General features: G+C 34.0%; 56 protein-coding genes, 1 pseudogene and 2 riboswitches (2 of these 59 only partly in view). Of the genes and pseudogenes, 21 read left to right on the forward strand and 36 right to left on the reverse strand.

Going from position 1 to position 57,671, the window contains the following annotated elements; all coding sequences use genetic code 11:
* Positions 1 to 741: the 3' portion of a YitT family protein gene (locus Q0977_RS07290; RefSeq protein ID WP_119415146.1), read on the forward strand. It extends 135 nt beyond the left edge of the window; the window shows 741 of its 876 coding nt (coding positions 136–876); the start codon falls outside the window, past its left edge; the stop codon is at positions 739 to 741.
* Between the two features lie 231 nt (positions 742 to 972).
* Positions 973 to 1,785, forward strand: coding sequence for a methyl-accepting chemotaxis protein (locus Q0977_RS07295; protein WP_299512077.1), 813 nt, complete (start codon positions 973 to 975; stop codon positions 1,783 to 1,785).
* A gap of 217 nt (positions 1,786 to 2,002) precedes the next feature.
* Here Q0977_RS07295 and Q0977_RS07300 read toward each other — a convergent pair whose 3' ends face one another.
* The 3 genes from Q0977_RS07300 to rpmG all read right to left on the reverse strand — a co-directional run bounded on the left by Q0977_RS07300 (position 2,003) and on the right by rpmG (position 3,616).
* Positions 2,003 to 3,073 carry a GTP-binding protein gene (locus Q0977_RS07300; RefSeq protein WP_299512079.1) on the reverse strand — a complete coding sequence of 357 codons (1,071 nt, stop codon included), beginning with the start codon at positions 3,071 to 3,073 and terminating at the stop codon, positions 2,003 to 2,005.
* Between the two features lie 51 nt (positions 3,074 to 3,124).
* Complete coding sequence (gene rpsN, locus Q0977_RS07305) at positions 3,125 to 3,394, reverse strand: 30S ribosomal protein S14 (RefSeq protein WP_299512082.1); 270 nt, start codon at positions 3,392 to 3,394, stop codon at positions 3,125 to 3,127.
* 72 nt (positions 3,395 to 3,466) lie between these two features.
* The gene (rpmG, locus tag Q0977_RS07310) at positions 3,467 to 3,616 is read right to left on the reverse strand and encodes a 50S ribosomal protein L33 (RefSeq protein WP_299512085.1); all 150 of its coding nucleotides are present in this window, start codon (positions 3,614 to 3,616) and stop codon (positions 3,467 to 3,469) included.
* A 603-nt stretch (positions 3,617 to 4,219) separates the two neighbouring features.
* On the opposite strand from rpmG, the gene Q0977_RS07315 reads away from it, so the two are divergent.
* Positions 4,220 to 5,005, forward strand: coding sequence for a GNAT family N-acetyltransferase (locus Q0977_RS07315; protein ID WP_299512088.1), 786 nt, complete (start codon positions 4,220 to 4,222; stop codon positions 5,003 to 5,005).
* A gap of 272 nt (positions 5,006 to 5,277) precedes the next feature.
* Entirely contained in the window at positions 5,278 to 5,988 is a 711-nt protein-coding gene (locus Q0977_RS07320) for a VIT1/CCC1 transporter family protein (protein ID WP_124218327.1), read from the forward strand.
* 103 nt (positions 5,989 to 6,091) lie between these two features.
* Here Q0977_RS07320 and Q0977_RS07325 read toward each other — a convergent pair whose 3' ends face one another.
* On the reverse strand, positions 6,092 to 6,985 hold the full coding sequence (locus Q0977_RS07325) for a TetR/AcrR family transcriptional regulator (RefSeq protein WP_119415154.1): 894 nt from the start codon (positions 6,983 to 6,985) through the stop codon (positions 6,092 to 6,094).
* Between the two features lie 221 nt (positions 6,986 to 7,206).
* On the opposite strand from Q0977_RS07325, the gene Q0977_RS07330 reads away from it, so the two are divergent.
* Positions 7,207 to 8,748, forward strand: a complete 1,542-nt coding sequence (locus Q0977_RS07330) for a DHA2 family efflux MFS transporter permease subunit (protein ID WP_299512097.1) — start codon at positions 7,207 to 7,209, stop codon at positions 8,746 to 8,748.
* Between the two features lie 61 nt (positions 8,749 to 8,809).
* On the opposite strand, the gene Q0977_RS07335 is transcribed toward Q0977_RS07330, so the two are convergent.
* From Q0977_RS07335 to Q0977_RS07375, 9 genes and pseudogenes are all read right to left on the reverse strand, one after another.
* Positions 8,810 to 10,006, reverse strand: a complete 1,197-nt coding sequence (locus Q0977_RS07335; RefSeq protein ID WP_119415156.1) for a chromate transporter — start codon at positions 10,004 to 10,006, stop codon at positions 8,810 to 8,812.
* Between the two features lie 308 nt (positions 10,007 to 10,314).
* Positions 10,315 to 10,476 (reverse strand): small acid-soluble spore protein O, encoded by a 162-nt coding sequence (gene sspO, locus Q0977_RS07340; protein WP_241155095.1) that lies wholly within the window; start codon positions 10,474 to 10,476, stop codon positions 10,315 to 10,317.
* A 167-nt stretch (positions 10,477 to 10,643) separates the two neighbouring features.
* Positions 10,644 to 11,189, reverse strand: coding sequence for an NUDIX hydrolase (locus tag Q0977_RS07345; protein WP_299512105.1), 546 nt, complete (start codon positions 11,187 to 11,189; stop codon positions 10,644 to 10,646).
* Positions 11,190 to 11,326: 137 nt separating this feature from the next.
* Positions 11,327 to 11,566 (reverse strand): annotated as a pseudogene (locus Q0977_RS07350) (GNAT family N-acetyltransferase); the annotation flags it as partial.
* 327 nt (positions 11,567 to 11,893) lie between these two features.
* On the reverse strand, positions 11,894 to 14,830 hold the full coding sequence (locus tag Q0977_RS07355; protein WP_299512107.1) for a leucine-rich repeat protein: 2,937 nt from the start codon (positions 14,828 to 14,830) through the stop codon (positions 11,894 to 11,896).
* A 43-nt stretch (positions 14,831 to 14,873) separates the two neighbouring features.
* The gene (locus tag Q0977_RS07360; protein WP_119415160.1) at positions 14,874 to 15,053 is read right to left on the reverse strand and encodes a hypothetical protein; all 180 of its coding nucleotides are present in this window, start codon (positions 15,051 to 15,053) and stop codon (positions 14,874 to 14,876) included.
* Positions 15,054 to 15,198: 145 nt separating this feature from the next.
* Positions 15,199 to 15,726, reverse strand: a complete 528-nt coding sequence (locus tag Q0977_RS07365) for a (2Fe-2S)-binding protein (RefSeq protein ID WP_299512116.1) — start codon at positions 15,724 to 15,726, stop codon at positions 15,199 to 15,201.
* Positions 15,717 to 17,975: a xanthine dehydrogenase subunit D gene (pucD, locus tag Q0977_RS07370; protein ID WP_299512119.1), complete on the reverse strand. Its 2,259-nt coding sequence runs from the start codon at positions 17,973 to 17,975 to the stop codon at positions 15,717 to 15,719. Before pucD ends, Q0977_RS07365 begins: the two co-directional genes overlap by 10 nt.
* Positions 17,965 to 18,876, reverse strand: coding sequence for a xanthine dehydrogenase family protein subunit M (locus tag Q0977_RS07375; RefSeq protein WP_299512121.1), 912 nt, complete (start codon positions 18,874 to 18,876; stop codon positions 17,965 to 17,967). The genes pucD and Q0977_RS07375 overlap by 11 nt, the downstream gene beginning before the upstream one ends.
* A gap of 476 nt (positions 18,877 to 19,352) precedes the next feature.
* On the opposite strand from Q0977_RS07375, the gene Q0977_RS07380 reads away from it, so the two are divergent.
* Positions 19,353 to 19,997, forward strand: a complete 645-nt coding sequence (locus Q0977_RS07380) for a GDSL-type esterase/lipase family protein (protein ID WP_119415164.1) — start codon at positions 19,353 to 19,355, stop codon at positions 19,995 to 19,997.
* Between the two features lie 56 nt (positions 19,998 to 20,053).
* Here Q0977_RS07380 and glp read toward each other — a convergent pair whose 3' ends face one another.
* The 4 genes from glp to Q0977_RS07400 all read right to left on the reverse strand — a co-directional run bounded on the left by glp (position 20,054) and on the right by Q0977_RS07400 (position 23,081).
* Positions 20,054 to 21,322, reverse strand: a complete 1,269-nt coding sequence (gene glp / locus Q0977_RS07385) for a gephyrin-like molybdotransferase Glp (protein WP_299512128.1) — start codon at positions 21,320 to 21,322, stop codon at positions 20,054 to 20,056.
* Positions 21,323 to 21,426: 104 nt separating this feature from the next.
* Positions 21,427 to 21,798 carry a nucleotidyltransferase family protein gene (locus Q0977_RS07390; RefSeq protein WP_299512131.1) on the reverse strand — a complete coding sequence of 124 codons (372 nt, stop codon included), beginning with the start codon at positions 21,796 to 21,798 and terminating at the stop codon, positions 21,427 to 21,429.
* A 16-nt stretch (positions 21,799 to 21,814) separates the two neighbouring features.
* Positions 21,815 to 22,039 (reverse strand): NTP transferase domain-containing protein, encoded by a 225-nt coding sequence (locus Q0977_RS07395; protein WP_299512134.1) that lies wholly within the window; start codon positions 22,037 to 22,039, stop codon positions 21,815 to 21,817.
* Positions 22,032 to 23,081, reverse strand: a complete 1,050-nt coding sequence (locus Q0977_RS07400) for an XdhC family protein (protein ID WP_299512136.1) — start codon at positions 23,079 to 23,081, stop codon at positions 22,032 to 22,034. The genes Q0977_RS07395 and Q0977_RS07400 overlap by 8 nt, the downstream gene beginning before the upstream one ends.
* A 234-nt stretch (positions 23,082 to 23,315) precedes the next feature.
* Here Q0977_RS07400 and Q0977_RS07405 point away from each other — a divergent pair, with 234 nt between their 5' ends.
* A complete protein-coding gene (locus tag Q0977_RS07405; RefSeq protein WP_233548034.1) occupies positions 23,316 to 24,578 on the forward strand; it encodes an Nramp family divalent metal transporter in 1,263 nt (420 codons plus the stop codon).
* Positions 24,579 to 24,690: 112 nt separating this feature from the next.
* On the opposite strand, the gene Q0977_RS07410 is transcribed toward Q0977_RS07405, so the two are convergent.
* The 5 genes from Q0977_RS07410 to tlp form a co-directional block, all read right to left on the reverse strand.
* A complete protein-coding gene (locus Q0977_RS07410) occupies positions 24,691 to 26,670 on the reverse strand; it encodes a methyl-accepting chemotaxis protein (protein WP_124218469.1) in 1,980 nt (659 codons plus the stop codon).
* Positions 26,671 to 27,086: 416 nt separating this feature from the next.
* Complete coding sequence (locus tag Q0977_RS07415) at positions 27,087 to 30,263, reverse strand: DEAD/DEAH box helicase (RefSeq protein WP_299512141.1); 3,177 nt, start codon at positions 30,261 to 30,263, stop codon at positions 27,087 to 27,089.
* 273 nt (positions 30,264 to 30,536) lie between these two features.
* Positions 30,537 to 32,687 (reverse strand): penicillin-binding protein 2, encoded by a 2,151-nt coding sequence (locus tag Q0977_RS07420; RefSeq protein ID WP_299512144.1) that lies wholly within the window; start codon positions 32,685 to 32,687, stop codon positions 30,537 to 30,539.
* A 175-nt stretch (positions 32,688 to 32,862) separates the two neighbouring features.
* Positions 32,863 to 33,105 carry a small acid-soluble spore protein Tlp gene (locus Q0977_RS07425; protein ID WP_299512147.1) on the reverse strand — a complete coding sequence of 81 codons (243 nt, stop codon included), beginning with the start codon at positions 33,103 to 33,105 and terminating at the stop codon, positions 32,863 to 32,865.
* A 175-nt stretch (positions 33,106 to 33,280) separates the two neighbouring features.
* Positions 33,281 to 33,502 (reverse strand): small acid-soluble spore protein Tlp, encoded by a 222-nt coding sequence (tlp, locus tag Q0977_RS07430; protein WP_119415171.1) that lies wholly within the window; start codon positions 33,500 to 33,502, stop codon positions 33,281 to 33,283.
* A gap of 132 nt (positions 33,503 to 33,634) precedes the next feature.
* On the opposite strand from tlp, the gene Q0977_RS07435 reads away from it, so the two are divergent.
* Entirely contained in the window at positions 33,635 to 33,829 is a 195-nt protein-coding gene (locus Q0977_RS07435; protein WP_119415172.1) for a hypothetical protein, read from the forward strand.
* Between the two features lie 106 nt (positions 33,830 to 33,935).
* On the opposite strand, the gene Q0977_RS07440 is transcribed toward Q0977_RS07435, so the two are convergent.
* The 3 genes from Q0977_RS07440 to Q0977_RS07450 form a co-directional block, all read right to left on the reverse strand.
* Entirely contained in the window at positions 33,936 to 34,118 is a 183-nt protein-coding gene (locus Q0977_RS07440; protein ID WP_119415173.1) for a hypothetical protein, read from the reverse strand.
* 85 nt (positions 34,119 to 34,203) lie between these two features.
* Entirely contained in the window at positions 34,204 to 36,570 is a 2,367-nt protein-coding gene (locus tag Q0977_RS07445) for a heavy metal translocating P-type ATPase (protein WP_299512152.1), read from the reverse strand.
* 16 nt (positions 36,571 to 36,586) lie between these two features.
* On the reverse strand, positions 36,587 to 36,961 hold the full coding sequence (locus Q0977_RS07450; RefSeq protein WP_119415175.1) for a metalloregulator ArsR/SmtB family transcription factor: 375 nt from the start codon (positions 36,959 to 36,961) through the stop codon (positions 36,587 to 36,589).
* Positions 36,962 to 37,118: 157 nt separating this feature from the next.
* Positions 37,119 to 37,227: riboswitch (TPP riboswitch) on the forward strand.
* A gap of 74 nt (positions 37,228 to 37,301) precedes the next feature.
* A riboswitch (TPP riboswitch) is annotated at positions 37,302 to 37,391 on the forward strand.
* Between the two features lie 73 nt (positions 37,392 to 37,464).
* Between Q0977_RS07450 and Q0977_RS07455 the strand changes: the two genes are divergently transcribed.
* The 6 genes from Q0977_RS07455 (at position 37,465) to Q0977_RS07480 (ending at position 41,846) form a co-directional block, all read left to right on the forward strand.
* A complete protein-coding gene (locus tag Q0977_RS07455; protein ID WP_299512155.1) occupies positions 37,465 to 38,232 on the forward strand; it encodes an ABC transporter ATP-binding protein in 768 nt (255 codons plus the stop codon).
* Complete coding sequence (locus Q0977_RS07460; RefSeq protein ID WP_119415189.1) at positions 38,198 to 38,968, forward strand: ABC transporter permease; 771 nt, start codon at positions 38,198 to 38,200, stop codon at positions 38,966 to 38,968. The genes Q0977_RS07455 and Q0977_RS07460 overlap by 35 nt, the downstream gene beginning before the upstream one ends.
* A gap of 20 nt (positions 38,969 to 38,988) precedes the next feature.
* Complete coding sequence (locus tag Q0977_RS07465; protein ID WP_119415177.1) at positions 38,989 to 39,993, forward strand: ABC transporter substrate-binding protein; 1,005 nt, start codon at positions 38,989 to 38,991, stop codon at positions 39,991 to 39,993.
* 12 nt (positions 39,994 to 40,005) lie between these two features.
* Entirely contained in the window at positions 40,006 to 40,503 is a 498-nt protein-coding gene (gene thiW / locus Q0977_RS07470; RefSeq protein ID WP_119415178.1) for an energy coupling factor transporter S component ThiW, read from the forward strand.
* 308 nt (positions 40,504 to 40,811) lie between these two features.
* Complete coding sequence (locus Q0977_RS07475) at positions 40,812 to 41,030, forward strand: hypothetical protein (protein WP_119415179.1); 219 nt, start codon at positions 40,812 to 40,814, stop codon at positions 41,028 to 41,030.
* Positions 41,031 to 41,345: 315 nt separating this feature from the next.
* Positions 41,346 to 41,846: a GNAT family N-acetyltransferase gene (locus Q0977_RS07480; RefSeq protein ID WP_119415180.1), complete on the forward strand. Its 501-nt coding sequence runs from the start codon at positions 41,346 to 41,348 to the stop codon at positions 41,844 to 41,846.
* Positions 41,847 to 41,907: 61 nt separating this feature from the next.
* On the opposite strand, the gene Q0977_RS07485 is transcribed toward Q0977_RS07480, so the two are convergent.
* From Q0977_RS07485 to Q0977_RS07495, 3 genes are all read right to left on the reverse strand, one after another.
* Positions 41,908 to 43,224 carry a methyl-accepting chemotaxis protein gene (locus Q0977_RS07485; RefSeq protein WP_299512163.1) on the reverse strand — a complete coding sequence of 439 codons (1,317 nt, stop codon included), beginning with the start codon at positions 43,222 to 43,224 and terminating at the stop codon, positions 41,908 to 41,910.
* A 2-nt stretch (positions 43,225 to 43,226) separates the two neighbouring features.
* Complete coding sequence (locus Q0977_RS07490) at positions 43,227 to 43,619, reverse strand: hypothetical protein (protein WP_299512166.1); 393 nt, start codon at positions 43,617 to 43,619, stop codon at positions 43,227 to 43,229.
* A gap of 174 nt (positions 43,620 to 43,793) precedes the next feature.
* Entirely contained in the window at positions 43,794 to 44,687 is an 894-nt protein-coding gene (locus Q0977_RS07495) for a patatin-like phospholipase family protein (RefSeq protein WP_119415182.1), read from the reverse strand.
* A gap of 162 nt (positions 44,688 to 44,849) precedes the next feature.
* Between Q0977_RS07495 and Q0977_RS07500 the strand changes: the two genes are divergently transcribed.
* Together Q0977_RS07500 and Q0977_RS07505 are read left to right on the forward strand one after the other, a co-directional pair.
* Positions 44,850 to 45,281 carry a MarR family winged helix-turn-helix transcriptional regulator gene (locus Q0977_RS07500; protein ID WP_119415183.1) on the forward strand — a complete coding sequence of 144 codons (432 nt, stop codon included), beginning with the start codon at positions 44,850 to 44,852 and terminating at the stop codon, positions 45,279 to 45,281.
* 3 nt (positions 45,282 to 45,284) lie between these two features.
* A complete protein-coding gene (locus Q0977_RS07505; RefSeq protein ID WP_164489620.1) occupies positions 45,285 to 45,461 on the forward strand; it encodes a hypothetical protein in 177 nt (58 codons plus the stop codon).
* 96 nt (positions 45,462 to 45,557) lie between these two features.
* Here the strand turns inward: Q0977_RS07505 and Q0977_RS07510 are convergent, their stop codons facing one another.
* Positions 45,558 to 46,343: a metallophosphoesterase gene (locus tag Q0977_RS07510; RefSeq protein WP_119415190.1), complete on the reverse strand. Its 786-nt coding sequence runs from the start codon at positions 46,341 to 46,343 to the stop codon at positions 45,558 to 45,560.
* Positions 46,344 to 46,696: 353 nt separating this feature from the next.
* Complete coding sequence (locus Q0977_RS07515; protein WP_299512255.1) at positions 46,697 to 48,202, reverse strand: malate:quinone oxidoreductase; 1,506 nt, start codon at positions 48,200 to 48,202, stop codon at positions 46,697 to 46,699.
* Between the two features lie 410 nt (positions 48,203 to 48,612).
* Between Q0977_RS07515 and Q0977_RS07520 the strand changes: the two genes are divergently transcribed.
* The gene (locus Q0977_RS07520; RefSeq protein WP_119414948.1) at positions 48,613 to 49,098 is read left to right on the forward strand and encodes a hypothetical protein; all 486 of its coding nucleotides are present in this window, start codon (positions 48,613 to 48,615) and stop codon (positions 49,096 to 49,098) included.
* A 90-nt stretch (positions 49,099 to 49,188) separates the two neighbouring features.
* Here the strand turns inward: Q0977_RS07520 and Q0977_RS07525 are convergent, their stop codons facing one another.
* The 5 genes from Q0977_RS07525 to Q0977_RS07545 all read right to left on the reverse strand — a co-directional run bounded on the left by Q0977_RS07525 (position 49,189) and on the right by Q0977_RS07545 (position 53,757).
* Positions 49,189 to 49,464: a hypothetical protein gene (locus Q0977_RS07525; RefSeq protein WP_367269450.1), complete on the reverse strand. Its 276-nt coding sequence runs from the start codon at positions 49,462 to 49,464 to the stop codon at positions 49,189 to 49,191.
* A gap of 124 nt (positions 49,465 to 49,588) precedes the next feature.
* Positions 49,589 to 50,179 (reverse strand): hypothetical protein, encoded by a 591-nt coding sequence (locus Q0977_RS07530; RefSeq protein WP_299512174.1) that lies wholly within the window; start codon positions 50,177 to 50,179, stop codon positions 49,589 to 49,591.
* A gap of 218 nt (positions 50,180 to 50,397) precedes the next feature.
* Positions 50,398 to 51,132 carry a 3-ketoacyl-ACP reductase gene (locus Q0977_RS07535; RefSeq protein WP_199670667.1) on the reverse strand — a complete coding sequence of 245 codons (735 nt, stop codon included), beginning with the start codon at positions 51,130 to 51,132 and terminating at the stop codon, positions 50,398 to 50,400.
* A 292-nt stretch (positions 51,133 to 51,424) separates the two neighbouring features.
* Positions 51,425 to 52,204, reverse strand: coding sequence for a YqhG family protein (locus Q0977_RS07540; protein WP_119414945.1), 780 nt, complete (start codon positions 52,202 to 52,204; stop codon positions 51,425 to 51,427).
* 23 nt (positions 52,205 to 52,227) lie between these two features.
* Positions 52,228 to 53,757: a DEAD/DEAH box helicase gene (locus Q0977_RS07545; protein ID WP_199670665.1), complete on the reverse strand. Its 1,530-nt coding sequence runs from the start codon at positions 53,755 to 53,757 to the stop codon at positions 52,228 to 52,230.
* Positions 53,758 to 54,056: 299 nt separating this feature from the next.
* On the opposite strand from Q0977_RS07545, the gene Q0977_RS07550 reads away from it, so the two are divergent.
* From Q0977_RS07550 to Q0977_RS07565, 4 genes are all read left to right on the forward strand, one after another.
* Complete coding sequence (locus tag Q0977_RS07550; protein WP_119414943.1) at positions 54,057 to 55,142, forward strand: CotH kinase family protein; 1,086 nt, start codon at positions 54,057 to 54,059, stop codon at positions 55,140 to 55,142.
* A gap of 81 nt (positions 55,143 to 55,223) precedes the next feature.
* A complete protein-coding gene (locus Q0977_RS07555) occupies positions 55,224 to 55,595 on the forward strand; it encodes a hypothetical protein (protein WP_233548020.1) in 372 nt (123 codons plus the stop codon).
* Positions 55,588 to 55,740, forward strand: a complete 153-nt coding sequence (locus Q0977_RS07560) for a hypothetical protein (RefSeq protein WP_164489555.1) — start codon at positions 55,588 to 55,590, stop codon at positions 55,738 to 55,740. The genes Q0977_RS07555 and Q0977_RS07560 overlap by 8 nt, the downstream gene beginning before the upstream one ends.
* Before the next feature lie 222 nt (positions 55,741 to 55,962).
* Complete coding sequence (locus Q0977_RS07565; RefSeq protein WP_119414942.1) at positions 55,963 to 56,919, forward strand: alpha/beta hydrolase; 957 nt, start codon at positions 55,963 to 55,965, stop codon at positions 56,917 to 56,919.
* Between the two features lie 314 nt (positions 56,920 to 57,233).
* On the opposite strand, the gene rnz is transcribed toward Q0977_RS07565, so the two are convergent.
* Positions 57,234 to 57,671, reverse strand: partial view of a ribonuclease Z gene (gene rnz / locus Q0977_RS07570; protein ID WP_299512188.1) — the final stretch only. 501 nt of this gene lie beyond the right edge of the window; only the last 438 of its 939 coding nucleotides appear in the window; its start codon lies off the right edge, out of view; the stop codon is at positions 57,234 to 57,236.

Genomic DNA, 57,671 nt, shown 5'->3' on the forward strand with positions numbered 1-57,671 from the left:
GGTGTGACCGGTATTAGCATTGTTTTTTCTCAGCTTTTCGGTCTTCCACTAGGCGTATTAATCGCTATTATTAATGCTCCTTTTATATGGTTAGGCTATAAACAAATTGGTAAAAGCTTTGCCATTTATTCTGTATTAGGCATCCTTTCTTTAGCGATTGGTACAGTAGCTTTTCATCATGTCGAAACGATTATCGAAGGTGATTCCCTATTAATCACAGTTGTTGGGGGAATTATTTTAGGTTTTGGTATGGGTCTTGCTTTGCGTAATGGTGGAGCATTAGATGGAATTGATATGTTAGCTGTATTACTTTCACGTAAACTACCATTTGGGACAAGCGACTTGATATTATTTTTAAATATGTTTGTATTTATACTTGTTTCAACTGTTTTTGGTTTAACAGGTGCAATTTTATCTGGGCTTGCTTACTTTATCGCTTCTAAAGTTATTCACATTGTTGAAGAAGGATTTAGCGGTACTAAAACATATAAAATTATTTCTAAAGAACCAGAATTACTTGTCGAAACTATTCGAGATCGTCTTGGTCGTGGTGCTACCTTAACAGATGTTTATGGAGGATATACGAACGAGCAATTTAAAGAAGTTACTTGTGTTATTAACCGTTTAGAAGATACTAAGATCAAATCAATTATATTCGAAATCGATCCAAAAGCATTCGTTACAGTTTATGATATGGCCGAAGTAAAGGGCGGTAACTTCACGAAAAAGAACATTCACTAAAATATTTTCACGAAGAAACCTCAGATTCATCATTTTTTATGAGTCTGAGGTTATTTCATCTTTTTTTGCCTTATAGGGTGAAAGATATGATTATAGACTCCCCTACCCATACCATAAAACTATACTAAAAATAAATTCTATGATACTTTATCTATATAAAAGCAGGAAAAAAGTTATATATTATTTTACATATAATCCATTTAAATATATTCACAAAGGAGTTTTTTACTAATGAACACCATTGTAAATTTCAATCCAAGCACACAAAAAGCTATTTTATCAGCTTTAGAAACAAATCTAGCAATGATAGAGTTCAACTTAAATAAAGAAGTCATTTGGGTAAACGAAAATTTTGCACGAACTTTGGGTTACACCGTTAGTGAAATGAAAAATATGACTCATAGACAATTCTGTACGAAAGAATATGTTAATAGCAAAGAATATGTTGAATTATGGGAAAGTCTTCGCAAAGGAATCAAGTTTCAAGAAAAAATCCAAAGGGTCGGCAAAAAAGGAAATTTACTATGGTTTGAAGCTACATATATGCCCGTTCTCAATGAGGAAGGTCAGGTAAAGGCTGTCCTTAAAATAGCTACGGATATTACAGAACGGGAAAACCAAACAACAGACGTCATTTCTCAATTAAAAAATATGCCCGTAGAATTAGTAGATTTGGTTGTTGCAAATTCTAAGGAGAAAGTAGATACAATTCAATCTTTAAAAGAACATACCAATTTAATCAGTGAAGTATCTAAGTTAATACGCAATATAGCTACTCAAACGAATATGTTGGCATTAAATGCGGCGATTGAAGCCGCTCGTGCAGGCGAACATGGTAGAGGGTTTAAAGTTGTAGCTGATGAAGTACGTAGATTGGCTGGAGATGTCTCGAATTCAATTAGTCAAGTAGATAGCAATATAGAAAATATCACACAAGAAGTAAAAAGGATCAATGATATCACTGAAAATTTACAAACATCCATTATTGAAACGCAAACTAAATTCAAGAAAACCATCGAAGACTTTGAAAACATTGAAAAATAAAGATAAATCTAAGTGCAAAGGAATCGACTTTCCTGTGGAATTGGTTCCTTTCTACTCCAAGTCGAAATCGTCTATCGATCTATCGATATTAACATTTGTTCACCCACTTTTTCGTGTAAAGATTTTTTGCCTTTAAAAGAAATACCCATCCAGTTCAAAGCACTAGATGAGTATTTTTACATTTATTTATTTTTGTACTGTCCATTTAAAGGGATCTTCAATTAATTACTAATTTGGTCATACGGTCACCAAATTGGACATCCCACTCATCTTGCATCTCAGGGTTTTCCAATAAAATTTGTCTTTGCTGCTGTTCTGATAAAGCTGCTACCCAGTAAGAGATTGGCTCAATATTGACCGATGGACCTGCTTGAGAAAACAATATAGCAAATTCAGCTGCACTCCAGATTAGACCCTTCGCACGCACAATTGATAATGGCATATGCTCACTCCATTCTTTAAACCGTACAGGATGGAATGGTATTTTTCTCGTATAGGTGAAAGAAGATATTCCATATTCTTCAGTTTCGGGTGTGTGATTTTCATGACCTAGCTGTAACTCTTTTAACCATCCAGCAGAATTGGCAACACGTTCAAAATCGAATTTTCCTGTATTTATAATTTCTTTCGGATCTATTTTGCCATTTATTGTACGAATAATCTTTGCCTCAGGTTGTAATTTACGAATGATTTTCTCCAATTTTTGTAACTCTATGGCCGAAACTAAATCGCATTTGTTTAGTATTAGTACATCACAAAATTCTATTTGGTCGATTAATAAATCAGCTACATCACGGTCATCTAACTCACCTACAGCCTCTTTCCGATCAAGCAAACTCTCACCTGATTGGAAGTCATGCCAAAAACGATTTGCATCGACAACCGTTACCATTGTATCTAACGTGCAAATTTCTGGTAAGTTTATACCTGATTCTTCATCTAAGTACGAAAAAGTTTGGGCAACAGGAATCGGTTCGCCAATACCAGTGGACTCAATTACGATATAGTCAATATCACCAATGTCGACAAGATGCTGTACTTCCACCAACAAATCCTCAAGCAGCGTACAGCAAATACACCCGTTTGACATCTCCACTAACTTTTCTTCTGTTCTAGAAATGCCTCCACCCTTTTCTACTAGCTCTGCATCAATATTAATCTCACTCATATCATTAACTATAACGGCTACGCGTAAATTTTGTTTATTTTGCAAAATATGATTTAACACCGTCGTCTTCCCAGACCCTAAATAACCACTTAATACTGTAACTGGAATTTTCTTTGTCATTATTGATTCTCCTTTTTACATTTACTCATAGGAAAATGAAACACTCCATTATCACCAACTGGATTTTTTTACTCCTGGAATTTGTCCCTTATGTGCATATTCTCTAAAAGCAGTACGAGACATTTTAAACTTTCTCAAATATCCTCTTGGTCTCCCTGTCACTTCACATCTGTTTTTTAAACGTGTCGGAAATGAATCTCTTGGAAGCTTTTGAAGTGCTTCGTAATCTCCTTTTTCTTTTAGCTCTTTTCTAAGGGCAGCATATTTTTCCAACATCGCTTGTCGTTTTTGTTCTTTCACGATTTTAGATTTTTTCGCCATTGCTCTTTACTCCTTTATAATCATCAAAGCGTAATGATTACTATTTAAAAATGATTAAAATTTTTTATAATCTTATTTGGTTTCTCGATGTAATGTCCGTTTTATTAAACGTGGGCTATATTTCATTAGTTCTATACGCTCTGGATTTGTTCGTTTATTTTTCGTTGTTATATAATTTCGATCTCCAGTTTCTGTACATGCTAACGTTATTTTAACTCTCATCATTTTACCTCCTGCTCTTTATATAAGATTGATATACAAATCGTAATAATTACGTTTTAAAAAATCAAAAAATAAATCCTCTTAATGGATTTATATTAGTACTCCGTTATCGTAAATCGTAATCATTACTATTTGCAAGTTTTTTTATTTTCACAAGTTCTACAGTAATCTGATATCTACTTTTAATGCATTAACCATATTATCTTCAACACATATTTTTAATATTTAACAGATTTTATTTATCTTGTCTCTTTCCTACTTTTTATAACTCTAGCAAAGTAAATTCCGATGCTTACGGCGATTGTTGTAATGAGGATATCAAGTAAATTAAATGCTCCTTTTTTAAAAAAGACGAGTATGATTTTACCTATTAATACTCCAATAAAAGCCCAAAAAATTGTTTTCAATTTAATACACCACCTATTTTCCGATAATAATACTATATATAGAATTACAAGTAAAATATCGGAAATATGAAAATTGATATTTATCATAGGAAGAAAATAAATGGTAAAATAGAATAAATTGACTTTGAATATATAGAGAACTACTTAAATATGTTTTGCTTTTTCCAAACATCTAGAAAAATAGGAGTCTAATAAAATGATGAATTTAAAAGATATACTAGCACTTGATTTTGCATACTTGGACACCTTTTCAACACGAACAGACACTTCCTGGGGTGCATTGTTTTGTAATGAAAACCAACCAAATTATTATGATGCCAATCACGCGCATATTAGTGAAGCGAGTTATGATCCAATATCAGTTATTGAGGAAGTTAAAGATTTCTATATTTCCAAAAATATCATTCCTAGATTTTATATCTATAATCTAGATGTTCAACAAGACCTGCTCGCTCTTCTGAAGTCAAATAACTTTGGCTATGAAGAATTCATCAGCCCCGTTCAGTTGTGGGATAATCATATTATTAAGGTTGAGAAGAAAGAACAAACCACAATTGAAAAGGTTACAGAAGAAAATTATGAAGAAGCTTTAGAAATTGAGTGTAGTATCAAGGAATTTGGTGGAAAAGAGATTATGCAGAAAGCCTTTGAACAACAGTTCAATCATCCTGCTTTCACACACTATCTTCTTCGCTATGATGGAAAACCTTGTTCAACTGCATGTATTTTTGAACATAATCATCAGGCTCGATTAGAAAGTGTAGCAACACTTGAAGCCTATAGAGGGAAAGGTTTTATAGGAGAACTCATTCAGTTTGTACAAACAGAAATGACTGATAGAGGAATTCAAAAACTGTGGGTTTTCCCAATAAATGAAAATATCGAAAAAGTATATCAAAAATATGGTTTCCAAACAGTAGATAAGCTTAAAACCGCACACGCTTTTTTAGGTGGAAAAAGTTTAAAAGATATACAGGGATAGTATTTTTGCCATTTTGATCAGCTCTATCAAAATGGCTTATTTTATCGTTCTATTCATCTTATATCGCTATTTTGTGTGAATAGTCTTTTGAATATCACATACAACAACAGAAAAATGCTATTTTTTTATATCATCATAAATTTTGTATGTTAAATGAAAATAAATACATATTAAAATAAACAAGTTGTCTTTTCAATGGAAACTAACTTATTTCATTTTCTGGGAAATAATATATTTTTTATAAATCGTTTAGTTTAAAAAGGGAGATTTTTATGTCTGAAACTGAAAGTACTAAAACAACACATGAAGAAAAACATTTTATGGCATCTGATTTCATTCGTGATATTGTGATCGGTATGTCTGATGGATTGACTGTACCCTTCGCACTTGCTGCTGGACTTTCAGGCAGTATTTCAAATGCAAATCTAGTTGTTGTAGCGGGTGTAGCTGAAATTGCTGCTGGGTCAATTGCGATGGGACTCGGTGGTTACCTTGCAGCACGTACAGATGAAGAGCACTATGCTTCCGAACTTGAGCGTGAAAGAAGAGAAATTGTGGAATTGCCGGATCGAGAACGCGAAGAGGTGGCAGAAATATTACGTGAATGGAATCTACCTGAATCTGCAGTTAATGAAGCAGTTGAAGCTATGAGTAAAGACTCTGATAAATGGGTCGATTTCATGATGAAGTATGAACTTGGACTAGAAAAACCGGAGCCAAAGCGTGCATTAACAAGCTCCGCTACCATTGGCGGTTCTTATATAGTTGGCGGTCTTATTCCTTTGTTCCCCTACATGCTAATTCAAAATGCAAATTCAGCTTTACTTCTTTCCGTCATTATGACACTTATCGCTTTGTTTATCTTCGGATTTGTAAAAGGACGTTTTACAGGCGCAAACCCATTTAAGAGTGCTTTCCAAACAACATTAGTCGGAGGTATCGCTGCAGGTATCGCCTTCTTAATAGCAAGACTGATTTCATAAAATTTGTCCAAAGAAAAACACCTTCAAAACTTTGTATATAGAAAATATACGTGCTTTGAAAATGCTCTAATGGAGATAACATCTGTTCTTTTTATTTTGTATATCATGCATTTTTTTGATTTTTATCCCTCGATAATTGCCAAATATGATTAGTAATTTCGATTGCTTCTGGTGCATGCACGGTATCGCGAAAACTATTGTAAAATTGGAATGCTACAACACTTAAAATATGAAAACGTGGCTTTTCTTTTCCTAGTTCTTCGATTAAATAATCCAGATACTCGTTTTGTTGAAAGCTCAGCTTTTCCAAATATGCTTTAAAACCTGTAACTTGTTTCAATAGCTCTTGTTGATCGACGGTCTCAACAAACGTATGTTCCTTAATATAATCTTCAAAATACGTACCAAGCATTGTTTTTTGTTTTTTAATCAGCTCTGGTATAATCGCATCAAGTTGAGTGAGAACAAAGTTTACACTATCAGTGACATTTCCACGTGGATAACCAATGATCTTTCCAATATGAAACATTTGATGCATCATACCGAACAAAAGAATAGCCGCATCATAATGATAGGGAACCAATTTAAGACCGTAGATGTCTAATAGTCGACGAGCAGTCCAATTTATCTCTTGTAGAAGCATTTGATCGACTAATTGTTTTAACTCCTTATCACCAGAATGTAGAATAGATTCAAAAATTGGCAATAGATTTTGTTCTTTATTCACCTGCAGAGAAGAAATCAGTTGAGCGGCAAGTACATTCTTGTCGTTCTTTTCTTTTCCTGTTAAAGCTTTGATTTTGCGTACATTCGTTTCTTTTCGTCCAATATCTAAAATAGCTATTAAACATTCTTTTTTAGATGGGAAATAGTTGTAGAACGTCCCTTTTGAAATTTGAGCTTCATCCAAGATATCTTGAATCGATGTTTCCGTAAAACCTTTTTCAGAGAATAATTTTACACAAGCCTTAATAATTTGTCGCTTACGGTTGTTCATATATTCACCTTTTTTTAGTATATTAAGTTGAACTAACAGTTTAATTTTACCCTATTTCTACACGAACCGGCAAGTGAATGGACTAACATTATAATTATGAAAGCCCTTTCTATTAAGGTTTCCAATACCCTCTCTATATTTTTCTTGCAATAATTGAACTGCGAGTATAAAATAAATCAAGTAAACTTAAAATATAAAAATAGGATAAGAGGGATTTAAGCATGAACACAACACATAAAAAGCCCCCTTACTTGATGATTGCAATATTATTCGTCGGGGCATTCGTAGCGTTTTTAAACAATACGCTTTTAAACGTAGCGCTTCCTTCTATTATGAAGGATTTTGATGTTGAAGCATCAACTGTTCAATGGCTAGCAACTGGTTACATGTTAATAAGTGGTGTACTTGTACCAGCTAGTGCATTTTTAATTACGCGCTTCAAAAATAAAACATTATTCGTCACTTCAATGACGATTTTCACAATCGGTACAGCATTAGCGATTTGGGCACCAAGCTTTGGTGTGTTACTAGCAGCTCGTATGATTCAAGCTCTTGGCGCATCAGTAATGGGTCCATTATTAATGAATATTATGTTAGTTAGCTTCCCTGTTGAAAAACGTGGGGCAGCAATGGGAATCTTCGGTCTTGTTATGATCATGGCACCAGCCATCGGTCCTACATTATCTGGTTACTTAGTTGAGCATTTCTCATGGCACTACTTATTCATTGTTATCTTACCATTCGCTGTAATTTCATTATTATTGGGAATCTTTAAATTCGATAATGTAATGGAAACAAGACCTGTTACAGTCGATGTATTATCCATCATCTTATCTACAATTGGTTTTGGTGGCCTGTTATATGGATTCTCTACTGCTTCATCTGCAGGTTGGAATGCATTCGAAGTTTGGGGTACTATCACAATTGGTACAATAGCTTTAATCATCTTTGTACTTCGTCAATTACGACTTGAAAAACCACTTCTAAGCATGGAAGTATACAAACACCCAATGTACGCTATGGGTAGCGTAATCTCAGTTGTTATCTCAATGGCGATGTTCTCTGGTATGATTTTAACACCACTTTATGTTCAAAATGTTCGTGGTATTTCACCATTAGATGCAGGTTTAATGATGTTACCAGGTGCGCTTGTAATGGGTCTTATGTCACCAATTACTGGTAAAATATTCGACCGCATTGGTCCTCGTCCTTTAGCAGTAGTTGGTTTATCAATCGTAGCTATTTCTACTTACTTTTTATCACAACTAAAATTAGATACTACTTACACTTACTTAATCATTGCATATACTGTTCGTATGTTAGGTATGTCAATGGTGATGATGCCTATCATGACAAATGGTTTAAACCAATTACCACAACGTTTAAATCCACATGGTACAGCACTTAACAACACACTTCAACAAGTTGCAGGTGCAATCGGTTCTGCAGTTATGATCACAATCATGACAAACCGTACAAAGAGCGAAGCAGACGACCTAGACATTAAAGCAACTGTTGCGAAAAAAGTAAAAGAAAAAGCAATGGAAGCTGCTCAAAATGGTGAGCAAATGACAGAAGTTCAAATGGCCAAATATGGTAAAGAAGTTGCTAAACATTTAGCTAACAAAGCCATGGTTGAAGGTATTAACTTCTCATTCTTCATCGCTATGATCATTACAATTGTAGCACTTGTCTTATCTTTATTCTTAAAACGAGTTAAAGTAACACCCGCACAAGTTGAAGAAGACAAAACAGCAAAATAAGCATTTATTCAAAGTGGCACAAACTGATATTTCAGTTTTGTGCCATTTTTTTATTTACGTATTAAAGATATGAAATTATGAAACCACCAACTGCTCCTGTTAGCACAATTACCCAAGGCGGAAGCTTCCAATATACTAACATGAAGAATAGAATTGCTGCCAGTGCAAAATCCATAGATGATTTAATCGCACTGGTCCATATTGGCGTGTATAGTGCGGAGATTAAAATACCAACAACAGAAGCATTTACTCCAAGCAGAGCTCCCTTAACCTTTGAATTTGTACGAAGCGCATCCCAAATTGGTAACGACCCAATGATCAAAAGGAATGCAGGCAAGAATATCGCAAATGTCGCAAATATTCCACCTTGCCAGCCGTTCATAACAGCTCCAATGTATGCCGCAAACGTAAATAACGGCCCTGGTACTGCCTGGGTGATACCATAACCAGCCAAAAATTCTTGTGTGCTGAGTAAACCAGTTGGCACAAATTCCTGTTCTAACAATGGTAATACAACATGCCCCCCTCCAAAAACTAGGGCCCCTGCACGATAAAAACTATCAAACATACTAATCCAATTACTAGATATTAATCTACTTAGAATAGGAAGAAAAATTAACAATATAAAGAATAACGCTAAGCTTAAATATCCAAGACGTTTTGAAATAGGAAAAAGCGATACGTTTGTTTGTCCTTCTTTTATGGATTTATTTTTATAAAGAAAATATCCAACAATTCCTGCTATTAAAATCACACCAATTTGAGTAAATGCAGTTTGCCAAATAAGTGTAACTACTAATACGAACAACGCAATCGTTTTTCTCTGAATGTCAGGCGCATGATGTTGAACCATTCCTATTACCGCATGAGCTACAACTACAACCGCTACAATCTTTAATCCACTTAGCCAGCCAGCATCTCTAATATCATAAATTTGAAGTAAAGACGCAAAAAAGATGAGTGCTATAACAGACGGTAAGGTAAATCCAAGAAACGATATTATTCCTCCAACAATTCCCCCACGCGCAACGCCTATCCCAATGCCTACCTGACTACTTGCTGGACCCGGTAAGAATTGACTCAAGGCAACGAGATCCCCATAGTTTTTCTCGTTGATCCACTTTTTTCTCCTGACATACTCTTCATGAAAATAACCAAGATGTGCTATTGGACCACCAAAAGATGTCATCCCTAGTTTTGTTGCAACCATCCAAATTTCCAACCATCTCTTCCACTTATTTTCCGCTTGCTTTTTCATCACTACCCCACTTTCGAATTTCGAAATGCGCTATATTCTTTCTGGTATGCTATCACCTCTGAGCATTGTTCTATATTTCATATTTTATCTCTCGCCATCTAAGTCTTCCTTCATTATTTGAATAGTTGCACTATGTATGTCAGAGATTACTAGCAAACTTTGCTATTATGAAGTTACCCCATCTAATTTTTTGATTCAACATAATCAATAATTATTTACAATATTTACAGTAACTTAAATAAATTTATAAAAGGCCATACTCAAAAATCGTACATTTACGACTTTCGAGACGGCCCTTTTATTTCATTCTATTGTCTTTTCTTTGTCTTTTTATTATTTAACTTTTCGGTTGCAGTCAATGGCTCATTCGCAAATTCCTGATTGAAATCTCTAGATTGTTGATCACGAGTTGCTTGTTTATTATTGAAATCCTTGCTCAATTGTTTACTCATTTTTTGATTTTCGTTCATGTTTACCACCTCCATAAGAATAGACTTTGCAAATTCTTATGAAGTATTCCAAATAAAAACCGATTGCTCTTTTAGGTTGAACAGAGTTTATTTCTTTTTTTCGATGTTTTATTTCTTTTTGATAGCTATTTATCTCTTTTTTGTATGTGTTTATTTCCGTTTAGAGCTTATTTATTTCTCTTTATGGTCATTTTATTTCTTTTTATAGCCAGTTCCTTCACTTCATTTAAAACAAGTGTTTCACGTTTTAGCCAATTATTCATCCCAGGATATGTGAATAGGGTTTCATTTTGTTTTATGGCATCTTCAAGATTAACCCATTTAGGCTTAAATTCTTGAAGAGTTTCATATGCATCTAACTCCTGATGAACTGTTTCTTTGTTCTTTAATGCACATATGTAATAGTAGGAATTCATTTGAAATAAATGATCACTTTTAAATTTGTCTATTTTTCGTTCAATAACAATTCCAAAAAAATCTTTCACGATAAAGTTTATGTAACCAGTTTCTTCTCTAACTTCCCTCAATAATGCTTCAATATGGTTTTCGTTTTCTTCTACACCGCCACCAGGAAATTTAAAGTCTCCCTTATTTGTTTGAATTAGTAGAATTTTATTTTCATGAATAATTATTGCTTTAACAGCGTGTCTTTGAATGATACTTTTAGGGTTTTTAACTAATGGAGTAGTTTCTAGTATCTTTTGAAAATGCATTTTTTCACCTCTTGCCTTGTGGCTGAAATTTACTATAATCTTTTTACAATGCCTTATAATTACTAATAGCACAAACCCGTCTTTGATTTGTGCTACAGTTTTAAATACTATATGTGAATGCAGCCCACTCATCCAAATTATTTGTCTGAATTCCCCGACTGCATTTGGTAATTTCTTAAAAGCATTGCATTTGATCGAATCATCCCAAACTTCTCATAATAAGGAATTAAGTCTTCATCGCAACATAAATCTATCATATAAATTTCGTCCAGTTCTTGTAACATACATTTTACTAATTCTTTGCCAATTCCTTTATTTTTGTATTTTGGTAATACTTCTAGTAACGGAATGTAAGCAGATAGAACGCCGTCACTAATAAACTCCAAAATTATTTTTAGTTAGTTAGTAGATGATATATATCAAAAAAATAATAGCAACATAGCGACCTCCAAACACTTTTCAAATACTATACATATTCTACTCAAATACCGAAAACTCCTGCTTTATACTTTAAAAGATTGAATGATTAAAAGATATCCCTCAGCTTTATAAATGTGTTTATAATTTTATAGTTCTCAAAAGGAATCCGACTGTATATTCATACAAATTTTAAATTTATATAAAAAGAAATGAGTTTTAAAGACTCTATTAAAAAAAGATAGAAGAGGTTAATGTGTTCTCTTCTATCTTGCATCGTGTTCACCCTATTTCACAGTTACATTTTTTATAGTACTCCAAGAGCCGTAATATGATTTACCAGATAAGGTTTTATACGCTCTTACTTTCACATAATATTTTTTGCCTTTTTTCAAGTTTTTTATTGTTTTAGTTACCGTATTTTTACTTGCTATTGTGACGCTTTTTGTTTTACTACTTGCAAATTTGCTACTAGTGGAATATTGAATTTGGTATCCACTAGATGAAGCAATACTCTTCCAGTTTACTTTTATACTGTGTGCTTTATCTTTTTTAACGCTCGATACTACAGTTCCTGGATTAGTAGTGGTCTTTAAGACATCGCTGTAGGGTCTGTACTGATTCGTTTTACCATTCGTTTTATAAGAACGAATTTTAAATTGATACGTTGTTCCAGGAGTAAGCTTTGATAATTCGTAACTGTTTGACTTACTTGTAATAGTTTTTAACAATTTGTTTTTACTATCATATTGATAGATTTTGTAACCCGTTACATCATTTTGTTTAGACCAAGTTAGTTTTAAGGAATTACTACTTCTCTTAGAAATAACAAGATTCTTTACCTGAGGAAGATTGGTCGTAATTGCAATTTCACTACTTAACGTACCGTAGTAATTCAATATCCCCAACGTTTTAAATGATCGAACTTTATAGCGATATGTTGTTCCGGCACGTAAGTTGCTCATTGTATAGCTACCTATATTCCTTGAAATAGTTTCGAAAAGTTTATAGCTATTGCTGTCCGTATCATACCTGAAAACTTGATAGCCCGTTACATCTTGTTTTTTCCATTTAAGTTTTAAAGAATCTGATTCGATGATACTTGCATGTAAATCTTTAATTTGAGTGGGATAATCAGTTAATCTATAATCAAAAGTATCCAAGCCAAATCGCGTTACACTATCAGGAATAGTAACACTCGTTAATGGATTATTACTAAATGCATGGTCTCCTATTTTCGTTACGCTTTCCGGAATATCTACATTCGTTAATCTATTTTGATTAAATGTACTCTCCGAAATTTCAGTTATACTATTGGGAATAGATACATTTAACAAGATATTATTACTGAATGCACCATCTCCTATACTTGTTACACTATTAGGAATAATGACGCTCGTAAGTTGATTATTTTTAAATGCATAATCTCCTATTTTCGTTATACTATTCGAGATAAGGAGACTAGAGAGTTGATTCCCCTTAAATGCAAATGATCCAATTTTCTTTACTCCATTCGGAATGGTGACGTTCGTTAACTGATTATCTTCAAATGCAGAATCGTATATACGTGTTACACTATCAGGAATGGTGATACTTGTTAATTTATTTCCTTCAAATGCAAATGGTCCTATTTCCGTAGTTCCATCTGGGATGGTAACACTTTTTAATGGATTATCACTAAATGGAGATTTCTCTATTATTAAACTTTTCGGAAGGTTTATACTCGTTAGTTGATTAGAACTAAATGCATACTTTCCTAAACTCGTCACACTATCGGGGATGGTTATACTCGTTAATTGATTATTGTAAAATGCATAATCCTCTATAGTTGTTACACTATCGGGGATGGTGACAGATGTTAATTCATTATGATCAAAAGCAGAATTCTGTATTTTCGTCACACCATTTGGAATGATTACATTGGTTAATCGATTAGATTTAAATGTATCATGCACTATTGTCGTCACGCTTTCTGGAATCGTGACATTCGTTAATTGGTTTTCACTAAATGCAGAAGACCCTATGCTAGTTACACTATTGGGAATAGATACACTTTTTAGTTGATTCTTTTTGAATGCACCATCCCATATTGCTTTAACGCTATTTGGAATGTCTACTTTTTTTAATTGATTATTTTCAAATGCACTATCCCATATTGTTTTAACGCTATTCGGAATGTCTACTTTTTTTAATTGATTATTTTCAAATGCAAAATTTTCTATACTCACTACACTGTCTGGGATTGTCACACTTGTTAACTGATTACCTTCAAAAGTTCCTGCCTCTATTATAATTACACTTTTGGGAATGACTACGTTGGTTAATAGATTATTTTCAAATGCAGAACTCTCTATATACTTTACATTATCTGGTATATCAACACTTTTTAATTGATTATTTTCAAATGCTCCAGTTCCTATACTCTCCACTTTTCTAGGAATCAACACACTAGTTAACTGATTATAGCTAAAAGCATGACCACCTATATTCGTCACATTATCAGGGATTGTTACACTCGTTAATTGATTATTACTAAAGGCATTGACTCCTATATTCGTCACACTGTCTGGAATCGTGACACTCTTTAACTGATTATAGCTAAAAGTATAATTACCGATACTCGTCACATTGTCAGGGATTGTCACACTTGTTAGTTGATTATGATCGAATACACCATCGCCCATGATTGTCTTACGATTATCTGGCATTGTTATATCTGTTAGTTGATTTGATTTAAACGCATACTTCCCTATTATTTTAATACTTTTCGGAATAGTTAAATCCGATATTTGATTAAAACCAAATGCAAAATTGCCTATACTTATTACACTATCGGGAATAACGAGACTTTTTAATTGATTATAAGCAAATGCATCTTCTCCTATTGTCGTCACACTTTCAGGAATGTTGACATTGGTCAGTTGACAATCATGAAATGCATAATCACCTATATTCGTCACGCTTTCTGGGATAGAGATGCTCGTTAAATCTTTTCTATTAAAAGCGTAATCCCCTATACTCGTTACAGGCTTATTATTCAGTTCACTTGGAATCTCCACATTTTTTGATTTCCCATCGTAACCTTTAATTTCTACTTTTCCATTTATATCAATATATTTAAAATTGCCTTCTTGAAGTGTTTCCGCACTCACTGGAATAATTGATATAGATATAAAACTTAATAACAATGTAAAGATTACTATTACCTTATATGCTAACCTCATAAATAAACCTCACTCTATATTGATATAAAATTCTCATATATGATTATAACATATCAAAAAAGTGATATATTTCTATTTTAAAAGAAATGCATGGATATGGATTGATCGTAATCTCACCACAATCAAACAACCCTGTTGAACTGATTTTTAATCCACGCAAGATTGGGTTTAATCCACGCATTTCAAGGTTCAATCCACGCTTTTGGAAATTCAATCCACGCATTTTTAAATTGAATCCACGTTCCAGACAATTTAAGTCTCCTGGAACCTAATCAAGAAAACCAATAAAAAGGTATGGCTTTTTACAGTAATTCTTAAACTCTATTAAGATGGCTTATTCAAAAAACTTCCTCTCTTTAATAGAGATTCTATACAATATTTTTTGAATGTTTATTTGCCAAGCTTTGTACTGCACGAATAATTCCACCGTATCCAGTACATCTACATAAATTTCCTGAAAGGGCTTCTTTAATATCCTCCTCTGTAGGGTTTGGTTGCATAGATAATAAGTATTTAACCGCTAAGATCATACCAGAGGTACAATATCCGCACTGAAAGCCCCCTTCAAGAAGAAATGCTTCTTGAATTTCATCGAGCGAGACACCACCCATTCCTTCAATCGTCGTGATGGATTTTCCATTTACTTGATAAGCCATTACTAGACAAGCGTTAATGAGTGCCCCATCGATTAAAACACTACATGCTCCACAGCGGCCAATTCCACATGAAATTTTAGTCCCCACTAGTTGCAATTCGTCTCTTAATATATTGACTAGTTTTTCAGTTGGTGATGTTTTTAATATATACTTGTCACCATTAATCACTAGATTTAAAGTGAACGTTTGTTGATCTTCTATAGCCAAATCATTATGTAAGGCTGTGTTATTTATATCCATGTAAGCATCCCCTTCGATTCAATGTTTTCAAGGATTTCTTCAGAAGAAATGGGTAGTTTAGATACCCAACAGCCAATTGCATCATGAACTGCTTTGACAACAGCGGGAATAATCGCTATTGTGCCGATTTCCCCTACTCCTCTTGGGCCATACGGATCCCCTTCTACTAAATCTTCAATTGCGTGAACATTTGTTTCGAAAGGAACATCTACAATATTAGGCATCAGATAAGCGTCAAAGTTAGTCGTTGCTAATTGACCGTCAATCATTTTCACCTCTTCCATTAAGGTATAACCTAGTGACATGACGCCTCCTCCTTCAATTTGGCCAATATATCCTTTAGGACTTACAACAGGTCCTGCAGAGACGACATGATCAAGTGCTAATATCTTTACTTTTCCAGTTAAAAGATCTACCTCCACCTCGACTTTTACGCCTCCAAACGTGTATAAGAAATGACCCCCATTTACCGCATCGGGTGTCACTGGAAAATGAAAACTTGTTAGAACAGTTTGATCAACGATTCCTTCAGCACATTCTTTATACGTCATGCAAGGTGCATCATCTTTTCCAACTTGCCAAATACCATTTGGACCTAGATATAGCTCTTCTTCATGAATTGATGTTGTATCTGATACGTACTTACATATTTTCTCTTTAAACGGACCTTTCATCTTTTGTAGAGATTGCCAAACAATACTTGTTCCGCGTGATGCTGTAGAAGATCCGGAAAGCGGAACAACTGAAGTATCACCAATGACAATTTTTACATCTTGTTGACTACAACCGATTTCTTCGATGACCAGATTTTCAATAACGGATAGAAGCCCTTGACCACATTCTTCAAAACCAAAGGATATTTCAATTTCACCTTGTTTGTTTAAAGAAATTCGGCCACCAGCACTATCTAATCGACCAAATCCAAGTCCCCCTCCGTGCATGGTAATGGCAATTCCTGTTCCATATCGTTTCCATGGCGATTCTTTATAATCTTTGTTGGGTAGCTTTGAAAGTTCTTGGACTTTTTCTAAAACAAGAGCTGCTCCATCTGTTGGCGCTATCCGATGCCCCATTGGCCCCAAATCGTAAGTGGTTCGTAAGTTTTTCTTTCGAATTTCGATTGGGTCCATTTTTAAGACCTCTGCTAAACGATCCATCTGCCCTTCTAAAGCAAACGTTATTTGATTTCCACCAAAGCCTCTAAATTCCCCGGATACACCGTTATTCGTATAAACCGATACGCCTTCCGTTTCAATGTTCGGAATCATATAAGGACCTGCTGCATGTTCCACTGCAAAGTCTAGAACTGCAGGGCCTAGCGTGGTATATGCACCTTTATCTGCAATGATTTTCACTTGATGGGCAAGTATTTTCCCAGTAGCATCTGTACCTGTTTTTACGGTGATTTTCATTGGATGTCTTTTAATGCTTGCTCGAATGGATTCTTCTCTTGTGTTATGAATTTTCACCGGTTTTTTGGTTGCTAAGGCTAGAAGCGAAGCATAGGGTTGAATATTTTGTTCATCCTTGCCTCCAAAAGAACCTCCAATTGGAGACGAAACAATTCGAATCATACTTTCTGGAATTCCTAAAATCCTTGAAATTTGAAAACGGTCTTTAAAACCGTGTTGAGTAGCAGCGTAAACTGTAATGCCCCCATCATCTTCAGGGACAACTACTCCACCTTCCGTTTCCATATATCCATGTAATTGCCGAGGTAATTCATACGTTTCTTCTACGATTGCAACACATTCTTCAAAAGCTTGTTGAACATCTCCATTTCGAAAAGATGAACGGCTACAAATATTCCCTGCTGGATGAAGTCTGATTGCATCCGATTCGAGCGCCTTATCTGGTGAATCGAGAATTGGCAGTTCTTCATAAACCACTTCGATATGCTTCAATGCCTCTTCTGCGAGCTCAAATGATTCTGCGGCAACAGCTGCAATCGCATCACCTATATAGCGAACTCGATCTTCACAAAAAACTGGTTGGTCGGCAATTATGATGCCGAATCTATTCATCCCTGGAACGTCTTTATGAGTGATTACTGCTTCAACACCCGGTATACTTTCGGCTTTTTCAGTATTAATAGAAAGAATTTTCGCATGTGGGTATTTGCTTCTTAATACTTTTCCATACAACATATTCGGGAAAGTTAAGTCAGTTAAGTATTTCAAATCCCCTGTTACTTTAGACAATCCATCTGGACGTATTCGATCCTTTTTTTCTATTAAGTTAGATTTCATCGGTATCCCCCTCACCACAACCAATTGACGTGAACTCTCTCTGTAATGCAGCAACCATAAGATTGGCCGCAACTTTTCTTCGATAATTGGCAGAAACAAAAGCATCTTCTGCAGGTGAAATTTCAGATAAAATGGATGTATAAACACCCTTCCAATCAAGTACATCGCCTTTTTTCCCTATCAAATGGTACGCTGTATTTTCTAAAAGGAGAGGCTGATTATCCCCTCCGCCTAAAGCAAGATTGGCTTCTTCAATAACACCATCTTCATCCCAACTTATTCTTCCAGCAACAGTTAAGATAGCTGCCGTAAACGTTTCTCTTCTACCTATTTTTTTATAAAATGAATACGAGTTAGTACGAACCAAATCAGAGGTTAGTTGAATAGCTGATAGTAAAGCCGCCGTTTTCTTTTGTGAATGTTGAAGCCAATCCCAAAAATCTACTAAGTATGTTTCCCTTTCATCATGAAAAAGAAGCTTTGCCTTAAGCGCTAGGAAAAGTGGTATCAAGTCACCTACTCCGCCCATAATATTCCCACCAATCGTCCCACGATTTCTTACTGCAGGAGCAGCAATCGATTGCAATGCTTCACAAATTACGGTGAAGTCTTTTAAGTTTGGATCTGTCTTGTAACTACTAAGTAAAGTTGATGCTCCTATCGACAAAATTCTTTTATCTTCATCTATTTGAATTTGCTTTAACGTTGGTATTTGCTCGAGACTGATTATATTTTTCGGAACTTTACGTCCATTCTTCCATTGCAATTGCAAAAGCGTCGATCCTGAAACAAACTCCGCTTCCGAACCAAACTCTTTTTTTCGTTCAATTGCCTCCTCAATAGTAGTTGGAGCCCATATGATTGGAGAACTTGATATCAAAGGTTCAATCTGATTTACCATACAACATCCCCCTTTAAGATTTATGTATTGCATTGATGCACTAATTTATTGAAGTATAAAGATGCTTGTGAATCGATAAAACTGAGGTTTATAGATTGACTTTCATGAAGTAGAATAAAAGTTTCGTGTTATATTACATAACATCATATCAAGGGATATTTTGCATGTCACTATTTAATTCATCTAATATTCAGAATATTTTTGGTGAAATTAACTAAATGTTATTTTTTATAACTTGCATTGTTAGATGAAATAACATATTATGCATTGAAATCAAAGTGCTATATATGAGAAATCAAAAAAGCTGAAATATACAAATTGAGCTTGTGTATATTCCAGCTTAAATTATTATTTTGATTGAATTCCTTATCTTTAGAAACACATCATTATCTAGACTGTATACGCATTTTTTACTGCTTCTCCATTAATCTTTTTCCTGCATATTATAAGGATATACTAATTAGTTGAGGTGAACTATGGATATTAATCATTTACGTTATCTTGCGATTGGTGATTCTCTTACAGCAGGGATTGGTGTTCCTCTATTGGATCCTGGATTTGTTGAATACTACAGATATCTAAGCCAACAAATTTTTAAAAGGCGCATTGCTTATCAAAAAAATGCAAGGTCAGGAGCTACTACTGATGATGTGTTAAAGATGCTAAATAGCCCGACGGTTACGGAAGCGGTCAATTGTGCAAATATCATCACAATAACAGCTGGAGGAAATGATTTAATAAACGCGGCAAAAAAATTTTTGGTAAATAAAGACGAAGAAAGTATATCTTATGCTATTAAACAGACAGTAAATAATATCTCAAAAATATTAGAAAAAATTCACCATCTAGATAAACAAGATCAATATATTTTACGATTAACGAATTTATACAATCCGTTCCCTAATATTCCTATAGCAGATGATGGGATTAGAGCGTTTAATTCAATGTTAAACAAGTTAAGTCAGGAACCGAATGTTAAAGTCGTTGATATCTATAGTGTTTTTAAGGACAATGAAAAAACACTATTACCACCAGGAGGAGTGCATCCTAATGGAAGCGGATACTATCAAATAGCATTAGCTTTAAGCAGGGGCGGATATTCCCCGTTATTAAGCTTATAAATTCTATCATCAAAATAAAATTTTTCAGTATTAACGGGGTTATCCCATCATATCCTTTAGACAACAGAAAAATCTTCTTGGCCCTCATCAGATAGCAATAAAATATCTACAATTTCACCTTTTTCATACCCCGATTCAGTTGGAGGTAAAACAACTAATGCATCTGCTCCTACTAAAGAGGTGATAGAACTGGACATGTTTAGTCCGGTTGACGTTGCACATACAGTTGAATTGTGATTTTCTATTTTTGTTCGGATCAGTTGGGCAAATGCATTTGGCGTTGGATAAGAATTTTCTAAAATAGCTTTTTGTGATGCAAGGTAAGGCTCTTTGTTATTTAACATCGTGCGAATAACAGGTCGTACAAATAATTCGAAGCCTATAAAACTGGCTGACGGATTTCCTGATAAACCAAATAAAAATTGACGACCTAGTTTTGCAACTGTTGTGACACTTCCAGGACGCATAGCGATTTTATTAAAAAATACAGTTGCACCTAAACGATCATATATTTCTGGGAGATAATCATAATCACCAACCGAAACGCCACCTGTTGTAATGAGAATATCGACGTTTTCCAACTCATTTCGAATGACTTCGAAACTTTTATCCAAATCATCTTCAAGTTTCCCTAGATACTTTGGTTGTGCCCCTACTTTTTCAATTTGAGACATAAGCATATAGGAATTACTATTACGAATTTTCCCAGGTACCAATGGTTCATCGATTTCTAAAAGTTCACTTCCAGTAGCAAGTACACCTACGACTGGCTTTTTCCCTACAAGTACCTCACTATAGCCAAAAGTTGCAAGCAAAGCAATAATTCCAGGGGTGATACGTGTCCCTTTTTCAACCAAATATGTACCTTTTTGAATCTCTTGTCCTTTTTTAAATACACGTTCATGTTCAGAAATAAAGCGGTCAACAGCTATATAGTCTTTATCAAACTTAGTTAACTCTTTGACATGTTCAAGCATGATGACAGCATTACAACCTTCAGGCATTTCTGCCCCAGTCATTATACGAACCGCTTGGTATGGTTGAATCCCATTATGAAATACTGCGCCAGCTCCAATATGACCTACTACTTCAAGTTCAACTGGATAAGCATTCGTTGCATTCTTCGTATCCTCAGAGCGTATTGCATAACCATCATAAAGTGAACGATCAAATGCCGGAACATCCTGGTTGGCAACAATATCCTCTGCCAAATATCGGTCACTCGCTTCAACCAAAGTGACCTTCTCCGTGACCCCTTTTTCAATATCACTCATAACTTTTTGAACAGCTTCTCCAATAGAAATTGCATTACGTTTTATCAACATTCATCTCACCCACCGATTAAATTTTAGTAATGTCTTTCTGTATCAATACTCAGCCAAGTTAGAGCAGTCTATCAAAAACATCTCTGATTTCATGACTCTTCACATTAGTTACCATAATATTGGAGTAAATGCTTATAGTCTTGCTTCGTATCAATATCTAAATTCCAATCCGTTTGCTCAAAATCTACATATTGTAAATGTTCTTTGTTCGCTTTAATAATACTTTTTCCACCTTCATCGCCTTTTAGATTTTGAAACTGATTAAAAAGGCTTCTATCAAATAATATTGGGTGACCTGGTTGTTGTTCGTAGCGAGGGCGAACTATGTATATGCCATTCTCTCTATTTTTTTGATAAGTATCTATCAGCTTTTCCACTACTTGATGTGCTACAAGAGGCTGATCCCCTAGAAAGATAAGGACAGCATCAAGGTCACCATCTATAGAATTTATACCCTCAATTAGAGAAGTGGACATGCCATTTGCATGCTGTTCATTGTATATCAATGATAAAGAGGGATAAAAAGGTTTTAATTCTTCTTATGAGTTGATCATAATACTTTCCTCCCACTACTACAATAGGTTCCAATTTATGTTGAACTGCCATTTCAATTGGATAGTGGATGATTGGAGTATCTTGAAAAGGAAGAAATAATTTCGGCTCTCCCATTCGCTTCGATTGTCCTGCTGCTAAAATAATTGCACCAATTTTACACATGAATTTTCCCTTTTCCATGTAAATATTGTGGGGTACGGTCTGCCCTTAAACACATCAGCTCAGATATAATGCTAATGGCTACTTCGTCCATCGACTCTGCTCCTAAATCTAATCCAACAGGTGAATGGATTGGCGCGCTATTTATACTATATCCAATATTATTTAGCATTTCATTTGTTCGATAAATTGGTCCTAAAACACCTATATAGCGAGGATTGCTTTCGATTGCATACTTTAAACTTACCTCATCTTTTTCCATATGATGATTCATAATAAGCCACCAACTATGATTTAGCTGTGAATCTGATAAATTCTCGATAGCAGAGGTAATATGTTTTGCATGTGGGAAATGTTGAAGATTATTTAAATTTGAGCGTGTATCTAAAACCGTCACGGAGAATCCTGCCTTATACGCTAATTCTACAAGAGGAACTGCATCTTTCCCTGCTCCTGCAACGATTAATTTCTCGCTAGGTTTCACAACGTCCATATAATATCTTTTGTTTTGATGTTCGATGACTTCTGCACGTGTTTGCTTCATATATATAGCTTCAGCATATTCGATCAATTCGATTGGTAAATCCGTATCGTTATGTAACTTGCTATTCATTTCTTGCAATACTTTTGTTTGACCATTTTCCATATCTATGATTAATGTAAATGATTCCTCATATGCGAGATGTTTTTCTACTTTCTTCCACGTTCCATCCTGTGGGAAAATAGGGAGAAACAGAATCTCTAAGTCTCCTTTGCAACCAATACCTAAACTCCAAATTTCTGTATCACTTAAATCGTACTTTAACGTCATAGGTTTCCTATTTTCAAATACTTTTGTCGCCCATTCATACAAATCCGCTTCTAAACAACCTCCACTTATTGTCCCTACCATGGTCCCGCCTGAAGTCATCAACATTTTCGTTCCCGGTAAGCGATAAGCAGAGCCTTTTACATCCGTTAAGATAACTAAAACCGTTTGTTCATCTTTTTCCCAAGCAATTTGTATTTGGTGAAAAAGCTCTTGAAATTCATGCAATCTTGACAATAGACAATCCCCCAATCTAGTTTATTTTTAATATATTAGCAAAATTCAAAATTGTATGTCAATGTATACATTAACTAAAAAACTAATTATTATTAACTAACTTTACAATGCAAATACAAAAGATGAGTAAAACAGTAACCTATTAAAATAATATTTGATTTTTCTGAAAACAAAATTGATAATTAAATTAATCGAACTGAAATCGATTACAAGTATTCAAAGGGGGTACATACAATGTTAGAACAAAAACAATTACCTTTAGAGCAAGAACAAATGATTAAAAAAGGATCTATTATTGGACCAGGATTAATCGTTGCTGCTACTGGGGTGGGTGCAGGAGATTTAGTTGCTGCACTTGTAGCGGGGACAAATTATGGATTAGTATTTCTATGGGCCATTATTGTTGGTTCTATACTGAAATTTGCTTTAAATGAAGGGGTAGGACGATGGCATTTAACTAGCGGAAAAACGATACTAGAAGGTTGGCACGCTATGGGGAAATGGGCAACTGGTTATTTTGGCGTTTACTCTGTCATTTGGGGCTTTGTTTATGGTGCTGCTGGTACCGCCTCATGTGCACTCGCAATGACAGCACTATTCCCTCAACTTTCTTTAACGCAATGGGCAATTATTCATGGATTATTAGGATTTGTACTTGTATGGTGGGGAAAATATAAAACATTTGAAAATGTGATGAACGTACTAATCGGCATAATGTTTGTTGCGGTTGTTGGATCTGCCCTACTTGTTATTCCACAACTAAGTGATATATGGGGAACTGCAATTCCAACACTTCCAAAAGGATCATTAGTATATGCCCTTGGTTTAATCGGTGGTGTCGGTGGATCTTTAACAATGGCTAGTTATGGCTATTGGCTACAAGAAAATAGATGGACTGGCCCCTCTTTTATACGTGCCGTTCGCTTTGACTCTGCTGTTGCCTATATTGTTACAGCGTTATTTACCTTATCCCTACTCGTATTAGGGGCAGGATTATTATATGGAACTGATTTTAATATTAGTGGGGAAAAAGGATTAGTCGATTTTGCTTCAATCTTAGGAAACGAATTACATCCTGCCGTTCGATATGTATTTCTAATTGGCTTCTGGTCTGCTTCATTTACCTCTGTACTTGGTGTATGGAATGGTGTCCCATATCTATTCGCGGATTTTATTAGAACTATTCGCCATCAAGATATAAATAATGATGACTTAAGCAAAACAAAAGCCTATCGTTTCTTTGTCTTATGGCTCACATTCCCACCCATGCTATTGCACTTCATCGGGAAACCGGTAGGACTAATCATTGCATATGGAGCACTGGGTTCGATTTTTATGCCTTTCTTGGCAATTACATTACTCTATTTACTAAACAAGAAGCAATACGTTGGGACCATTGATCGTAAACAATGGCTATCTAATATTGGTCTCGGTATTAGCATTTTATTATTTGTTATTTTAGCCATTAATGAATTAAGAAATATGTTTTTTGGGTAGTTATTACTATACTAGATTCATATGTTTGGACATAAGTGATTTCAGGTAAAGTAAAAAGGGAAATTGCACTATGCAATTTCCCTTTGGTATTTTAATGTGTTCAAAGTGAATCTTAATAGTTAAATTTAGAAACCGCTTTGTGTAATGTTTCTGCTAAATTTGTAAGTGATTGTGCTGATGAAGCAATTTCCTCCATAGAGGCTAACTCTTCTTCAGTTGATGCAGCAACTTCTTCTGCGGTTGCTGAGTTCTCTGTTGCAATATTTGTTAATTCTTGTGCAGTTGCAGTAACCTCTTGCAATGACGCAGACATTTGTTGAGCGATTCCAGAAACGCCTTCCAACTGAGGTGTCATTTCTTGTGCACTGCTAAGTATTTGTTTAAATTTATCGATAGCCCCTGTTGATACTTGAACGCCAGTTTGAACATCATTAGTGACTTTTTCCATTATTTGAACTGAATTATTTGTTTCTTCTTGAATTTTTTGAACGATTTCATATATTTCTTTAGCGGATGTTTGGGATTGTTCAGCTAATTTTCTAACTTCCTCCGCAACAACTGCAAAGCCTTTACCATGTTCACCAGCTCTCGCCGCTTCAATGGCTGCATTCAAAGCAAGTAAATTTGTTTGATCTGCAATATCTGTAATGACATTTAAGATAGTGCTTACTTCTTTAGAGCGATCATTTAAAGATTTAATCATTACATTTGATTCTGAAACAGATTGTTGAATTGAATTCATTTGATTTACAGTATTTGTAACAGCTTTTCCTCCTTCTTCCGCTTGTGTCGTTGTTAAATTTGCTAGTTCTGAGACTTTCATCGAATTCTCAGCAATTAGAGTGACACCTTCTGATACTTGTTGGATAGACTCTGCATTTTTACTAACACCTGTTGTTTGTTTTTCTGCATTTATCGAAACTTCTTGGATAGCTGTTGCAACTTGGTGTGTCACAGCGCTTGTCTGTTCTGTACTGGCAGTTAGTTCTTCTGCAGAAGCAGCAACTTGTTCAGCGCTTTGGTCTACTTCCTTCACTAGACCAATAAGACTTTTTTGCATATCTTTAAAAGCTTGTCCTAATTGGCCAATCTCATCATAATTATTAACAATTATTTCCTCAGATAAGTCACCTTTACTAATTGTTACCGCATTTTCTTTTAGTCTTTTAATTGGTTTTAAAATCGATTTGATAATAAAATATACAGCTATTGCACCAATGATTAAAGAAAGGATAAGGACTAAAACCGTCTTAGAAAAAATGGGCGATGCCTCTTTACTAATTTCTGATTTCGGAACTGTTCCTGCTAATTTCCATCCTGTTAATTTATTTGTCGTATATACTAATACGTTTTCTTTACCTTTCAATACATAATTCAAAGTTCCTTGTTCTTTTTTATATACATTATCAAAATATGCTTCTTTTGCGACACTTCCACCTTTAATAGTAGGATGTGAGATATACTTTCTATTTTTGTCTAATAGAAATGCATACCCTGTATCACCAAGTTTTACTTTACCTATTAAGTCTTCTAAATGGCTTAAATATATATCGACAGCTACAACGCCTGAACCGTCTTTAACCGATTGAGCAAGTGTAATACACCAGTTTTTTGTACTGGCATCTTGATAGGGCTCTGATATCGTAACCTTCCCTTGTGTTTCCATTGCATCCTTATACCAATCTCTATCTCGAGGATCATATCCAGCAGGAGGCATTGTATTTGCTGGTTTACTAATGATGCCACCTTTTTCATCGCCTACATATATACTTAAAACTTCTGGATGTAACTTTGCATACTCATCGAATCGTTGTCCAAGCTTCTGACTTTCATCTTTTTTGAGAGTATCTACATTAATATTCTGTGCAAAATACGCTACATCATCTATTTTAGACTGTACGGTTTTATTAATCGTGTCATTCAACACATTTGTTGTTCTATCAAAACCATCTAACATTTCATGTTTCACTGCTTTTTTGGCAGTTGAATACGCTTGGAATCCAATGATCATGGAAGGAATAACTAAAACAAGCAAAAAAGAAATCATTAATCTAGTCTTCAAACTTCCAATATGTTGTAAGTTTTTTTTCATTTCACTCACAATCCTCCTTTTTCATAATCTAATAATTGAAAAATTTGAGCGTCCTTTAGGCATTCTCTATTTTCACGGATGATTACTACATATAAATATCGTAAAATTCCGAAAAATTTATAGAATATTAATCAAAAAATAGATCTTACTATTATTTATCTTTCCTTTTATCTATTTAGGTCTATGAACTCATCATTTATCTATCTAGACCTATTAATAATAAAACTATAATTAGTACTTTTTTATCATACATAAAAATTTTCTGATTTTCAATAAAATTCGACATTGTTCAACAAATTTATACATTTACAATGGATTAAAGTAAAAAAGCGAGTATGATAACGAATGAGCCGTTATCATACTCGCAATTGCAAAATACTTTTTCAAATTCCTAGAATTCCCCTACTTCTTTCTGATTAAATCTGTAATATATCTCGAATATCATCTTCTGTTAAACCGGTTGGTGAATTTTCCGTTGAATTGACAATATCATCAATAAGCTCCTTCTTTTTTTCTTGAAGCTCATTCATCTTTTCTTCGATTGTACCACGTGCTATAAGCTTAATAACTTGTACCTCATTTTTTTGTCCAAACCGATGAGCACGGTCTGAAGCTTGTTCTTCAACTGCAGGATTCCACCAGAGATCATACAATATAACTGTATCTGCACTCGATAGGTTTAATCCAGTACCTCCTGCTTTTAAGGAAATTAGAAACAAATCTCGTTCCCCATCATTAAATCGATCACATATCTCTACTCTTTTTTGGGCAGACGTTTGTCCATCAAGATAGAAATACGTATATCCTCTCATCGTAAGTTCCTTTCCGATTAGCTCAAGCATTTTTGTGAATTGGGAGAATATCAATACTCTTCTACCGGAATGTTTGGATTCTTCGATAATTTTCAGCAACTGTTCGTATTTTGCTGAACTTCCTTTGTAACCTTCCACAAATAAGGCCGGATGACAACAAATTTGCCTTAATCTAGTAAGCCCGGCTAGAATTTTTATTCGATTTTTTCGAATCGTGTCTTGATCAAGGTGCTTTAACGTTTTATGGCGAAGCTTTGCTAAATAAGCTGCATAAAGCTGTTTTTGCTCCGGTAATAGCTCTGATGATTCGAGTGACTCCACTTTTTTAGGCAACTCTTCTAACACGTCTTCTTTTATCCTACGAAGTAAAAAAGGTCTTACCCTTCTGGCAACTGCTTTCTTAGGCAAATAGCTAAAATCTCTTAATCCTTGGAAAAGCTGAGGAAAGACAACATGGTAAATGGACCAAAGTTCTTCAAGAGAATTTTCAATAGGTGTTCCAGTCAGTCCAAAACGATTATTTGCCTGTAATCTTTGAACGGTTCGAGCAGTTTGTGTGACTGGATTTTTAAATGCCTGTGCCTCATCAAAGAAAACCGTATGAAATTGTTGATCTTCATACCACTTTATATCTTGTCTAAGTAATGGATAGGATGTAATTAGGACATCCATCTCTTCTGTATCCTTTTGTAAATTCTCTCGTTCTAGTTTATTTCCATCTATCACTACTGCTTCTACTTCAGGTGCAAATTTAATGAGTTCGTGTAACCAATTGTAGGTTAAAGAGGAAGGACAAACGATGAGTACAGGGAGTTTTTGACTTCTTATCGCTGAAAGTTCTGAAACAATATATGTAATACTTTGTATCGTTTTCCCTAGCCCCATATCATCTGCTAATACCCCGCCAAACCCATAAGTTGCGAGTATTTTTAACCACTTATACCCTGTTTTTTGATAGTCTCTTAATATTGGATTTAAACTTTTAGGCACAACAATATCTAGTGAACTTGGGTCTATTAACTGATTCAGAAAATGACGAAATGATTCTTCAACCGTGAAGATTTCACTATCCATCCTATCTAAAAATTGAAGTCCCTGCGAGATCGGCATATCAAGACTTGTTTCATAACCGTCATCTTGCTTTGGTACTTCATCTAGAAAGTTTTGTAATTCCTCCATTTCTTTTGTTTCAAGTGATAGTAATGTACCATTTTGAAGACGAAAATATTTCTTTTTAACTTCAAGTGCTGCTAAAATCTCTCGAATTTGGTCATCAGCAATACCTTTCATCTCAAACTTAAATTCTAACCAATTCATCCGATCCTTTTTATGCTTAATACGAATAGTTGGAAAATGATTCGTCACGATTCGGTTCCGAACAGCAGTTGTTGCATAGATTTGTACCAATTGATGAAGTTTAGGGACAACATGATACAAAAACTTATACTCCAGCTCCTCATTTTGCATATAATAGCCGCCTTCTGTTTTCGTAAAGCCACTTTCGTCCATGAGTTGAAGTATTTCCTCTTCTTTGTCTAAATCCCTAATAATCATAGGTCCTATAGGAATATCTCTGCTTTCTAATGGTTGAATAATGACATTTTCATATTGAAATTCCACCCCTGCTAGTAGACGATTATGAATACGATCTAAGTAAAGCTTAGCAATCAAAGGCTGTTTCATCATTTTCTGCGTTATTTTTCTATTCAATTCGACCATACCAATTTTTTTCAAACCAGGTACAATCTTATTGAAAAAAATATCAACTTGGTTATTTGGAATTGAAATATAATTTGCATCCCTATGAGGAAGCATGTTCTTAAGTTCACATACCCTTGCAAAATCTTTTTCATCCAATTTATATATATTTTCTCCCCAAATAATACATCCATAAGATTCCATAACGATCATCTGCTCAATACCTGTAATCGTTAATTGGTAATCATTTTCCTTTTCTGCTACTTCTTCTACTGTAAAATGTAAAGGTAACGGACCATTTAATAATTTAAAAGGCTCTCTGTTATTTTCTAAAGTTGTTGAAACTACCTCCAATCGTTTTAGAAGCCTGTCCCAATTGGATGGCGGTATTAATAATATTTCCTCACTTATACTCTCTAATGGATTCAATTGACTTTTTTCATCTTCCACTAATGCAATGAGAAGCTGTATCACTTCATCCGTGTTATTTTCAAAGCAATGAATCGTAGAGTCATATTGAAAATCTGCAGATAAATCACTCGTTTTCCCTAGTTTTACATCTTGAAGAAACGCTCTTATATTCTTTACTTTAAGGTTGTTTATATTTAATTTAATGCCAAATAAATGCTGATTTGTTTGGCGTGCAATTGGTTTTAATGTAAATGCTACATCCAGTATTTCTCTATTTTCAAAATGTAATTGATGTCCACTAGTTCTTTTTGATTTGTGTTCAAAGATTTTCATGAAATCTTCAGTAATCTCTCTATTTTTATCATGTAGATTATTAGGAGATATTCCGAGTTGTTGTAGATCTTGTATTGCTAATAATACAGCCGCAACATGCTGACAACTTTTTTGAAAGTTCATCAACTTAGGACAACTACAAGTAGTCTTTAGTTTCCCTATTGAATCCTTTTCAATCGTAACATGAAAATCCTCAGTTCCATTTACTGTAGCTTCACAATAATCTTCACTATAATGATTCAAGATGACCTTTTTTGAACGATTAAAAGAGTCTCCCCTTTTGAAAGCAACGGTACCGCACATATCTTTTATCATTTTGTGGGTTACTTTTAGATCCATGTACTCCCGCTCCTTTCTACCAAAACTAACTGAATTCTATAGATATTCCTATCTTATCATCTATTCAACATTCAAACTATACATAGCACCTCATAACAATACGTATCACATGCAGTCTGAAATGCTGCTTTTCAAACTACTAGTTGAAGTGAATAAAAGCGACTTCTTCGACTGAAAAGATATCCGCAGCGGGTTCTAAACGTAAAAAAAGTGCAAATTGACTTGATTGCACTTTTTCTTTTGAAACGACCACTGTCATTGAAAGTCCACTTCCTAATCATCTTCTGAATCTGATTTGAATTTTTGAACTTTTTTACCAACGGGATGATCATTATTCTTCATATTTTTCTTTTGTAATTTAAAATATTCTTCAATAGCCTGTCTTGCAATGATATTATTCGTGTAAGTTGAAATTGAGCCAGATGTTGTAACCCATGGAATAACAACTGCATACGCAATTTTTGGATTGTTGTATGGTGCAAAACCTATATGAGTGATTGTTAAGGTTTTTGTACCATATAATGATTTTTCTGGTCCATAGTATACCACTTCTGCAGTACCTGTTTTTCCAGCAGCATCAAAATTAGTATCTTTAAAGTTAAATGCAGCAGAGCCTTGATTACCATAATAAACTCTATGCATCCCCTTTTTTACATGTTCTATTTCTTCTTGTGGATTTTCTATGATATTTAAAACCTTTGGATTTTTTTCTTCAATAATATTTCCTAGTGTTTTACCGTCTTTAGAAGGTTCACGAATTTCTTTTAATACATGTGGCTGTATTCTCTTTCCTCCATTTGCAATAGTCGAAACATATTGTGCTAATTGTAGAGGAGTAAAAGTATCATATTGGCCAATTACTAAGTCTAAAAACTTACCTGATATTGTTTCCGTTCCTTTAACACCTGTGGTTTCACCTGGTAAGTCAATACCTGTTTCGACCCCTAAACCAAACTGCGCAAAGGAATTTCGAACTTTTGTAAAATTATTGCCATCAATACGTAATCCAGCACCAGGTACGTAATTGACACCAGCAATTTTAAAGGCTGTTTGGAACATATAAACATTTGATGATCGTTCCAATGCTGTTAAGTCATCTAAATAAATTGAACCAGAAGTATTAAAAATCGATTTTTTGATAGTTCCAGCAATATTAATCGGTGTATCTAATAACACTTGATTTGGTTTAATGGCACCAAGAGAGTAGCCCGTTAACAATGTTGCAGGTTTTACAACAGAACCAACTTCATAAGCAGAAGTGTATGTTCCAATTGCATAATCACTTACCTTTACATGACCATTTTGATCACGGTCAAGTTTTTTTCCAACCATAGACAAAACTTCACCAGTGTTTGGATTCATCATAACTAGAAATGCTCGGTCGAGTAAACTCGATCCTCCTTTAAATTTTGCTTCAAGTAGTTGTTTTTCAACGACGTTTTCCATTTTTAACTGTAACTCACTATTAACTGTTAAAACTAAATCATTTCCTGGGGTTCCTTCAAATATTGTATTTGTGCCCATTACTTGTCCAGATTTATTTGTTTTACTTTTTATAACGGCCTTTTTCCCCTGCAATAGTTCTTCATATTCTTCTTCAAAATAACTTTTCCCCACTCGATCATTCATCGAATAATTTCTAGCTAAATAGTAATCTAATTTTTCTTTAGGAATTCCTTCTACTGGTGTAGTCGTTGAACCCAGAATACTTAACTTTGATTTTTTTACTCGTACCCAGTCTGTAGATGTGTTGACATTTGGTAATTCAAATAAATGCTCTGAAACAACTGCAAATTCCTTATGTGTCACATTATCACTTTTAATAATTTGAGGTGTTAAATTGTAACCCGCTACCATTTTGCTATATATAGCTAATACCTGTAAGTCCTTTTTCGTTAAACTTTTTAGTTCATCTTCAGTAATACGTTCACGAACTAATTGATCGATCTTTGCTTGTTTTTTAGAAGAAGTTAGTTTTTCATTTTTTTCGATAACATCCTTTTCTTTTTTTGTGACTTTTTTATAGGCTAATTTCTTATGTAGTAAAATCCAATAATTTTGCTTATCACGTAATGCTATTTTGGAAGTATCCATTTTAATATAACTGGATAATTTAATTGCTGTTTTATGCATTTCTGTAGTCGATGTTGTTGGGAGTTTTATATATGTAATAGCATTTTTGGGCTTATTGTCTACTAAAATACGGCCTGACCGATCATAAATACGACCACGTGGTACATTTGTATTTACTGTTACCTCTTCAGTTTTTTTAACCTCTCTTACATAGTCTTTTCCCTTTACAATTTGCAAATAACCTAAACGCAAAATCAGCATGGAAAATAAGATGAAAATTGAAAAGAAAAGAACATTCATACGAAATATAAGCTTTTCATATGGTTTGTTTGATTTTTTTCTTTGACGCAAACTAAGGCACCTCCTCTATTTAATTTCCTAATACATTTAATAATACAATAATAATACTACATAAACATTAAAATAATATTTTTACTTTAATTTACAATTAAAGAAAATGGAATGAATCCCCCAATAATTAACAAAAACCGCCATATATAATTAAATATAGCGGTTCTTTGTTTATTTATTTAAAACTATCTCTCCATGCTTTTTCTGCTGCTTTATCTGCTTTTTCTTTTTCTTTTATTTGAATTTCTCGTTTACGGCGTTGATTTTTTTCTTGAAGATGTTCTAGTTCTTCCTCACCTGCAAATTCCATTGCCATCTCAGCTTCAGCGATATTTTTCTTTGTATTTTCAATCATACTTTGAATTCTTAAACCACTATTGGATCTATCGTTTGATTCGGGACGATGATTATCCGACATTTGCGAACCTCCTCTTGTTTTATCTATATTAGTTTGTTTTTCTTTGTTCAGTTTATACGGACGATTCGTATGTTAAAACTGCTATAAGGTCGTGTCTGAAAAGCACCTTAAGTAATTTATAGAAAGAAAGGGCTGTCCCATAATTTTATAATTATAGGACAACCCCCTCTTTTAATTATTGATATCCGTTTTTTCGAGCTGCAGCTTCGTCTTGAATTTCTTCTTTCATGCCTTCGATTGCATGTTTACGACGTTTGTTTTTCTCTTTTATTTTTTGGGCTTCGTTTGGTCCAGCGAATTCTGCACTGAACTCAGCTTTTTCAATATTTTCTTTCGTATTTTGAACTGCTGTTTTTAATCGCTCCACATTATTTGATCTGTCATCAGGTTTTGCCATTTTCTAGTCCTCCTACATAAGATCATTTTAGTATTGCAGCATTAGTTTGACTAGCTTTGCTGTTTTTATGCGTTGATATGAGAGGATAAAAAATAATGATTTGAACAAATTATATTTGGGAGGTGAAATTCCATGCCTAAACAAAATGGGTATAAACCTAAAAACAAAAAGAATCATAACAGCAATTTTAAAGATGCTAAAGATACAAGAACCACAAATGATCCACGTAATAGCCCTGATAACTATAAAGCAGAATTTGCGGCTGAATGGAGAGAAAACGCCATAGCTAATATCAACAAACAATCAAATGACAAAGTTGATAAATGATATATATTAATGACACCATGATTATGGTGTCATTTTATTATCTGAATGTCTTTGAATGAAAAAAGGCAATTAAAATGTTATTCCACATTCTAATTGCCCCATTTAGCTACTCTAAATTTTGGCGTGCTATTTCTTCTGATTTATCTATTTTTTTCTGTTTTGATCCGAAAAGTTTTTTTGTGATTTTAATCTTATTATCGTTCTGTTTATTTTCCGGATTATATTCTAACCCAAATTCTTCAGAATTACCAAAATTACCATGCGATCTTGGAATTAATTTGTCTGGCATATAATACCCTCCTAATACTATTTTGAATTACAGTATTAGTTTGGATTTTCTTTTCAGCTTTATACTTTCAAAATATTTGTAATCACTAGTTGACGCGCAACACTCTCATTGCATTTAAAACAGCAAGTAAAGTTACACCAACATCTGAAAAAACAGCTTCCCACATTGTAGCAATACCAAATGCACCTAATAAAAGAAAAACAGCTTTGATACCTAAAGCAAACCATATGTTTTGCCATACGATTTTGCGAGTATTCTTTGCTATGCTAATTGCCTCTGCAATTTTAGATGGCTCGTCTGTCATGATGACTATATCTGCTGCTTCGATGGCAGCGTCAGATCCTAATCCGCCCATAGCAATACCAACATCTGCACGTGCTAATACAGGTGTATCATTAATACCATCACCAACAAATGCAATTTTTTCTTTTGGTAGTTTTTGAACATCTATTTTTTCAATTTTTTCCACTTTATGTTGAGGTAGCAACTCTGCATATACTTCATCAATTCCAAGTTGTTTTCCAACCGATTCTCCCACAATTTTAGAATCTCCGGTTAGCATAACTGTCTTCTTAATGCCTAGTTCTTTTAATAAGCGAATGGCATGCGCGGAATCTTCTTTAACTTCATCTGAAATACTAATGGCTCCTGCATATTTTTTGTCGATAGCAACATGAACAATGGTACCAACTTCAGTTATTTGCGGATATGAAATTTGCTCTTTTTTCATAAATTTTGCATTGCCAACTAATATTTCTTTTCCATTGATCATAACTTGAATCCCATGTCCCGGGATTTCTTTATAGTCTTTTAATAATTGTTTATCGACATTTTTACCGTATGCATCGAGAATAGATTGAGCAATTGGATGGTTTGAATATACTTCGGCAATAGCAGCGAATTCTAATAGTTCATCTTTCGTCCATGTGGAAGTCGGAAGTATACTATTCACCGCAAACACACCTTTTGTAAGCGTACCTGTTTTGTCCATCACTACATATTTGACATCATTTAACGCTTCTAAATAATTACTTCCTTTAACAAGGACTCCTTTTTTCGAAGCAGCACCTATTCCTCCAAAGAATCCAAGAGGAATCGAAACGACAAGTGCACATGGACAAGAAATAACTAAAAAAATTAATGCACGGTAAATCCAATCTGAAAAAGTTGCACCAGTTATTAGCAATGGTGGAATAATAGCAAGAATAGTAGCTACAATCACAACGACTGGTGTATAATAGCGGGCAAATTTTGTAATAAAGTTCTCTGTAGGAGCCTTACGACTGCTTGCATTTTGAACTAATTCTAAAATTTTTGAAACAGTTGATTCGCCAAAGTCTTTTGTCACTTCTACTGTTAGAAGACCGTTTTTATTGATAAATCCACTTAGTACTTCATTTCCAACTTCAACTTCACGTGGTACAGATTCTCCTGTTAAGGCAGACGTATCAACCATCGAATGACCTTCAGTAATTACTCCATCTAAAGGCACTTTTTCACCAGGTTTAATAATGATTATATCTCCTTCTTTTACATCTTCTGGAGAAACTTTTAGCACATTATTCCCACGTTTAACATTTGCAGAATCAGGTCGAATATCCATCAATGCACTAATCGATTTGCGTGAACGATTAACAGCGATTCCTTGGAACAGTTCACCAATTTGATAGAACAGCATAACTGCTACACCTTCAGGATACTGCCCAACTGCAAATGCACCAATTGTTGCTAATGTCATTAAAAAATGTTCATCGAAAACTTGCCCTCTAAAAATATTTTTAACAGCCCTTAGTACGATATCTCCACCGATAATGAGGTAACCAATGATGAACAAACTTAACTCTCCGATATTGGATAGCGGAGCAAACATACCAATTGCAGCCAATATAGCACCAATGGATAAGCGAGTCACCATTTTTTTCGTAGTACTACTCGCATGATCATCATGATTATGTTGTTTATTTCCGCTATTATGTATCTCGGATACAACATTTACATCTGGTTCTATTTTTTTTATAATTTCCGTTGCTTTTTTCTCCAAGTCTTCCATTTGATCTGGATTTGAAGCTTTAATTTGCAATTTTTTGGTTACAAAGTCAACAGAAGAATGAGTGACTCCTTCAAGTTTTCCTACTTCAGTCTCAATCTTCGCTGCACAATTGGCACAATCCAATCCATTCAAATATAAAGTTCTCATAATACTCGGATTATTTTTTTCTAGTATTGTAATATCAGGTTCTAGAGTTTTGACTTTCTTCTTTGCTTCAGCTACAACATCTTCTACTTGTTTTTCATCTGTTTCCATTAAAAGTGACTTTGTTACAAAGTTCACTGAGCAATTTGAAATCCCATCTATTGTTTTAACACCATTCTCAATTTTTTGAGCACAGTTGGCACAATCTAATCCTTCTAATATGAGTTCACGTTTTACTTTTGCCTTTCCTTCGTCCATTTGTTATTCACCCTCTTTATTCTTTTCCTTCATTTGTATGAATCATTGCAATTGATACTAGTTGGTGTACGTGTTCATCTGCTAATGAATAAAAGGCGAGCTTTCCTTGTTTTCGAAATTTCGCTAATCCCATATTTCTTAATAATCGTAAATGGTGCGAAGCAGTTGCAGTTGAAGAACCAATGATATTTGCTACATCGCATACACATAATTCCTTTTCTAAAGTTAAAGCATATGCAATTTTTAACCTTGTTGAATCGGCTAATGCCTTAAATAGCAATTCAACACCATTCACTTCTTCTATTTGCTGTTTTATCTTCGTTACTTTTTCTTCGTTGTAACAAAATACTTCACAACTATCTGAATTCGTTTTCTGAGCATCTTTACTCAAATCATCCACCTCAGTCAAACATCCGTTTGAATATAGTATATGCTTCAAACTTTACAATTGTCAAAAATGTCCTCAAATTATATTTTTTATCCAGATTATCTTAATAATGAAAAGTCTTGCATAAATTTTTGTACGTGATAAGCTATATAAGGAAACTGAATAGCACTAGGGGTGTCCGAGGACGGACTGAGACTGAACACCGGTGTTCTAAACCCTTTGAACCTGATCTAGTTTACGCTAGCGGAGGGAAGTGAGTTATATAAGTAATGATTCTTGTTATTTAACCCACTCTCCTATTGAGTGGTTTTTTTATTTGTACGAAACAACAATTAAATATTATTGATTCTACTAGGGGCGCCAATTGGCTGAGATTGTACCCTTTGAACCTGATCTAGTTTGCACTAGCGGAGGAAAGTAGTTTATGAGACATGTTATTTAATGTTTTACCGAAACTGCTTTCTTTATAGGAAGCAGTTTTTATTTTGTTTTAGGAGGGAGAAAAAATGACACTTAAGTTAAAAAATATTTCTTATAGCTATAGCAACAAGGACAAACAAAAAAATCAAGTAATTTCAAAACTGAATATGGAGATAAAAAAGGGAGAATTCATCTCTATTGTAGGTAGAAGCGGGACTGGGAAAAGTACCATTTTAAGATTAATGACGGGTCTTCTTCAACCCGACGAAGGTGAAATCCGCATTGATGATCTAGAGATTTCTTTAGGTGATGTTGGCTATATGCCACAAAAGGATTTACTACTTCCTTGGCGTACGATTCTCGATAATATTTTAATTGCGTCTGAAATTCAAAAGGATTTACATATATCGAAGGATGAAGCGAGGGTTTGGTTACAAAGAGTAGGCCTTAGTGAATACGAGCACGCACTACCAAAACAACTTTCTGGAGGTATGCGACAACGTGTAGCTTTTTTACGTGCCCTATTAACAGGAAAAGATGTGCTTTTACTCGACGAACCCTTTGGAGCCCTTGATGCATTGACAAAAAAGGAAATGCAATCTTGGTTATTATCCATTTGGCAAGATTTAAACAAAACGATTGTTTTTATCACACATGATTTAGAAGAAGCCATTTTTGTTAGTGATCGGATTTTGTTATTACATCCAGATCAACGGATAGAAGAAATTTTAATACCCTTGCCACGTCCACGAAAATCGGAAATGCTTTTTTCTGAAGAAATCGTAACACTACGTCAAGAATTGGAGAAGAAAATTGCAAATGAAAGCACTCAAAAATTTTCTACAAACCTATAGTTTATTTATCGGATTTTCAATCATTGTACTTGCTATTGTTGAATGGCTTGTACGGTCTAAAATTGTTCCAAGTTTTATCATACCAGCACCAACTGGGGTTGTATCAATGATTTTTGCGAATTGGCAACCACTTTTAATCGAGCATTTAAGTGCCACAATGTTAGAATTTTTTATTGGATTTTCTATCGCTGTCATTGGGGGCATACTTATTGCAGTTATCATGTTTTTCTCAAAAACTATTGAAAAGATTGTCTATCCAGCAGTGGTGATCTCACAAATGATACCTATTATTGCACTTTCCCCAATCTTTGTACTGTGGTTTGGATATACCATCTGGAGCAAGGTGGCTGTCACTTTCTTAATCTGTTTCTTCCCTATTGTTGTGGGAACTTATGACGGTTTGAAGTCCTGTGATAAAGAATATATCGAAATGCTACGTTCGATGGGCGCAAACCGATTTCAAATTTTTCAAAAGTTACAAATCCCAATGGCACTGCCTTCCTTTTTCTCAGGCTTTAAAATGGCCATTGTTTTTGCCCTTGTTGGAGCCACTATTGGAGAATGGCTCGGTGCAAGTGAAGGGTTAGGCTATTATAGCAGAAGAATGTCAGGAAACTTAAATGCCGAAGGCGTCTTTGCAGCTATCACAGTATTAACCATTGTAGGTATTCTATTATTTGCATTAGCGTCATGGATAGAAAAAAGAGTTACAAATAAATGGAGCAAAGCCAACTAAATTAATAGGAGATGTTAAACATGAAGAAGTGGATGAATATTGCAATTGTACTTTTCTTAATCGTATTTTTAACAGGTTGTAATGGAAATAATCAAGCTTCCACAGAAAATGGCAAAAAACTAGATAATATTAGTATCATGCTAGATTGGTATCCAAATGCAGTCCATTCTGCCATTTATGTAGCAAAAGAGAAAGGTTATTTCAAAGATGAAGGTTTAAATGTAAAAATTGAAATGCCTGCAGATACAAATGATCCTCTGAAACTTGCAGCTACGGGAAAAGTAGATTTGGCAATCAGCTATCAAAATCAAGCAATTTTATCAAAATCTGAAGGAATCCCGATTGTCTCTATTGCATCACTCGTTAGACATCCACTCGACCGTTTAATGATGAAAAAATCTTCTGGTATTGATTCACCTAAAGATTTAGAGGGGAAAAATGTAGGCTATTCTTCTAGTGAATTAAGCGAAGCGACACTTAAGTCTATGGTCGAAGCAGATGGAGGCGATTTTAGTAAAGTGAAAATGACAGATGTAGGTTGGGATTTAATCTCTTCTGTTGCAACTAATCATGTGGATGCTATTATTGGCGGTTACATCAATCATGAATATGTCTTATTAAACAAAGAAGGATATGATATGAAAGCCATTAAAACAAGCGATTTTGGTGTACCTGACAATTATGAATTAGTCATCGTAACAGGTCAAAACACTTTAAACCATAAAAGAGATGATATCGAGAGATTTTGGAAAGCCGTTACTAAAGGCCAAGAAATTGTTAAGCAAAGTCCAAAAGAGAGTCTTCAAGTGTTACTAGATCACGAAAATGATAGTTTCCCACTAGATAAAGATGTTGAAACCAAAAGTTTAGAAATCCTTTTACCACTTATGGAGGATGATGGCGTACCATTTGGCTATCAAGAAAAAGAAAGTTGGGAACAAGCTGAAAAGTGGCTGTATAAAAAGGACGTTATTAAAAGCCACGTGAAACCTGAAGAAATTATGGAAAATATAATTGCTAAATAAGGGGTGAATACCATGAACAATTCGAGAAAACTAACCTATACCGCTATTATTGCTGCCATTACAACCATATCGAGTAATATTATTTACATTCCTTTAGGCTTTGTGAAAGTATTTCCTATACAGCACTTTGCCAATATATTATCCGCCGTACTTCTGGGACCCTGGTATGCAGTATTGCAAGCTTTCATAACTTCTACCCTTAGATTACTACTTGGAACTGGAACTGTGTTTGCTTATCCAGGTAGCATGATTGGTGCATTTCTCGCTTCTTTCCTATTTGCGAAAACCCAAAAAATAGCATTTGCTGGAATAGGAGAAGTCATTGGCACAGGTATTATTGGAGCCGTAGCCACTTATCCAATTGCTATATTACTTTTAGGACAAAAAGCAAGTTTATTTGGTTTAGTCCCTGCATTTGCAATTAGTTCTTTCACAGGGGCGATAATGGGATACGGATTATTGAAAATCTTAAACAAAAATCATATATTAGTTCATATCTCTTCAAAATAGAATTTACTAAACTGAGTCAATTTCATAATTCGAAGTTTTGATATAAAACATGGAAATTGAATGAGGGGATTATTTGTGCTATTTCTATTAGATTATTGTCTAATAGCGGAAGATGGCGACTCCTGCGGAAAGCGAGGAGGCTCAACGCTCGCCCGCGGAAAGCGCCATCTGGAGCGGCATATTGAACATATAGTATATTATAAGTAAAGTATTTATAAAATTGACTAAACTACTAAAAAATTGTTCTATATTTCTCCTCTTTTCATAAAATGAACAAAATAAATTGTTCTATAAGGGGATAGTAGAAGATGTATAATGTTCATTTTTATGAAAAGAAAACCGTTGTTTTAAGTCAATTACGAGAAACATTACCGTTAGTCAATGATCCTATTAAGATTAAGGGCCGAAAAGGTACAGTTATTGATATTATCAAAATATCCGAGCAAACGATTAATGTGCTAATCGAATTTGAAAAGGAAAAGAAAAAACAAAATCTATCAAAAGAGATTGGGAAGAAAAGAAAATAACTCAAAAAAGCCATGCTTACATTATCAAGTTCATCGAAAAAGAATATGAATATAAATATTCATTATTTTCACTTTTTCTGTGTTCTCGATTGTATACAATGGCTTTTTTACTTTTCTTATTTAACTAACACTTCTTCAATCGGCAGAACCGTAGAATACTTAACTTCTCTTAAAATTATGATTCATATTATCAAAATAAAGTGCTAAAATTATTAACATTAAAGCGGAGCTTCACTTTTTAATCTCCACTGTGTATCAATTATTTCAAATCTACAAAAACTAGTAGGTCATCTTATTTAGTAAGGGGAAATTTTCATGATAGAAAAAGTAACTTTTAGAGATGCAAACATCGAAGATTTACCAACAATAGTTGCGATTTATAACTCAACTGTTGCAAGTAGAATGGTGACAGCAGATACTGAACCTGTTTCGATTGAAGAGCGTACACCATGGTTTAATGAGCATAATCCATCAAAGAGACCTTTGTGGGTCGTCGAATATGAAGGCGAGATTTGTGGATGGATAAGTTTCCAATCATTTTATGGACGACCTGCATATGATTCAACTGCGGAGTTAAGTATTTATCTAGATGAAAAATTTAGAGGAAAAGGAATTGGCAAACTTACATTAAAACATGCAATAGATGCATGTCCAAGTTTAAAAATTCAAAATTTATTAGGATTTATATTTGCCCACAATGATGCAAGTTTACATCTTTTTGTTGATTTTCAATTTGAAAAATGGGCCCATTTACCAGAAGTTGCTGAGTTAGATGGAGTAAAAAGAGATTTGATCATTATGGGGAAAAAAGTTTAAACAAATTAGTATAGCACCTTCATTTGTTAGAATATACTCTTACAAATGGAGGTGCTATTTTTTATTCTTTTAATTGAAAGTTTTGGACATTATTTTCTAGTTCCACAGCCATTCTATTTGTTTTCTCAGAACGATGCGATACGTCATCAATCCCTGCTGTTGTTTGCTCTGCAGCTGCTGAAATATCGATAATAGTATTTTCGATGTTTTTGATAGTATTTGTAAATTCATCAAGTGATTCTCCAACTTGGTCAGCTTTGCTTGTCTCTGCAGTCATTAGATCTGAAATTGTAGTAATTTCTTTTACTGTTTCTGCGACAGACATCGAAATATCGTTCAGTGCATGCACCGTATGTTGAACAGTCTCCGATCCTTTTTCAATATACTTTGTATTATCTTCAGCTGATATAAGGACATGTTGTATGTGATTCATAATATCTTTCACAAGGTTATTTACCTTTAGAACTTCTCCATTTGATTGTTCTGCGAGTTTACGTACTTCTTCTGCAACGACTGCAAATCCTTTACCGTGCTCCCCTGCTCTTGCTGCTTCAATGGAAGCATTCAGAGCTAGTAGGTTAGTTTGATCTGCAATTTCTGAAATAGAAGTCGTGATGTTTTGAATTTTTTTTGCCGACTCAACTAAATTTTGAATTGTATCACTTACTTCTTTTGATCCCTTCTGAATAAGTTCCATGTCTACTTTAATTTCTTTTGCTCTTTCTTCCCCAGTTAATGCAATTTCCATTGTCTTATTAGATTTTTCTACAGTTTCATCAGCTTGTTCTTTCATATCTTTGAAATCATTTGCAAGTGACATCAACATGTTAGCTGCTTTTTCTGTATGATTAGCGCCCTCAGAAACAGACACAGACACTTCTTCTATATTGTTAGAAACAATTTGTACAGCACTACTCATTTCGTTCAATGAAGTCGTCGTTGAATTTGCATTAGATGTTAACTGATGTGATGTTTTCTGCATAGTCGAAACCATTTGTTGTAAATTATTTGTCATTTTATTGAGTATATTAGCTAAATCGCCTATTTCATCTTTACTTTTAATTTTTACTTTTTGGACTGCAAGATTACCTTCTGCAATTTGTTTAGCTTGCTCTATCAATTTTGAAATAGGATTTGTTTTTCTGCGAATTAACATGAATGTGATAATTGTAGCTAATAGCATTGGAATAATGCTTACTAAGATTCCTTTTTTCACCACATCCCATGTTCTTGTTTTAACAATATTTGCATCAAAATCAATAACGCTAATAGCTACGATTTCTTTATTTGGATCATGATCTTTATAAATTGGCGCATATCCAGAAATACGTTTTAAACCGCCATATGTATATGGTTGAGAATATGTTGAATGTTTCATCTTCAGCAACATTCGATAGCATCCTTATCAACGTGGAATGAGTCTCCAGTTGAAAAGCCTTTCGCTTTAAGATGTTCATCTAATGCTAATATTTTTCCATTAAGATCTAATATATATTGCGTTTCAAAAATATCTTTATGATTTACAGTCCACTTGATTTGGTCACTGATTTTATCCTTTGCCGCTTGATCTCCTGACAATGCATTGTCAATATCAATAGAATTCAATAAACCCGTAGTAATATTTGCACAACCATAAGCTTCAACTCCTGCAGCATCATAAAGCTTATCATAAGCTGTTTTATATGTTGCAATTGAAGTGATTAACATCATTACAATTATGATTCCAGCAATGATTGTACCTAGTTGAAATGTTAGTTTACGAAACATTTTCATAATTCATTAGTATCACCTTTCGAAATATATTATAGTTCTTAGTTCTTATATTACCACTTAATTTCAAAGGATTATATAGCTATATTAGCTTTGGAAGAATTTTATTATTTATTGACTATTTTTTGATAGTTATCAAGAAAAAATGGAACATATTGAATATTCATTTTTTTAGCATTAAGAAGGTGAATCCTTCCAACTTTCCAAAAATTGAAGTGTGCGATTTCTTCCAATCTCCATTAATTGAAGTTTTGTCTCCTCATTCAAATCAAATTTTGTGGCACTATATTTTTCAACCGGAATAAAAATAATACTCTTTTCATGCACTCTGGAAATATATCGCTCATCATGTGCATCCTTCATCGTGCTAAAGAGCGCTTCAAATAAATTAAGTCCATTCTTAATCTTATGAGGTTCCATATGTTCCTTTGCGCTACTTAGTTTTAATCCCAGCATTGGCCGACCTTTCCGTTTGTTTTCATCATCAAATAACCAAATTGGAAAATTACTTAATACACCACCATCTACAACGATGGACTCCCCTCCTGAAACTCTCATCTTCACAGGTTGGAAGAAAAACGGAACGCCACAACTCATCCTTAAAGCTCGCGATATCAAAAATGATCCAGGATTAACCCCATATTCTTCTAAATCATCTGGCAAGACAATCATTTTACCATTCGTTAAATCAGATGCTATCAATTTTAATGCCCCTTCTGGCAAATCATCAAATGTATAGACATCTTTATCAGCTAGTTTTTCATAAAACCATTTTTCCAACTCTTTTCCTTGATACAATCCCATACGAAAATAAAGGTTAATCCATCTCATAAATGGTATAGAGCTAAAAGCCATTGGTGAATCTAAAAAAGTAGCTACATCTAGCTCATCAAGCAATTTTTCAATTTCATCTGCCGAATATCCAGCCGCAATAAAACAGGCCAAAATTGCTCCCGCACTCGTTCCGGCAACTCGCTCAAAATAAATGCCTCGATCTTCTAATACTTGAAGTGCACCGACAAATGCAAACCCCTTAATTCCACCACCTGAAAACACCCCATCAACGAGCAATCACTTCCCCCCTTACAAATATTTTAAGAAAATTGGAGAGATTTTAGAACTTATGTCGATTATTTTTAACTATTAGTAAATATATTTTTACTTTTTTTAATATTATTATTGAAATTGAACTTTATTAGTAATAATATATTTACTAAAAGGAGGCAATTTATATTGAATCAAGAAATAGCAAAAGAATATATTGCACTGATACCTAACTTATTTGAAAGCTTTAGCGAACTAAACAAAGGAGCATCTGAATTAACTCATATGCAAAACCATGTCATTGAGTATATCTATATGCAACAAAAGTCATTGAACCTGAAAGAGATTAGTTCCGGATTAAATGTAGCCAAACAACAACTAACAAACATCATAAGTGAGTTAGTATCAACTGGTTACTTGATAAAAGAAACTGATAAAAAAGACAAACGTGCCATCCTCATCTCTCTTTCAGCAAAAGGAACAAAGACTCAAGAAGAAAAATGGAAGGCAATTTATCAAAAGTTCAGTGAAAACCTAAGCAAATTAAACGAAGAAGATCGTCGTGACCTGCAATTCGCTCTTCACAAAGTAAATCTACTTTTAAATAAGATGGAGGATTAAAAAATGTCACAAAGAGATCGTGTATCTATTATTGTTATGGGCGTAATTATCGGGGTTATATTTGGATTGATTTTTAAAGATATGTATCATTGTTTGATAACTGGTGTTGTGGTAGCTTCCATAATTACCATTAAATTGAGCCAACAAGCGAAGAAATCAAAAACTTGTATTCACGAATGATTTTATGATTTTTATATGATGGATTCTTGGGGAAGTTTGTTTCTTCGCTGTGATTTATTTCTTTTTTCAAAGTGTTTATTTCCTTATTCTCGAGATTTATTTATTTTCCGATGACTTTATTTCTTCTCGAGATTTGTTCAGTTCCGCCACTACGATTTCAGGTCGATTAAATATGCGGAAAGTGAATCCACTATTACCTAATCCTCGACTTATTACTTGGGTTAAGTTTCCCAATTTCTCAACTCCATCAATATGCGATGATGGAAAGAGGTTGAAGTTGTGGTCAATCACTCCTCCTATTCCCGGAATTCGTATAATACCACCGTGTTCGTGTCCATTGAACGTTAAATCGATCCCACTTTTTTCATAAGCTTGATAATCTTCTGGGCGATGTGCAAGTAATACTTTATATGTTCCATCATTTTTCATAGATTTATAAAGCATTTCTTCTGCGTTTTCTCCACTTAACGGGTCATTAATTCCAACTATTTGTATAACTGCACCGTTTTTTTCAAAATAATTATTGCTATTAAATAACACATGAATACCTAGCTGAGATAATTTTTCTGCTAAGACGCCTTTAATATTAAGCGCTTCTTCATGATTGCCAGTTACATAATACACGGGTGCAATATCAACAAACCCCTTCATAGCTTCCAGACTTTGGTTTAAATCATAATGATAGCGATCCACTAAATCACCTGTAATAAAAATAAGGTCCGGTTTTTCTTTCTTTACTCTTTGGATTAGCTTCTTTTGTTTATAACCAAATGTAGCATAGTGTAAATCAGAAATTTGAACTATTCGTAATCCATTCATAGCATTCGGTAATTTTTGAGCTACAATCGAATATTTTGTCACTTTAAGCCAATACTGGTTCATATACACAAAAACGACCACAGCACATAACGCTATTATTGAATAAATAATTTTTTTCAAAGATAACCACCCTACCTAATCCACTAAAAATTCAATTTGTTAATTTAAGACGTTTTTTGCTCTGTAATGTTGCCTTTTTAATTTATATATTCTATGTAAGTATAGGTTTAATCTTCAACGCTAAAACAAAAAATGTTGTAGATTTTTCTACAACACCACAAGTATTTTTATATACATTTTTCATTTTAATAATAAAGTTCTAATGAACATAGCTATCAAAGTTAATCTCATTTTCGAAAATAACAAAAAGACCTTTAATCATGATGATTAAAGGTCCTTTTTGTCACTTTATTTACTTATTTTAAACCAAGTGCTTTTGATGTTTCGGCTTTTAATTTGTTGTATAGTTCTGGGTTTTCAACAAGTTTCATACCGTAAGAAGGAATCATTTCTTTGATTTTTGGTTCCCATTCGTTCATATGTTCAGGGAAACATTTAGAGATTACATCAAGCATAACTTTTACTGCAGTAGATGCACCTGGAGATGCGCCTAGTAATGCAGCGACAGAACCATCAGCACCAGTGATTACTTCAGTACCAAATTGTAGTGTACCTTTACCGCCTGCTTCTGTATCTTTAATAACTTGTACACGTTGACCGGCTACAACGATATCCCAATCTTCGCTTTTAGCATTTGGAATGAAATCGCGTAGTTCTTCAATGCGTTGATCTTTAGATAGCATCAATTGTTGAACTAAGTATTTTGTTAAATCTAAGTTTTTAGCACCTGCTGCTAACATAGTGAAAACATTGTTTGGTTTTACAGAACCTAATAAGTCCATGTTAGAACCTGTTTTTAAGAACTTAGGAGAGAAACCAGCGAATGGTCCGAATAATAATGATTTTTTACCATCAATGTAACGAGTATCAAGGTGAGGTACAGACATTGGTGGTGCACCAACTGCTGCTTTACCATATACTTTTGCATGGTGTTGATCAATAACTTCTTGGTTGTTACATACTAAGAATAGACCACTTACAGGGAATCCACCGACATGTTTGCTTTCTGGAATACCTGTTTTTTGAAGCAATGGTAGACTTCCGCCGCCAGCACCGATAAATAGGAATTTCGCTGTATTATATTGTAATTTACCATCAGCACTTTTAACTTTTACTTCCCATGAACCATCGCTTGTACGTTTGATGTTTTCAACAGTATGATTGTAGTTAACTTCTACACCTTGTCTTTGTAGGTGGTCAAATAACATACGTGTTAAATTACCAAAGTTAACATCTGAACCAGATTCAATTTTAGTAGCTGCAATCGGAGTATCTGATGTACGTCCATCCATAATAAGTGGAATCCATTTTTTCAATGTTTCTTTATCATCAGAGAATTCCATTCCTTGGAACAAAGGAATTTTTGAAAGCGCTTCAAAACGTTTTTTCAAGAATTCGACATTTTTTTCACCTTGCACCAAACTCATATGAGGAATAGGCATGATAAATTTTTGTGGATCTTTGATTAATTTTTTGTTTACTAAATGAGACCAAAATTGTCTTGAAACTTGGAATTGTTCATTGACATTAATCGCTTTTTTAGTATCGATTGTGCCATCTGGTCTTTCAGGAGTATAGTTAAGTTCGCAAAGTGCAGAGTGTCCAGTTCCCGCATTGTTCCATTCGTTAGAACTTTCTTCACCTGGTTTGTCAAGTTTTTCAAACACTTTAATGTTCCATTCTGGTACTAATTCTTTTAGGAGTGTTCCCAAAGTCGCACTCATGATTCCGGCACCAATTAAGATAACGTCTGTTTTAGTTTGACTGCTCATTTTTACCTTCCTTATTCTGTATATTTGCAGAAAAGTGCAAGCGCTAATACATGAAAATAAGCAAAGCGCACCTTGTCATACACCTTTTCTGTATCATTTACAACCTGTCCATAGTGTATCACAATTATTTATAAAATAAAATATCTTATATATATATCATACTTATAAGATATCCTAGTTTCTTCTATTGTATAAAAATTTCATATTAGATGGATATAATGTAATTTTCCGTAATTCTATATATCTTTAGAAGAACTGTTTAGATAGTATTTAAGGCCTGCTAACTGTTTTATAAACTTGCATCATATTTATTATAATTACGACCTTCTACAAAATTCTTTTTTAAGTATCGTTTTATGCATAATAAGCACTTCTGTAATCATTTTACATAGACTAAATTACAACTATAGATTTAAACTCTTTTACAGAAAGGAATGGCTATGGTAAATTTCAAAAATTTTCGTGGGACAGTCTCGCAGATAAATGATTTTGCAAGTGGTCAAAATGGAGAAGGTTGTTTTAAGATAATGTCCGTTCAGGATGAGTTAGGTAACATCGTAAATTTCATCGTGTCACCTACTACTTATTTTTCGAATTATGAAATTGTAAATGTTGGAGATGTGATTACTGGATATTATGATGGAGATGCGCCAGCACCATTGATATTTCCTCCGCAGTATCAAGCGCTTATTATTGTAAAAGAACACAGTTATCAAAATGTCAAAGTTGATTTTTTCAACGGTCAATTGGTCAGCAGTGACGGTCAATTAAAACTGAATCTTACAGCTAATACACCCATTATGTTAACAAATGGGCAAACATTTTCGAGTTTTCCAGGAAATCGAAATCTTATTGTGACATACGGACCTACTACGAGAAGTATTCCTGCACAAACTACTCCATATAAAATAATCGTTTGGTGTTAAATAATTTTTTCAGAACATTTAGCATGAAAAGATAACGCTTGGTTATTGTTAAAAATACCCCCGTAAGTTTTTAACCAACGGGGGGAAATCTTATTCTTTTTGAAATTCACTTAATTGTTGCTTTACTTGTTTAAGTTGTTTTTTATTTTGCTCAACTATATCTAAATGCTCTCCAAATTCTTCTGCAGTTTGAATAGCCTTTTCTGCATGTGATATTTGATCGAAAATATGTTCAACTGCAATTTCTTCATAGTGTGACCTCGCTGATTGCACCATACGCAGCGCCTTTTCAACTGAGTTACTTGATAAAGTGCAAGGATGATCTTTTTTCCAACTTATATCTGAATGCTTCGCCAAATTTGTCACTTTCCCTTCTGACAATTAAATAAATAATTTAGGGATAGTATTACAAATTTTTCAGATAATATGCGTGGAATTCCGTTTTTGATAACGAACGAGTTAAGTTTTTGAGCTTTTAGAGGGTTTCATTTCAAGAAACTTTAAAGAATGGATCTTGTTTTTGTTTTAATCCATATTCATAAAAAGTTTGTGTTAATGTTTCTTTAGATTCTTCAGTAGTTACAATACAACTTACGGTAAAAAGACTTTCCTTTAAAATCAATTCATAACCATTATTTACTTCTTTAGAAAATCCATAATACTTATGATTAACATCGATTGGGACAAAATGAAATGAATTTATATTTTTCCATGCTATAAAACGACTTCCACTCAACACGCCGTCTTCAACAATCGCAAATAAGTTAAATAAATTATGTGAATTTGCTAAAGGAAGTAATAATAAAAGATAAAGCGCTCCATCTAATTCTACATAAAAGACTACCCAAATAAGGATGCTAATCACCGCCAAAAGCACTAAAGAATAAATGATAATCTCTAATTTTTGTTTAGAGTAGGATGGTAGATTTATTGGTTTTTGGGGATATTTTTGAATAGTTGTAGACTCTTCATCTATTTTAGGAAACAAAACCTCTTTCTTCATCTTGAACAAAAGTTGGATAAATTTATAGACATGGTATCCTATAAATATAGAAACAAATAAATCTAATATAAGCTTCAAGTTGATAATTCTCCTTTATTTTTGAAAAGTACTAATATTTTATATACTTTAGCCAACAATTTTTAGTTTTATTCTTTAAATGATGAAAAATATTTTTTGTTTATCGTATAAAGTGCAGATTGAAGAGTTAAAGGAGCTAATGCATGAGTAAGATAAAAAGTAAAAAGCACTTAGATGTTAATATCCATCTAAGTGCTTTAGTGATTATGATTTATTAATTAGAATGGGTTTGTTGCTAAAAGACTTGCAGTTTTTACATAGATACGTTGGTTAAGTTTTAATTGAGAAACAATAACTTCTGCGATATCTTCAGGTTGGATATATTTTTGATCATTATTTTCTGCAATTAAGTTTGTATTTAGTGCAAGATCTGTTGCTACTGTACTTGGAGTTAGAGAAGTAACACGGATGTTGTTTCTGCGTACTTCTTGTGCTAATGATTCAGTTAAACCAATAACACCGAATTTAGATGCACTATATGCACTTGAAGTTGCTGCACCGTTTAGACCGTTTGTTGAAGAAATATTGATAATATCTCCACCATTTTTTTCGATTAATTGTGGAAGAACTGTACGAGTTACATAATATGTTCCCATAAGATTTACATCGATAGTTTTTTTCCATTGTACTGGATCCATATCTAAAAGAGTAGCAAATCCACCGATACCCGCATTGTTGATAAGAATATCAGCTTTACCTAATTCTTTTGTTACTTTTTCAATTGCTTGTTGTACTTCTTCAAGTGATGAAACATCTACTGTTGCGTAAGCAGCTTTAACACCTAGTGCTTCAATTTCTGCTTTTACACTTTTTAATGATTCTTCAGTTCTTGCAAATAGACCTACATTTACGCCCTCTTTTGCTAAAGCTACTGCAACTGCTTTACCGATTCCTCGTCCAGCTCCAGTTACATAAGCTATTTTACCTTTTAGTGATTGTGCCAAAATAAGCATCTCCTTTTACAATTACTGACGTACTAACATTTATAATTTAGCTACCTCTCAACTATTATTATCACAATAAAGCTTTTTGTTCAAAAAATACGCTCTCTTTCTAAGTAATAATTGATTTAAAATTAGTATCAGTAAATGTATTACCCTTTTCCTTCTGTTGGAGCATTATTGTAAGATATTTTTGCATATTAAGACATCGGTCGGAAGCTTGAGCGAGAATGGTCTAGTATGACATTATTAAGGTCTTGAATAGAAAGGTATGAACTCTTTATCACGACTCACGCTTCTTTTATCATCTCAAGTAAAACAACCCACCGTTGATGATTTCAATTTTGATTTTGGCGTTGTATCTTTCTTCGAGGGCTTTTGCCTCGATTTCGTAGCATTCTGGTTTTTCATCTATATCCTTATAGAAATAGTCTAATACTCTTTGATCCCTTTTCCATCTTTTGTCTGCTTCCTCTACCCATGTGTGGTCATCTAATTGGATAATATTGTTGATGACAAGATCCAATCGTTCAATTCCACGTAAAGGTTTGATAATAAATTGCAGAGGAAATGCATTATCTGGTAAGTCCGAGACAAGATCGATTTGCGTTACTATATCTTGAAAATCATCAATGATTTTGCCTGTCATTAAGTTAACCCCTAGAGAATAGAGATGTTCTCTTGTTTTATCACACAAATAGGAAACTTTATAATTGACGCCTAAATATGGCGTTAAGATTGTTTGTCCTTCAAAAGAATCCGTATTTTCAAACATTTGAACATATTTGCCTAACTCTTTGGTTGCTTTAAATAGTTGGTTTAAACGATAAGAGCCAAAATGGACAATTTCTCCTCTAAGTTCGCTACTTACATGATTTTGATCTGTTATTAAAGTAAGCTGGCTTGGTGCGGGAACGCCATTCGTACTTTCAACGTACTTCCAGTAATAAGGTCGATTCATAATTCTTTTATCCATATCTATCGTCAGTTGAACGGTTAAATAATGTTCGTCTTCTTCGATGATTTGACAGTTAGTTTCTTGAAAAAATGTTTTCATATACTCGTGAACTTGTTGTGGAAACATATCTGACCTCCATCTGAAGTTTCCTATATCGACTTCTTGAATGCTAATATTTCATCTAATTCCCCTACCACTTTTTCAAAGACATCGATTTTAGTTTGCAATAAATCTAAAATATTTTGTTCGATTGTATTAGCAATAGCAAGGTTATAAATCTGTACATCATGTTCTTGACCAAGCCTATGAACGCGTCCTATTCGTTGTTCTAATTTCATCGGATTCCAAGGTAAATCATAGTTAATCACATGATGACAGAATTGAAGATTGATCCCTTCCCCACCCGCTTCGGTAGCGATTAAGACTTGTGCTTGTTCTTTAAAAAGATGCTTCATATAATCTCTTTTACTTTTATTGAATTTTCCGTTAAAGAGCACGCTTTTAATACCTTTTGTGTGCAAAAACCATTGTAGATAAATTTGACTTGCACGATATTCAGTAAATATAATAACTTTATCATTTGCTTCTGAAATAATTTCGTACGTTTTTTCCGCTTTCGAATTAATCTCTAAAGACATTAATTTTTCCATTAGTTTATGGACAAATTCAAGTCCTTCTTCATCATTACTGTTTTGAATCATATTCTCTAACGTCAAACAAGTCGCTTCTTTACTACTGCACATTTCTTTTTGTAAAGTAATCATTGAAAACGAACCAGAAAATACAGGAGATACATCCTTCAGTTGCAGGATCATATCGTATACTTCTCTTTCCTTTTCTGTAAACTGGATGGAGATGTTTTGAACCTTCCTATTTGACCACTCTATCCCTGTATCCTGTCTTCTATTTCTCACCATTACTTGATTGACCAGTTCCTTTAAAAACTCATCATTATCAAGATCATGTTTACTCGCTGAAAAGGCTTCCTGGAACACTTCAAAATTCCCTAAATGACCCGGTTTAAGTAAAGAAATAAGATAAAATAATTCAAACACATCATTCTGAATGGGTGTTGCCGTTAATAACAAGCAAAACTTTTTCTTTAAACTTTGAACAAACTCATAAATCTTGGTTTTGTGGTTTTTTAGTTTGTGGGCCTCATCTATGATAATCATGTCATAATTTTGTTCATAGATTTGTTCTTTGTGGGGACTCTTCTTTGCGGTATCCATACTCATCACTACAATATCAATATATTCGATTGAAGATTTCTTTTTATACGGAATGGCTGGAATATTAAATTTGTTGTTCAGTTCATCTGCCCATTGGTTGATAAGAGAAGCAGGTGCCAAGATCAATGCTTTTTTCACCTGACCTCTAATTAGATACTCTTTCAAGATTAAACCAGCCTCAATGGTTTTCCCTAATCCCACTTCATCAGCTAAAATAGCTTTGCCATTCATCTTTTCTATAACTGTTTGTGCTACATCAAGTTGATGAGCAAGTGGTGTTAAGTTCGGTAAATATTTTGGTGATTGAAGTCCTGTAAATTCCGTGATTAAATTGGCTTTCTCTACTTCGTAAGTCATCTTATATAGCGCCCAGTTATCCCAATTATCTTGTTGTTCTAATCTTTCTTTAAAACTTTCTTCCCACTCAGGCGACCTTTCAATAATCATGATCATCACCTCAATAATTTTTCTTGCACTTAACTTGTCCAAAAAAACTATAACTATGAATATTTCATGAAAATCAAACTACATAATACGTCAGAAATCTAACCAAAAGTAATGCACATGAATATTATAGTATCAGCTATTATTTTGCATTGTATTGATGCTCTTATTTATAAAGTTAAAGTTCCAACTTACAAGACATTATGATGAAAGCATATAGAGCTTTCCTTGGTCAATTAATCGATTAAGGAAAGCTTTTGTTAAATTTACTTATTTACATTTGAAAAGGGAGGTGAATATATATGTCTAAAAGTGTACCTTCATATATATTAACGATTGACGAAGATGAGTTGAATATTTTAAGAGAAAACTTGATAAATGATTATGCGGCTCCTTCCAAATTAAACATTGACGGGATCGACTACAAAATTCGACTTGGCTATCGAGGTGCATATACTAGAAAATTCCGAAAAAGATCTTATATTGTTCACTTCCAAAATTCAAATAATATTTTGGAAGCACATGCTATTCATCTTAATGCAGAGTACAAGGATCCTTCCATTATTCGAAACAAGCTCTCCCTTGACTTTTTTCAAGATTTAGGAGTGCTCGCTCCTGATACCAAGCATATTAATTTTTTTAGAAATGAAACATTTAGAGGGATCTATTTACAACTTGAATCTGTTGATGATCTTTTTTTGAAAAAGAGAGGTCTGCCCTCTGGACCTATCTATTATGCGACCAATAATGATGCAAATTTTGCTTTTGATCGAGAAGGTAGACGAAAAAGATCCCTCCTCTCTGGCCTACAGCGTGTACATGGATTATTATCCGACGATCAAAATCTGATTGACTTTATAACGGTGATCAATAAATCCGATTCCATAGACTTTTCTTATCGTATTGGAAATTATTTAGATTTAGATAAATACTTCAGTTGGCTTGTGGGTGCCGTTTGTACAATGAATAACGATGGTTTTAATCATAATTATTCAATTTACCGCAATAGTGAAACTGGATTGTTTGAAATTATGCCATGGGATTATGATGCAACATGGGGAAGGAAAATTAGTGGCGGAATTATGGATCATAAATATGTACCAATCGACGGAAGACCCGGTAATTTACTAAAAGATCGGCTATTAGATAGCCACAAATTCAGAAAAATGTATAAAGAAAAATTAGAAGAAGTCCTCGAAACGAAATATACTGTCAACTATTTAGAGGATAAAATCATGTCACTTCATCAACTTGTTCGTCCTCATTATCTTCGTGACCCTTATATCAATAATAATATTGAAATCTTCGACTATGAACCAGAGATGATCACACAATTTATCCGAAATAGAAATCATTATTTAAAAACGCAATTAAAATATTTTAATTAAAAGAATCTACCTCGATACCAATAGACCCAATCACATGACACTGTAATATGCATAAATTAGTTTGAGGAGGTGTTTTCTTGAATGTATGATAACTCTAACAATTATCGTAACCACAAAAATCAATCGGACTATTATTCAAAAAATGATGCCTCTCAAAAATTCAAAAAACACCGATCGATTTCTGATTACACATTGAAAGATTTAACAAAAGGAAAACACTTAGATATCGTCGCAGCTGCACTTTTATTATCAGGAAAAATAAAAGTAGATGCTGTGCAATTATTTCGAGATTCTCCCATTATTACCGTTACTTTAATTGGTAAATTTCAATCCAATAAAAAGAAAAAGTCAAATGCATTGAGTGATTTTCTTGATGAAAATGGTGATTTAACTATCCAAGAAGTGTTTGAAGCAATCCAAGATAAAATGAGAAAAGGTGATAATTATGAGTAAATCAAAAGAAAAAAAATATGGGAATGGCTCAACATTTAACGGAACGGGTTTTACAAATGCAATTATTTTAATTGTTTTATTGTTCATGCTCATCTTTGGGTCAACTGATATTGCTACCTTATCTGAAGTTGAAATTGAAGTTTAGCTCTATTTTTTTGATTAGCTATTTGTTCATTTTTTATTTTAACACCTAATAAATTCAGGGGTTTTTATGGGGGAAGCCCATCATAAAATCCCTTTTTCTTCTACTTCATACACATATTATTCTTTATTTTACTTTTTTGTTTTTAAAACATAGTTATTCTATAGGTTTAATTAATTTTATGGTATAATGGCTTTAATAGTTAATTTGAAGGGACGTGTTCTTATGCCATTAAAAGAAGGATCATTAGCTTATATTGAAGCTCATAAAGGTATTCAATATTACGAACAGACACCAGAAGAGGCTCGAGCTGAAAGAGCAGCTTCTCCTATTCATCAAGTATCGGTTGAGGGGATTGCATCCGTTGAAGATCGACTTATTAAAGTTTCCGATGGCGCAGAAATTTTAGTTAGAGTTTATACACCTATAGGAGTTGGTCCATTTCCAATTATTATCTACTACCATGGTGGAGGCTGGGTTTTCGGTAGCCCCGATTATGCTGATGGAGGTTGTCGCTACCTAACAAGTTCAACAAAGTCAATTGTCGTATCTGTAGACTATCGTCTTGCTCCTGAGCATCCATTCCCTATTCCTGTTCAAGATAGCTATGATGCTCTTCTTTGGGTTGCAGAGAATGCTGCTTCTTTACAAGGTGATCCTACAAAACTCTTTGTTGCTGGTGATAGTGCAGGTGGGAATATTGCTGCTGTTATTTCTCAATGGTCAGTTGATAAAAATGGCCCTGAAATTTTGGGACAGGCGCTTATTTATCCCGTTACAAATACATGTTTTAATACTTCATCCTATGAAAAATATGGAGAAGGATATGGTCTAGATCGTGAAGGCATGATTTGGTTTACCAAACAATATATTGGTGATGCAAATATTCAAAGTAATTCATCTGTTTCACCATTGCTAGCAAACGATTTGTCACATATCCCACAAACAATTTTGGTTGCTGCCGAATATGACGTTTTGTTAGATGAAGGAATTGCTTATGTAACTCGTCTTCGTGAAGCTGGGGTTGAAGCAAAACATATTGTATTGCCAGGACTTATCCATAGTTATTTTAGTAAGATGGAATTTTTTGAAGAAGAAACGAAAGAGACATGTGAATTGATTGCTGAATTTTTCAAAAAGGCAATTGACATTGATACCGTTAAGACTTCTTGTGTTAAATAAGTTGTCATCTCTAGGCTGAGTAAGATGACTTAATTCCCATTTAAATCGGCTTTGACTTTTTCAAGGCTTTCACACAATTATTGCGTATTATTGAGCATATGATACAATCCAAGCTATAATTGCTATGATATGGTGCAATCAAAGCATTATTAGCTTGTGGTTGAATCCTCCTTTTTTTCAGACTGATGTGTTGCGTAACTTTGCATGGTTCTTTCCTTCCGTTTAACGCTTGCATCAGTCTGATTTTTTCCGAAAAAATGAATACCCCCTAATATTTTAAATGGACCAGGAAAAAATTCTCCTAGTCCATTTTTTTAGATTCTTTCCAGTTTTTCGTGTATCCACTTAAACTCATCAAAGTCTGTTACCAAAAACGTATTTGGTATTATTTTTTTTGCTTCATTTAACATTATCTCGATATCTTGTGGAAAGAATCGAGCACTTAAATGATTTAACAATAAGTTTTTAGCTCCTGCATTGAGTGCAACATTTGCTGCATCCATGTTGGTAGAATGTCCATAACTTGCTGCCAAATTACTAGTCGAGTGATCAAATGTAGATTCGTGTACTACAATATCTGCATTCTCACTAAGTTTAATGGCGTTTTCACAATAACGAGTGTCGCCAAGAATAGCCACTGTAAATCCTTTTTTAGGTTCATCTGTAACATCTACGCTTCGAACAATCGTGCCATCTTCCAAAGTGACATTATGTCCATTTTTCAATTGACCTAGTAACGGACCTTTTGGCAC

It is taken from the genome of uncultured Rummeliibacillus sp. (assembly GCF_934216135.1).
GTDB lineage: Bacteria > Bacillota > Bacilli > Bacillales_A > Planococcaceae > Rummeliibacillus.

Bases quoted from the DNA above. Each gene is read 5' to 3' on its own strand.
- Q0977_RS07295 (WP_299512077.1), top strand. From the start codon at position 973: ATGAACACCATTGTAAATTTCAATCCAAGCACACAAAAAGCTATTTTA.
- Q0977_RS07300 (WP_299512079.1), bottom strand. From the start codon at position 3,073: ATGACAAAGAAAATTCCAGTTACAGTATTAAGTGGTTATTTAGGGTCT.
- rpsN (WP_299512082.1), bottom strand. From the start codon at position 3,394: ATGGCGAAAAAATCTAAAATCGTGAAAGAACAAAAACGACAAGCGATG.
- rpmG (WP_299512085.1), bottom strand. From the start codon at position 3,616: ATGAGAGTTAAAATAACGTTAGCATGTACAGAAACTGGAGATCGAAAT.
- Q0977_RS07315 (WP_299512088.1), top strand. From the start codon at position 4,220: ATGATGAATTTAAAAGATATACTAGCACTTGATTTTGCATACTTGGAC.
- Q0977_RS07320 (WP_124218327.1), top strand. From the start codon at position 5,278: ATGTCTGAAACTGAAAGTACTAAAACAACACATGAAGAAAAACATTTT.
- Q0977_RS07325 (WP_119415154.1), bottom strand. From the start codon at position 6,985: ATGAACAACCGTAAGCGACAAATTATTAAGGCTTGTGTAAAATTATTC.
- Q0977_RS07330 (WP_299512097.1), top strand. From the start codon at position 7,207: ATGAACACAACACATAAAAAGCCCCCTTACTTGATGATTGCAATATTA.
- Q0977_RS07335 (WP_119415156.1), bottom strand. From the start codon at position 10,006: ATGAAAAAGCAAGCGGAAAATAAGTGGAAGAGATGGTTGGAAATTTGG.
- sspO (WP_241155095.1), bottom strand. From the start codon at position 10,476: ATGAACGAAAATCAAAAAATGAGTAAACAATTGAGCAAGGATTTCAAT.
- Q0977_RS07345 (WP_299512105.1), bottom strand. From the start codon at position 11,189: ATGCATTTTCAAAAGATACTAGAAACTACTCCATTAGTTAAAAACCCT.
- Q0977_RS07355 (WP_299512107.1), bottom strand. From the start codon at position 14,830: ATGAGGTTAGCATATAAGGTAATAGTAATCTTTACATTGTTATTAAGT.
- Q0977_RS07360 (WP_119415160.1), bottom strand. From the start codon at position 15,053: ATGCGTGGATTGAATTTCCAAAAGCGTGGATTGAACCTTGAAATGCGT.
- Q0977_RS07365 (WP_299512116.1), bottom strand. From the start codon at position 15,726: ATGGATATAAATAACACAGCCTTACATAATGATTTGGCTATAGAAGAT.
- pucD (WP_299512119.1), bottom strand. From the start codon at position 17,975: ATGAAATCTAACTTAATAGAAAAAAAGGATCGAATACGTCCAGATGGA.
- Q0977_RS07375 (WP_299512121.1), bottom strand. From the start codon at position 18,876: ATGGTAAATCAGATTGAACCTTTGATATCAAGTTCTCCAATCATATGG.
- Q0977_RS07380 (WP_119415164.1), top strand. From the start codon at position 19,353: ATGGATATTAATCATTTACGTTATCTTGCGATTGGTGATTCTCTTACA.
- glp (WP_299512128.1), bottom strand. From the start codon at position 21,322: ATGTTGATAAAACGTAATGCAATTTCTATTGGAGAAGCTGTTCAAAAA.
- Q0977_RS07390 (WP_299512131.1), bottom strand. From the start codon at position 21,798: ATGTCCACTTCTCTAATTGAGGGTATAAATTCTATAGATGGTGACCTT.
- Q0977_RS07395 (WP_299512134.1), bottom strand. From the start codon at position 22,039: ATGTGTAAAATTGGTGCAATTATTTTAGCAGCAGGACAATCGAAGCGA.
- Q0977_RS07405 (WP_233548034.1), top strand. From the start codon at position 23,316: ATGTTAGAACAAAAACAATTACCTTTAGAGCAAGAACAAATGATTAAA.
- Q0977_RS07410 (WP_124218469.1), bottom strand. From the start codon at position 26,670: ATGAAAAAAAACTTACAACATATTGGAAGTTTGAAGACTAGATTAATG.
- Q0977_RS07415 (WP_299512141.1), bottom strand. From the start codon at position 30,263: ATGGATCTAAAAGTAACCCACAAAATGATAAAAGATATGTGCGGTACC.
- Q0977_RS07425 (WP_299512147.1), bottom strand. From the start codon at position 33,105: ATGTCGGATAATCATCGTCCCGAATCAAACGATAGATCCAATAGTGGT.
- tlp (WP_119415171.1), bottom strand. From the start codon at position 33,502: ATGGCAAAACCTGATGACAGATCAAATAATGTGGAGCGATTAAAAACA.
- Q0977_RS07435 (WP_119415172.1), top strand. From the start codon at position 33,635: ATGCCTAAACAAAATGGGTATAAACCTAAAAACAAAAAGAATCATAAC.
- Q0977_RS07440 (WP_119415173.1), bottom strand. From the start codon at position 34,118: ATGCCAGACAAATTAATTCCAAGATCGCATGGTAATTTTGGTAATTCT.
- Q0977_RS07445 (WP_299512152.1), bottom strand. From the start codon at position 36,570: ATGGACGAAGGAAAGGCAAAAGTAAAACGTGAACTCATATTAGAAGGA.
- Q0977_RS07455 (WP_299512155.1), top strand. From the start codon at position 37,465: ATGACACTTAAGTTAAAAAATATTTCTTATAGCTATAGCAACAAGGAC.
- Q0977_RS07460 (WP_119415189.1), top strand. From the start codon at position 38,198: ATGAAAGCACTCAAAAATTTTCTACAAACCTATAGTTTATTTATCGGA.
- Q0977_RS07465 (WP_119415177.1), top strand. From the start codon at position 38,989: ATGAAGAAGTGGATGAATATTGCAATTGTACTTTTCTTAATCGTATTT.
- thiW (WP_119415178.1), top strand. From the start codon at position 40,006: ATGAACAATTCGAGAAAACTAACCTATACCGCTATTATTGCTGCCATT.
- Q0977_RS07475 (WP_119415179.1), top strand. From the start codon at position 40,812: ATGTATAATGTTCATTTTTATGAAAAGAAAACCGTTGTTTTAAGTCAA.
- Q0977_RS07480 (WP_119415180.1), top strand. From the start codon at position 41,346: ATGATAGAAAAAGTAACTTTTAGAGATGCAAACATCGAAGATTTACCA.
- Q0977_RS07485 (WP_299512163.1), bottom strand. From the start codon at position 43,224: ATGAAACATTCAACATATTCTCAACCATATACATATGGCGGTTTAAAA.
- Q0977_RS07490 (WP_299512166.1), bottom strand. From the start codon at position 43,619: ATGAAAATGTTTCGTAAACTAACATTTCAACTAGGTACAATCATTGCT.
- Q0977_RS07505 (WP_164489620.1), top strand. From the start codon at position 45,285: ATGTCACAAAGAGATCGTGTATCTATTATTGTTATGGGCGTAATTATC.
- Q0977_RS07510 (WP_119415190.1), bottom strand. From the start codon at position 46,343: ATGAACCAGTATTGGCTTAAAGTGACAAAATATTCGATTGTAGCTCAA.
- Q0977_RS07520 (WP_119414948.1), top strand. From the start codon at position 48,613: ATGGTAAATTTCAAAAATTTTCGTGGGACAGTCTCGCAGATAAATGAT.
- Q0977_RS07535 (WP_199670667.1), bottom strand. From the start codon at position 51,132: ATGCTTATTTTGGCACAATCACTAAAAGGTAAAATAGCTTATGTAACT.
- Q0977_RS07540 (WP_119414945.1), bottom strand. From the start codon at position 52,204: ATGTTTCCACAACAAGTTCACGAGTATATGAAAACATTTTTTCAAGAA.
- Q0977_RS07545 (WP_199670665.1), bottom strand. From the start codon at position 53,757: ATGATTATTGAAAGGTCGCCTGAGTGGGAAGAAAGTTTTAAAGAAAGA.
- Q0977_RS07550 (WP_119414943.1), top strand. From the start codon at position 54,057: ATGTCTAAAAGTGTACCTTCATATATATTAACGATTGACGAAGATGAG.
- Q0977_RS07555 (WP_233548020.1), top strand. From the start codon at position 55,224: ATGTATGATAACTCTAACAATTATCGTAACCACAAAAATCAATCGGAC.
- Q0977_RS07560 (WP_164489555.1), top strand. From the start codon at position 55,588: ATGAGTAAATCAAAAGAAAAAAAATATGGGAATGGCTCAACATTTAAC.
- Q0977_RS07565 (WP_119414942.1), top strand. From the start codon at position 55,963: ATGCCATTAAAAGAAGGATCATTAGCTTATATTGAAGCTCATAAAGGT.